Origin of the sequence: Halomonas sp. SL1 (genome assembly GCF_003030865.2) — a bacterium.
GTDB classification, from domain to species: Bacteria; Pseudomonadota; Gammaproteobacteria; order Pseudomonadales; family Halomonadaceae; genus Halomonas; species Halomonas halophila.
Genome location: NZ_PYUQ02000015.1, coordinates 1 through 48,979, shown reverse-complemented (window position 1 = coordinate 48,979; position 48,979 = coordinate 1). Strand labels below are relative to the sequence as shown.

Here is a 48,979-nt window from a genome sequence, read left to right as displayed (position 1 = left end):
AGTCTCGTGGGCTCGGAGATGTGTATAAGAGACAGGTCCTGACGGGGGCAGGCTCACAGCACCAGGCTGACGATCAGCGCCGCCCCACCCACCAGCAGGGCGGTGACCACGGCCAGGATGACCAGCCGATCCAGCCAGCGATCGAGGAGCGTCCAGTCGAGGCGGTGTGAGCGGCGATGCGGAGTGGCCCCGCGTCGTCGCGACGGGGAGCCCGGGGACCTGGGCGACATGAGCAAGCTTCCTTGTGCATCCTGTCTCCTGAGCTTAAGGGGGGCGCCGTAACGAAGCCAGCGGGCGCGTCCATTCGACCACGGCCATTGAGTCGCGCCGCGGTCGTCCCCATATAACATTGAGCAAGCTAATGACTGGAGCCCTCATGCCCCGCCTCAACGAGATTCCGCTCTCGGTGCTCGACCTCGCCCCGATCCGCCAGGGCGGTAGCGCCGCCGAGACCTTCGACGACAGCGTGGCCCTGGCCCGGCTGGCCGAGCGCCGCGGCTTCGAGCGCTTCTGGCTGGCCGAGCACCACAGCATCGACGGCATCGCCAGCGCCGCCACCTCGGTGCTGATCGGCCACGTCGCCGGCCAGACCTCGCGCATCCGCGTCGGCAGCGGCGGCATCATGCTGCCCAACCACCCACCGCTGGTGATCGCCGAGCAGTTCGGCACCCTGGAAACGCTCTATCCCGGGCGCATCGACCTGGGCCTGGGCCGCGCCCCGGGCGCCGACGCCGCGACCATGGCCGCCCTGCGCCGCGACGCCTTCGCCGGCGTCGACGACTTCCCCCAGCGCCTCGAGGAACTCAAGGGCTATCTCGACGACGAGCGCCCCGGCCAACGGGTACGCGCGGTGCCCGGCCAGGGCACCCGGGTGCCGCTGTGGCTGCTGGGCTCCAGCGACTACAGCGCACGGCTGGCCAGCCGCGAGGGCCTGCCCTTCGCCTTCGCCGCCCAGTTCGCCCCGGCCCGCCTGCACGAGGCGCTCAGGGTCTATCGCGACAACTTCCAGCCCTCGGCGCTGCTCGATGCGCCCTACGCCATGGTCGGCCTGCCGGTGATCGCCGCCGACAGCGACCTGCAGGCCGAGTACCTGGCCAGCACCGCGCGTCAGAAGTTCCTCGGCCTGGTGCGCGGCCAGCGCATCCTGGCCCAGCCGCCGACGGAGCACCTGGACTGGTCGCCGCTGGAGCAGTCCCAGGTCGAGCAGTTCCTGGGCGCGGCGGTGATCGGCGGCCCGGACACCGTGCGCGAGGGCCTCGAGGCCTTCCTCGAGGCCACCGGCGCCGACGAGCTGATGCTGCACACCGACGTCTACAGCCTCGAGGATCGGCTTCGCAGCTACGAGATCGTCGCCGACCTGTGGCAGGCCGATACCTGAGGCGCCCCGACTGCAACGATTCTCCACTCGCGATGTCGATGGTGCGACGATGTCGAGATCGTGGGCCTCGATGGTGGCGACCGCGAGCTCGAACTCACACTCGATCACGACCTCAAGGTCACGGGAGCGGAAGATGACGGATAGACGCCAAGGGCAAGACCACAACGCCGCCTGGATGGCGGCCCGGCAGTGGCGGGAACGGGCGCGCCAGGCACGCCCGACCGGGGCCATGAGCGGCCCCCGGCTGGTGCTCACCTGGCTGCTGTTCGGCGCCATGATGATCGTCGGCACCCTGCTCGGCCTGGTGTTCCTGCTGGTCGGCTGGCTGATGCTGCCGTTCCTGCGCCACCGCATGAAGAAGCGCATGGAGCAGATACGCGCCGAACAGGCCGAGGACGTCGGCGGCGGCGCCCATCGCGAGGCCCCGTCACGGGAGCGCGAGGCGCGCCAGGGCCGCAGCGTCCGGCATGACACCCTGGAAGGCGATTACGTGGTCAAGGACGACGAGCGCTAGGGCTCCGGCGACGATTCAGCAACGCCTTGGGTGTCTAGCCGCGACGGCGCGCGTCGCCGATCTCCTCACCATCCCGGCGAGCCAGCTCGCCGCGCAGCGCGCCCACCTCCTCGCGCAGGGCGCGCACCTCGCCGTGCAGATCACGGATCAGGTCGCGATTGGCTCGGTGCAGGCGTGACTGCTCGCTCTCCTGGTCATCGACGAACAGCGAGCCGACGTAAGCCGCGAAACTGCCGAACAGCCCCACGCCGGCGACCATCAGCGCCACCGCCACCATCCGCCCCAGGGTGGTGACCGGGAAGAAGTCCCCGTAGCCCACCGTGGTCACGGTCACGAAGGCCCACCACAGCGCCTCCTCGGCGGTGTCGATGGTACTTTCGGGATTGGGCCCCTCGACCAGCAGGATGGTCACCGAGCCGAAAGCCACCAGCAGCAGGGTCGCGGTGGCAGCCGAGACGAAGATGCCCTCGGCACGATTGCGGAACAGCAGCCGCCAGATCATGTGCAACGACTTGATCGCCCGCAGCAGACGGATCACCTGCACCACCCGCACCAGACGGCCGGCGAACAGCAGCCCGGCCGGAATGCTCGCCACCAGATCGATCCAGCCCCAGCGCATGAAGCGCCACTTGTCCGTCGCGGCCCGGAAGCGCACGCAGAAGTCGGCGAAGAAGAACAGACAGGCCACCAGGTCGAGATAGTGCAGCAGCCGCGAGACCTCGGGCCGCAGGTCGAAGAGCACGTCCACGGCCAGGGCGCCGAGCACGTAGAAGGACAGGATCAGGATCAGCAGCTGAAAGGGCGTAAGACGATCGTTCATGGCGGGTCGGTCAGCGTCCGTGGCACGAGCCTTCGCACCTTACGCCCCCGACGCCCGCTTGTCGCCCCGCACGCCCGCTCCCTCGCCCCACAGGCCGATCAGCGTCTACCCGCTGCTCGGCCGGCGCTTCGGCCTCGACGACATCGCCGCCGCCACCCTGATGGTCAGCACCCTGACCTCCTTCGTGACCATCAGTCTGATGCTGTGGCTGATCCGCCACGTGGCTTTCCTCGGCACGAGCTGAGCCCTCGCCGACGCTCGGTCAGACGGCCCCCATCACCGCATCCAGGGCGGCATGATAGCCCTGACTGCCGAGGCCGGCGATCACGCCGTCGGCACGCAGCGAGACGTAGGAGTGGTGGCGGAAACTTTCCCGCTTGTGCACGTTCGAGAGGTGCACCTCGATCACTCGCCCCTCGAAGGCGTTGAGGGCATCGAGGATGGCCACCGAGGTGTGAGTATAAGCGGCGGGATTGATGATGATCGCCGCGGTGCCGTCGAGCCGTGCGGCATGGATGGCATCGATCAGTTCGCCCTCGTGATTGCTCTGCCGGGAGGCGATCTCCCAGCCCTCGCCCTCGGCCCGGCGGCGCAGGGCATCGTCGATGTCGGCGAGGGTCTCGCGACCGTAGATCTCGGGCTGACGGGTGCCCAGCAGGTTGAGGTTGGGGCCGTGCAGGACCAGAACCTTGTGCATCGTGATGGCTTCCTTGTGGTCACGTTCTTGAACATTGAATGGCGGAGAACCGCGATGTCAGGCCGCCGGCTCGAGCAGCCGCCGCCAGACCGCGATGACCGCCTGGCGATGCGCGGCGAAGTCGGCGTTGTCGCCGCGGGCGGGATCGCCGGTCAGCGCCGCGCGGTGGGCCGCGGTGCGGCAGGCCAGATAGGCCTCGCGCAGGCGTTCGCCGTCCTCGGCGGGCAGCCGCTCGCACTGCTCCAGGGTCTCGAGGATGCGCATGTTGTCGCTCCACTCGAGCAGTGCCGGGCTGTCGTGGGCCATCGCCAGCACCGCGTACTGGCACAGGAACTCGATGTCGACCATGCCGCCGGGGTCCTGCTTGAGGTCGAAGTCGTCGCCCTCGCCCTGGCTCGCCAGGTGCTTGCGCATCTTGTGGCGCATCGCCACCACCTCCTCGCGCAGCGCCTCGACGTCGCGCTCGCGGCCGAGGATCTCGCCGCGCACGGCATCGAAGCCCTCGGCCAGGGTGTCGTGGCCGGCCACCACCCGGGCGCGCACCAGCGCCTGATGCTCCCAGGTCCAGGCCTCGCGGCGCTGGTAGTCGGCGAAGGCGTCGAGGCTCGACACCAGCAGCCCGGCATTGCCCGAGGGCCGCAGGCGCATGTCCACCTCGTAGAGACTGCCGGCGGGGGTCACCGCGGTGAGCAGGTGGATGACGCGCTGGCCGAGGCGGGTGAAGAACACCGCATTGTCGATCGGCCGGTCGCCGTCGGTGCTGCCACGGGTGGCGCCATCATGGAGGAACACCAGGTCCAGGTCGGAGCCGTAGCCGAGCTCGATGCCGCCGAGCTTGCCGTAGCCGATGATCAGGAATTCCGGGGCCTGACCACAGCGCTCGCCGTCGCGGCGCAGCGGGAAGCCGTGCTTGCGGGTCAGGTGCTTCCAGGCCATGCCCAGCACGGTTTCCAGCACCACCTCGGCGATGTAGGTGAGGTAGTCGCTGACCTTCATCAGGTGGCGGGTGCCGGCGATATCGGAGGCCGCCACGTGCAGCACCTGGGCGTGCTTGAACACGCGCAGCGCCTCGAGCTCGGCCTCTTCGTCGCCCTCGGGAATCCGCCCCAGGGCCTGGCGCAACTCGTCGGCCAGCCGCGCCTTGTCGGCGGGCGTGTAGAGGGTGTCCGGGGTCAGTAGCTCGTCGAGCAGGATCGGATAGCGAGCCAGCTGCTCGGCGATCCAGGGGCTGGCGCTGCACAGGTGCATCAGATGCTCCAGCGCCTCGGGATTCTCGCGCAGCAGCGCCAGATAGGCGGTGCGTCGCAGCACCGCCTCGACCAGCGGCAGCACCCGCTCCAGGGCCACGTCCGGCGCCTCGCTGTCCGCGGCGGCGTCGAGCAGCAGCGGCATCAGCGCCTCCAGGCGCTCGTAGCCGATGCGCTGCATGGCCTGCACCTGGCGCGAATCGCGCAGCGCGCGCAGCCGCCGCCAAGCGGCGGCCGGATCATGGAAACCCGCCTCCCGGAAACGCGCCTCGGCCTCCTCCTCGGCCGGCTCGCCGCGCCACAGCGCCCGCCATTCCTCGCGCTCGCGGCCGCCCGCCGGGGCGGGGGCATCCTCATCGGCGTCCTCGGGATCGGCGATCACCGCGTCGAAGTGGCGGCGGACCCGATCGCGCACCTCGTCGAGCCGCGCCATCAGCGCCGGCCAGTCCTTCGTGTCCAGCGCCAGGGCCACCCGCTCACGGGCGACCTCCTCGGCCGGCAGGGTCTGGGTCTGGCGATCCTCCAGCGCCTGGATGGCGTGCTCGAGGTCGCGCAGGAAAACGTAGTCGGGGATCAGCTCGTCGACCACCGCGGCGGGCAGCAGGCCCAGGTCCGGCAGGCGCGACAGCGCCGTCTTCAGCGAGGTGACCTGCAGCTCGGTGTCGCGCCCGCCGCGGATCAGCTGGAAGGCCTGGACCACGAACTCCACCTCGCGGATGCCGCCGGGGCCGAGCTTGATGTTGTCCTGCATGCCGCGACGGCGCACCTCGCGGTTGATCATCGCCTTGAGCTCGCGCAGCGACTCGATGGCGCCGAAGTCCAGGTAGCGGCGATAGACGAAGGGTCGGATGCTCGCCAGCAGCTCGGCACCGGCCTCGAGATCGCCGGCCACCGGGCGCGCCTTGAGCATGGCGTAGCGCTCCCACTCGCGGCCCTGGTCCTGGTAGTAGCTGGCCAGCGAGGCGAAGTTGCCGACCAGCGGACCGCCGTCGCCCAGGGGACGCAGGCGCATGTCGACGCGGAAGGCGAAGCCGTCGGCGGTCACCGCGTCCAGCGCGCCGATCAGCTTCTGGCCGATCTTGGTGAAGTATTCCTGGTGCTCGAGCGCCTTGCGCCCGCCCACCGTCTCGCCCTTCTCGGGGAAGGCGAAGATCAGGTCGATGTCGGAGGAGAGGTTGAGCTCGCCGGCGCCGAGCTTGCCCATGCCGAGCACCACCAGGCGCTGCTCGCCGCCGTCGGCGCGCGGCCCGGGGCGCCCCCAGCGCGCCTCGAAGTGGCGCTCGAGCCAGGCCAGCGCCTGCTCCAGGCAGGTCTCGGCGAGCCGGGTGACGGCGGCCGCGGTGGCCCACATGTCGATGCCCGGCGGACGGGTCAGGTCGCGCCACACGATGCCCAGCATGCGCGCCTGGCGGAAGCGGCGCACCGCGGCGTGCATGGCCGCCTCGTCCTCGGCGGCCTCCAGGCGCTCGGCCAGGGTCTCGCTCAGGGTGTCGGCGTCCGGCGCGGCGTCCAGCTCGCCCAGGGCATCGAGCTGCGGCAGCCAGTCGGGGTGGCGAATCAGCGTCTCGGCGACGAACTCCGACACCGCCAGCACCCGCGCCAGCTGCGCGCGGCGATGCGGTGCCAGCGCCGCCCAGCTCTCGCCGGGGCCTTCCTGCTGGCGCATGTCGGCCAGGTTGTCGGCCTGCTCGAGGGCCGTGGCCAGGCGTTCCCGGGCGTGTTGCAGCGGGGCCGCCAGCGGCTCGGGAATGGCGTCCAGCGGCAGGAAGTCGTCGGGCAGGGCCATGGGCGTCTCGCATCCGGTTGATCGATGCCCTCAGCATACCCAAGCCGGGGCGCCGCGCACTAGCCGGCGGCCGCCCGCCTCAGCCCAGGAACCGGTCCCAGGCGATCAGCCCCCAGGTCAGACCGACGGTCAGCAGCGCCATCATTACCGCCGCCGAGCCAATGTCCTTGGCGCGGCCGGAGAGCTTGTGGCGCTCCGGGCCGATGCGATCGACCACGTTCTCGATGGCGCTGTTGAGCAGCTCGACGATCAGCACCAGCAGGCAGCTGCCGATCAGCAGGATCCACTCCACCGGCTCGCGGCCCAGCCACACGGCCAGCGGTGCCATCACCAGGCACAGGCCGAGCTCCTGGCGAAAGGCGGCCTCGTGGCGATAGGCCGCCCCGAGGCCCTTGAGGGAGTAGCGAGTGGAGTGCACCAGATGGCGCCAGCCGGTGTATCCGGGTTTCATCGATTTCATCCATCAGCTTCGGCGTGGGAACGCCGATGGTAGCAGAGCCGAATGGGGCAATTATGACGCGCCGGCCAACGTGACTCAGTGCGCCTCGATCATCGCCGAGAGGTCCACCGACAGCCGGTCCAGCACCTGGGACCAGCTCAGGTAGGGCGTCGAGCCGGTGCCGTTGACCAGCACGCTGAACACGCCCCAGCGCCCGGTGCGGGTGCGGAAGTAGCCGGCCGCGGCGCGCACCGACACCGGCTGGTTGAGGGTGCCGGTCTTGAGCATGACGTGGTCCTGGAAAGTCGCCGGGCCGCGGCGAATGAAGCGCATCACGCCGTTGCTCGGCGACTGCAGGGCGGCGACGAAGCTCGGGAACAGCGAGGGCTGACGGAACATGTGCTCGAGCAGCACGTTCACCCCGGCGGCGCTGGTGCGGTTCTCCGGCGTCAGGCCGCTGCCGCTGTCCAGGCGCAGCGGGCCGTGGCCCGCCAGGCCGCCGGCGAAGGCCTCGATGGCATCGCCACCCTGGCTCAGCGACGGGCGCGGCGTCTTGGCCAGATCCAGCGTCAGGGTGTCGGCCATGAAATTGTTGGAATAGTTGAGCGTGCGCAGCAGCAGCTCCTGCAGCGGCTTGCCGTCCACCGCGGCCAGGCGCGAGGCGCTGGCCGGCGGCTCCAGCGTGGTGGTGACGTGCCCGCCGGCCACCGCGATGCCGGCCTGCTCGAGCATTGCCATCAAGGTGCGGCCCGCCTGCTCGGCGGGGTCGGAGCTGGTGCGATAGAGCTCGCGCGGACGAGCATTGGTGGAAATCTGCCCGGACACCCGCATCACGTCACCGTCGCCGTCGGTGACCCGCTCCGCCGCCAGCTGGGTGCCACTGTCGGGCGGCCGGGTCTCGATGCGGTTGTCGATGCGCACCAGATCGGCCTGGCCGTCGCAGGGCGTGACCTGGGCCGGCGCGCCGGCGGTACGCGCCGGCGCCACGGTCACGCACCAGTTGCCGTAGTTGACCGCCGCCGAGGAGAGCAGCGCGCTGTAGGCGTTGTCGACGCGACGCTGGCCGTCGCAGCGATCGGTGGTCAGGCAGGCCACCGGGCCGAAGCGCCACTGGCTGACCACCAGCCGGCCAGCGACCTCGCGCACCCCAGCCTGATGCAGCCGCTGCACCAGTCGCCACAGGTCCTCGGTGGTCAGTGCCGGATCGCCGCCACCATCGAGGATCAGGTCGCCCTGCAGCACGCCCTCGGCGTCGGGCTCGGCGCTGCCGAGCAGCTGCGTGGTGAAACGATGCTGGGGGCCGAAGCGCTCGAGTGCCGCCGCCGCGGTATAGATCTTGGACACCGAGGCCGGCGACAGCTGGCGCTCCGGCGAGAGGCTGCCCAGGGTCTCGCCCGGCTCGCCGTTGCCCAGCAGGCGCGCCTCGGCACCGATCAGGAAGCCGTCATCGGCCAGTTCCTCGAGGTGGGAGAACCCGTGCCCCAGGGCGGTCAGGGGCAGCAGCGACAGCAGGCAGAGCGAGAGACAGCGAGACAGCATGGGCATCATCCGTGAGGTCGAAGGGCACAGGAGAAAGCGCGGCAGAGCCGCAGTCTACCCGTGCCCCAGGCGCGATTCGACCGTGCGCCACCTCAGTGGGCAGACACCCGGGAAAAGGCCTGGATGACCACCACCCCGCCGATGATCATGGCAAGGCCCAGCGCCGCCGGCGCATCCAGGCGCTCGCCGTAGACCAGGACGCCGATCAGGGTCACCAGCACGATGCCGAGCCCGGCCCAGAAGGCATAGGCGATGCCCACCGGCAGGGTGCGCAGCGCCAGCGTCAGCAGGTAGAAGGCCAGCACGTAACCGACCACCACGGTCACGCTCGGCCACAGCCGGGTGAACTCCTGGGAGGCTTTCAGCGAGCTGGTCGCCACCACCTCGGCGACGATCGCCAGTGCCAGGTACAGATAGGCCATCAGGCACCTCCCCGCGCCAGCCGACGGCGCATCACGAGATCGAACAGCGTATTGAAGACCATGGCATAGGCCAGGAAGAACAGCATGAAGCCGAGGTCCAGCCAGAAGGCCTCCACGAGGCCGATGCCCATCCACCAGGCGACCGCCGGCAGGGTCATCACCAGCAGACCGAGCTCGAAACCGAAGGACTGGGCGAAGCGCTGTCTCAGGCTGCGGCGACGAGTCGGCACCAGCGCATCGAAGACGCGATTCCAGACCAGGTTCCAGAGCATGGCGGCGGTGGCCAGCCCTGCGGCCAGCACGCCGATCTCGCCCATGTCATGGCCGGTCAGCCAGCTGGCCAGTGGCGTCACCATCAACAGGCCGCCGGCCTCGAACAGCGTGGTATGCGTCAGACGTTCCTTCCAGGAGCGCATCGTCACCTCCCAAGATATCGTCACGAGACCATCTGGCCTCGACCTGACGGACTATTCTCGCCACCATGGCGATGGATACGAGTTAGATTCCATCTACAAATCCGATAGGTCACCCATGCGCTGGACCCTCAATCAGCTGGAAGTGCTCATCGCCTGCGCCGAGTGCGGCTCCTTCTCCGCCGCGGCCCGGCACCTGGGCCGCGCCCAGTCGGCGGTGAGCACCGCCGTCGCTCACCTGGAGGCCGACCTGGCCTGCACGCTCTTCGACCGCGACGGCCGCCTGCCGCGCCTGACCGAGGCCGGCGAGGCCCTGCTCCACGAGGCCCGCGCGGTGCTGCGCCAGTGCCAGCGGCTGGACTCCCGCGCCAGGGCCATCGCCGAGGGCGAGGAGGCCCGGCTGGTGCTGGCCATCGACGAGGCGCTGGTCGAGATGCCGCCGGTGGACGAGACCCTCGAGGCCCTGGCCCACCACTATCCCGCCCTGCAGCTGACCCTGCTCTACGGCGCCCAGGGCGACATCGCCGGCTGGGTCGAGGATCGCACCGCCGATCTGGGCATCCTGCTCGGCCGGCTCGGCCGCGGCCCGCTGCTCGAGGGCATGCCGATCGCCCATCTGCGCCAGTCGCTGGTGGTCGGCCGCGACCACCCGTTGGCCGATCAGGGGCCGCCTTCCCTCAGTGATCTGGCCCATCACCGCCAGCTGCTGATCGCCTCGCGTTCGGGGGACGACGCCGAAACGCCGCTCAGCGCCCAGTTCTGGCGCCTCAACAGCTTCTACTCGATGGGTGAGCTGGCCGCCCGCGGGCTGGGTTGGGCGCTACTGCCCCAGCACATCGCCCAGTACCCGCCGTTTCGCGAGCACCTGGTGGCGCTGTCGGACGACACCCTGGGCCCCCTGCCGGTCATCGAGGTGGAGACGCTGTCGCGACGCGACGCGGCCCAGGGACCGATCGCCCGCTGGCTGCGCCAGACGCTGGGCGAGCGCTTCCGCGATCGCCGCCACCGCTAGGGAAACACTAATTTATTGCTGCGCTCGATATCTTGGCTGCCGGCGGTACTCGTGCGCGAGCCCGGTCAATATCCTCATTGACTGGCGTGTAAACTCCGGTATTTCCGTTCCGGCAGCAGCCAACCTATCTTCGCTCGCGACATAAATCAGCGCTTCCTCACACGCCCCTTTCAATGCACACCTCAGCAGACGGGGAAAAGCCCCGGGCGATGCGGCAGCTCGGCGACCATCCTCCACAGCGGCTGGCCGCTGAGGTGGTACTTGCGCTCGAAGTGGGTCAGGAAATCCCCCGCCGGATCGTGGGCTTCCACCGGCGCGGCGACGCCGGTCGCCTGCTCGACCGCCAGCGAGAACTCCTCGACGTAGAGCCGCCAGTTGGAACGCAGCTCCAGCCGCCCGCCCAGCGCCAGGATGGCGGGGAACACCGGATGCCCCTGCCAGCGCATCTTGAGGTGCGTCGACTTGGGGTAGGGGTTCGGGTACAGCAGGTAGTGGCGTACCGGGCGCCAGCCGGCGGCCAGCGCCAGCCGCCAGAAGTCCACCAGGTCGGCACGCACCAGCAGGGCATTGTCGGGCGGCGCGCCGTGCTCCCGGGACAGCCGGTCGGCGCTGCGGTCCACGCCGATCACCACGCAGTCGGGATGGGCCTCGGCCAGCCGCCGCGTCGACAGCCCCACGCCACAGCAGGCGTCGAGGATCAGCGGCGCCTCGCCGTACGACGCCCGCCACGCCTCAGCCGCGGCGAAGGCCTCGCGGGTATGATCGGCCAGCGGCTTGCGCAGCGGATGGGTCAGGGCCCGTTCGACCCGGCGTGCCAGATCGTGATGGGGGCCGGGCTGGTTGGACGTGATGATGCGGGAACGCTCGGACATGGCGGTGATCGGTCGGGGGCTTGGGAAGGCATGCATTCTACCAGCCATGGGCCGGCCCGAGGGCCTCTCGCCTGCCCGGCCGGCCGGGTTGTGGAAAACCCCTCCATGCCCCGCATGACGGCGCACCGGGCCGGGTGCTATGATCCTTGGCCAAAAGGACAATAGCAGCCCATATATCAACCGCACTACGAGGAACCCGGCTTGTCACATTTACCGGTGATCGTGGGCATGGGTGGCGTGAATCCCGCCGGCCGAGCCTCGGGACATCAGGCGTTTCGCCGCACCGTGCTCGACGCCTTGCCCGACGACGTCCAAGCCCAGACCCTGCTCGGCCTGGCGGCCATGATGCGCCTGGCCAGCGCCCAGGCCGACGATGCCTGGCACGACGCCGACGGCAACCCCCTCGACGCCGCGGCCATCGTCGAGCAGACCCGCCAGCGCGTGCTCGACCATACCCTGATCCGTCGCAACGAAGACCCCCGTTTCAACGCCGAGGGCCTGCCCGCCAACCGTCGCGCCAGCCTCGATCTCGAGGCGCCGATGACCTTCCGGGTACGCCGTCGTCAGCTGCCGGACAGCCTGCCGCCCACCTGGCAGGTCCGCGAGATCGACCGCAAGCATCTGGAAGTGACGGTGCCGGCCGGCGAGATGGACGTCATGCTGCCCGAGACTCGCCCGGCCCAGGTGCGCGCCGCCGGCCAGCTGCCCTCCGGCTTCGAGCCCGGTCAGCTGTACCGCAGCGTGCACCACCCGCGCGGCCTGTCCATGGCGATCTTCGCCGCCAGCGACTGCCTGGGCGACAGCGGCCTGGCCTGGGAAGACCTGCATGACCGACTCGACCCCGACCAGGTCGCCGTCTACGCCGGCAACTCCATCGGCCAGCTCGACGACGACGGCTGGGGCGGGCTGCTCAAGAGCTTCGCCACCGGCAAGCGCGCCACCTCCAAGCAGATGCCGCTGGGCTACGGCCAGATGCCGGCCGACTTCCTCAACGCCTATGTGCTCGGCAGCGTCGGCAGCACCGGCGCGGCACTCGGCGCCTGCGCCAGCTTCCTCTACAACCTGCGCCTGGGCGTCGACGACATCCGCGCCGGCCGCCGCCGGGTGGTGATGGTCGGCACCGCCGACGCGCCGATCACCCCCGAGATCATCGAGGGCTTCCGCACCATGGGCGCCCTGGCCGACGACGAGAGTCTCAAGGCGCTGGACGCCCTGGAGCTGCTCACCGATCTGGACTACCAGCGCGCCTGCCGGCCCTTCGCCCGCAACTGCGGCTTCACCATGGGCGAATCCAGCCAGTTCGTGATGCTGATGGACGACGCCCTGGCGCTGGAGGTCGGCGCCGAGGTGCTGGGCAGCGTGCCGGACGTGTTCGTCAACGCCGACGGCTGGAAGCGCTCGATCTCGGCGCCCGGCATCGGCAACTACATCACCCTCGGCAAGGCCGCCTCGCTGGTGCGCGAGATGCTCGGCGAGACCGCCCTGCGCGAACGCACCTTCCTGCACGCCCACGGCACCAGCACGCCGAAGAACCGCGAGACCGAGTCCCACGTCTTCGACATGGTCGCCCAGGCCCACGGCATCGAGGACTGGCCGGTGGTGGCGGTCAAGGCCTTCGTCGGCCATTCCCAGGGCAGCGCCGCCGGCGACCAGCTGGCCAGCGCCCTGGGCAGCTTCGCCCACGACCTGCTGCCGGGCATCCCGACCCTGGATGACAGCCAGCCCGAAGACCTGCACGCCGAACGCCTGCGACTGTTCCGCGAGCCGCTGCGCTTCGCCGCCGACGCCGCCTTCGTCAACGCCAAGGGCTTCGGCGGCAACAACGCCACCGGCGTGGTGCTGTCGCCGGCCGTCACCGAGCGGCTGATGACTGCCCGCCACGGCGACGCCGCGATGGACGAATGGCGCAGCCGCCGCGAGGCCACCCGCCAGGCCGCCGCCGCCTATCATCGCGAGGCCGACCGCGGCCGCTTCCAGCCCCGCTATCGCTTCGGCGAGGGCGTGCTGGAGGGCCCCGAGCTCGAGGTCGGCGCGGACAGCATCCGCATCCCGGGCTACGCCAAGCCGGTCTCGCTGGCCGTGGACAATCCCTTCGGACGCCTCGACGACGGAGAAGCGTGATGAACGTCGCCGTCTACCCCGGCACCTTCGACCCCATTACCAACGGTCACTTCGACCTGATCGAGCGCGCCTCGCGGCTGTTCGACAAGGTGGTGGTGGCCATCGCCACCAGCCCCGGCAAGGGGCCGACGCTGGACCTCGATACCCGGACCGCCCTGGCGCGCCGGGTGGTCGAGGGCCTCGACAACGTCGAGGTGACGGGTTTCTCGGGGCTGATGACCGAATTCATGAAGCAGCAGCAGGCCCGGGTGCTGCTGCGCGGGCTGCGCGCGGTCTCGGACTTCGAGTACGAGCTGCAGCTGGCCAACATGAACCGCGCCCAGATGCCCGAGCTCGAGACGGTGTTCCTGACACCGGAGGTGGAGAACTCCTACATCTCCTCGAGCCTGGTGCGCGAGATCGCCCGGCTCGGCGGCGACGTCTCGAAGCACGTGCACCCCGAGGTCGCCGAAACGCTGAAGCGGCATTACAATACCTGACCATGGCACTCGGGCATGATGCCCGAGCCCGCCGGCCGCGATTTTCGTGAGGTACTCCATGGCCCTGATGATCACCGACGAGTGCATCAACTGCGACGTCTGCGAACCCGAATGCCCCAACGGCGCCATCTCGCCGGGGGAAGAGATCTACGTCATCGATCCCGGTCTGTGCACCGAGTGCGTCGGCCACTATGACGAGCCCCAGTGCCAGCAGGTCTGCCCGGTGGACTGCATCCCGCTCGACCCCGAGCGCAAGGAGAGCCAGGAGCAGCTGATGGCGAAGTACGAGCGCATCACCGCCGCCTGACCGTCTCGCCACCACAGACGCCGCGACGACAGACACCACGACGTCCCGCCTTGCGCGGGGCGTCGTGTTTGCAGGTCGCGTTTACATCTCGTCGGCGCGACGACTCACCTCACAGCCCAGACAGCGCCGGAACGTCGCCTCGGCGGGCGTCTTGATCAGCGTCTCCGCGGCCTCCTCGACGTTACCGCCCAGGGCGCTGAACGGCAGCGAGACCAGAAACACCGCCGTGCCACCCACCGTGGCCGCGGCCAGCAGCGGCCGGGCGAACAGGGCATCCACCGCCATGCCGCCGCCGCTGGGACGCGCTTCATCGTCCGTGGCCAGCGCCGACGGTGCGCTCATCAGCAGCGCCAGTAGCAACGCCAGCCCCAGGCTCCCACCGTTCACTCGTGTCATGGTTCGTCCCTCCTGCGATGGTGACATTCGGGGACGCCTCCCCGGCTTTCTCTCCAGCGTAGACGGACTGGCGACGCCGGGCCGCTTGCACTGCCCGATGCCAGCGGCCATGCTCCCCGCCTCCAGCCACCGACCGGAGCCACCGTGACCGCGACCGCCTCGACCGCCCGTTCCTCACAGCGCATCTGGGCTCTGGCCTGGCCGATCATCCTCTCCAACATCACCGTGCCGCTGCTCGGCCTGGTCGATACCGCCGTGGTCGGCCATCTGCCGGACTCCCGCTACCTGGCCGCGGTGACGCTCGGCGCCACCCTGTTCGGCTTCCTCTACTGGGGCTTCGGCTTCCTGCGCATGGGCACCACCGGGCTGACGTCTCAGGCGGCGGGCCGGGAGGACGACGAATCGGTGAAGACCCTGCTGGGCCAGTCGCTGCTGCTGGCGGCGACGATCGGCGTCGTGCTGATCCTGGCCGGCGACCCCCTGATCGCGCTCGGCCTCCGGCTGCTCGACGGCAGCCCCGAGGCCACCCGGCTGGCCGCGGAATACGCCGGCATCCGGCTGCTTTCGGCGCCGGCGGTGCTGGCCAACTACGCCATCCTCGGCTGGTTCCTCGGCCAGCAGAACTCACGGGTGACCCTGGCGCTGCTGGTGCTGACCAACGGCGTCAACATCGTCCTGGACCTGGTGTTCGTGGTCGGCCTGGGCATGACCAGCGACGGCGTGGCCTGGGCCACGGTGATCGCCGACTACACGGCGCTGGCCTTCGGCCTGTGGCGGGTGTGGCACCAGCTGGCGGGCCTCGGCGGACGCTTTCGCCGCGCGCGGCTGCTGCGGCTCTCGGCCTACCGTGAGCTGTTCGCGGTCAACGCCCAGCTGTTCGTGCGCACCCTGGGGCTGCTGTTTGCCATGGCCTTCTTCACCTCCCGCGGCGCCGCCCAGGGCGACACCGTGCTGGCGGCCAACGCCGTGCTGCTGCAGTTCATCATGCTGACCTCCTACGGCCTGGACGGCTTCGCCCACGCCGCCGAGGCGCTGACCGGCCGAGCAGTGGGCCGCGGTCGCTGGGAGGAGTTCGCCGCCTCGGTGCGCGCCGCGGCGCGTTTCTCGCTGCTCACCGCCGGCCTCGCTTCCCTGGCCTTCGCCATCGGCGGCCCCTGGCTGATCGCCCTGCTCACCGGGCTGCCGGAAGTGCGCGACACCGCCGGCGAGTACCTGCCGTGGATGGTCGCCATGCCGCTGATCGCGGTGTGGAGCTACCTGCTCGACGGCGTCTTCATCGGCACCACGTCCACGCGCGAGATGCGCAACAGCATCTTCATCGCCCTGGCGGTCTATCTGCCCGCCTGGTGGCTGAGTCGCGGCCTCGGCAACCACGGGCTATGGCTGGCCTTCACCCTGTTCACCGCGGTGCGCTCGGGGGTGCTGATCGCCTATTACCTTCACTACCGCCGCACGCGCTGGTCAGGCACCGACGTTTAAACCGCGTCGGGCGGAAAAACTTAGACATTCGTCGGCTTTGACTACATTTTACCTTTACGTTGGCGTCAATTGACCCGAGGCTTGCTCTCCCAGCCGCTCCGGCGGCTCTTCACCAGCGAAAAGGGATGTCTCCATGCTGAAGGTAATCTCGCGTCCGGCCGTGAAGCTGGTCGAACGCTACCTGCCCGACCCTTATATCTTCGTGCTGCTGCTGACCGTGATCGCCGCGGCGGCGGCCATCGCCGTGGAACGCCAGACGCCGCTGGCGGTGCTGCGCTTCTGGGGCGACGGCTTCTGGAACCTGCTGACCTTCTCGATGCAGATGCTGCTGGTGCTGGTCACCGGCTACATGCTGGCCAGCTCGCCGCCCGTGAAACGCCTGCTGCGGCGCCTCGCCGGCCTGGCCAACAACGCCGGCGCGGCGATCGTACTGGTCACCCTGGTGTCGCTGGCGGCGAGCTGGATCAACTGGGGCTTCGGCCTGGTGGTCGGCGCGCTGTTCGCCAAGGAGCTCGCCAAGCAGATCCGCGTCGACTACCGGCTGCTGGTGGCCAGCGCCTACTCGGGCTTCATCGTCTGGCACGGCGGCCTGGCCGGCTCGGTGCCGCTGACCATCGCCACCGAGGGCCACTTCAGCGTCGAGCAGATCGGCGTGATCGGTACCTCCGAAACCATCTTCTCGCTGTTCAACCTGGCCATCGTGGTGGCGCTGTTCGTCGCCGTACCGCTGTTCAACCGCCTGATGCTGCCCGACGAGAAGGACAGCGTGTTCATCGACCCGAGCCTGCTCGAGGACGACGAGGAGCGGCGCGTGCGCATCACCCGCCCGGCGGAACGCCTCGAGAACAGCATGACCCTGGCCTGGCTGGTCGGCATCCCCGGGCTCCTGTTCCTGGTCGACCACTTCGTGCTGCAGGGCGGCGGGCTCAACCTCAACGTGGTCAACTTCCTGTTCCTGTTCCTGGCCATCGTGCTGCACCGCACCCCGCGCAGCCTGCTCGAGAGCCTGCAGGAGGCGATCAAGGGTGGCGCCGGCATCGTCATCCAGTTCCCCTTCTACGCCGGCATCATGGCGATCATGGTGCAGTCGGGGCTGGCCGAGACGCTGTCCCAGGCGCTGGTCTCGCTGGCCACCGAGACCACATTGCCGTTCTGGACCTTCATCAGCGCCGGCATCGTCAACATCTTCGTGCCCTCCGGCGGCGGCCAGTGGGCCGTGCAGGCGCCGGTGATGCTGCCGGCCGCCGAGGCGCTGGGCGTCGACGTGCCGCGGGTCGCCATGGCCGTGGCCTGGGGCGACGCCTGGACCAACCTGCTGCAGCCGTTCTGGGCCCTGCCGGTGCTCGGCATCGCCGGCCTCAAGGCCAAGGACATCATGGGCTTCTGCCTGGTCCAGCTGCTGCTGACCGGCATTATCATCGCCCTGGGACTGACCTTCCTCTAAAAAACCCTGATTTACTGCTTCGCTCGATATCCTGGCCGCCGGCGGTGCCGGTGCGCCGGCCCGGTCGCTCTCCTCATGTAGCGGGCTACACTCCGGGAGCTGTGCTCCGGCGGCGGCCAGCCTCTCTTCGCTCGCGACGCAAATCAGCGCTTTTTTAAACAATGGTCTCCAGGAACGCCTTGTCCCCATTGCGGGGGCAAGGCGTTATGCTGTGGGGAAAATAGACCCAAGGATCCCCTCTCGATGGACGAACACGCCCTTTCCGGCCAGCACGAACTGACCATGACCGTGCTGATGACCCCCGACATGGCCAACTTCAGCGGCAAGGTGCACGGCGGCGCCATCCTCAAGAAGCTCGACGAGGTGGCCTACGCCTGCGCCAGCCGCTTCTCCGGGCACTACGTGGTGACCCTGTCGGTGGACCAGGTGCTGTTCAAGCAGCCGATCCACGTCGGCGAGCTAGTGACCTTCCTCGCCAGCGTCAATCACGTGGGCCGCTCCTCCATGGAGATCGGCATCAAGGTGGTCGCCGAGGACATCCAGAACAAGCTGATCCGCCACACCAACAGCTGTTACCTGACCATGGTGGCGGTGGACGAGCACGGCAAGCCGGCCCGGGTACCGGAGCTGGCCCTCGAGACCGATACCCAGCGGCTGCGTTTCGAGAAGGCCGAGATGCGCAAGCAACGGCGCAAGCAGGCCGAGGAAGAGGAGCGCCGTGCCCAGGTCGAACACGGCGCCGGATGAAGCATCAGTAGGAGGTTTCCTGGATCGCCTCGCCACCCTGCTCGATGTCCTGGCCCACGCCGCGCACGGTGTTGCAGCCGGCGAGCAGGGACAGGGTGAAGAGCGCGGCGATCGACAGCAGAAGAGTCCGTTTCATATGAGCTCCTGAGTATGGGTTCATGAGAACTGCCTGTGCCGATTCAATCTAGCAAACCCGGCGCGTTGAGCCAGCCCCATCAGGTCAACAGCAGCCGCAGCATGATCGCCACGATCACCGCCACGGTCAGCCACTTCACCCACAGCGCCCCCCTGGGGCTCATGTTGACCTTCACCGCCAGCCAGGCGCCGGTCATGCTGCCGGCGGCCAGCGCCAGGCCGTAGCCCCAGCGCACCTGGCCCTCGAACACGAACACGGCCAGTGCCGGCAGGGTGTAGACCAGCACGATCAGCACCTTGAAGACGTTCACCTGGGCCAGGTCGATCTTCAGCAAGCGGTAGAGCACCACGATGAACAGGATACCCACCCCGACCTGGATGAAGCCGCCGTAGAGACCGATGGCGAACATCGCCAGATAGATCGCCGGCGTGAGCCGCTCCGGCGTCAGCGGCCGGGTCTCGAGCTTCGGCTGCGGCAGCAGCATCAGCAGCGCCGACAGCGCCATGACCACCACCAGTACGGTCTCGAACAGGGCGTCGCTCACGTCCAGCGCCAGGCGAGCCCCGAGCAGGGCGCCGAGCATCGCCGGCACCGCCAGGCGCAGGCTCAGGCCCAGGTGATGGGCGCCGGCGCGGAAGAAGTTGGCCACCGCCGACACGCTCTGCAGGGCGACCGACACCCGGTTGGTGCCGTTGGCGGCCTGGGGCGGCAACCCCAGGAAGATCAGCAGCGGCAGGGTCAGCATCGAGCCCCCCGCCGACAGCACGTTGATGAAGCCGGCCAGCCCGCCAATGGCGAACAGGGCCAGGAGCTCGAGTGGCGTCATGATGGCATCCTTTCCGGTCGGTGACGCGCCCGGGGCATCGCCGGGCGCCGCGCTGTGCCATCATAGCGCCATCACGCCCCCAGGATGCCACCAGGAGCCCCCATGACGGACGTCACGCTGGATCCCCGCCTGATCGAGGACAGCCACCCGCTCACCGAGCTGCCGCTGTGCCAGCTGCGGCTGATGGACGACACCCGCTACCCCTGGCTGGTGCTGATTCCGCGCCGGACCGGCGTGGTCGAGGTATTCGACATGAGCGAGGACGATCAGCAGCAGCTGTGGCGCGAGGCCGGCCTGCTCGGTCGCGCCATCAAGGAGACCCTCGGCGGCGACAAGCTCAACATCGCCACCCTCGGCAACCTGGTGCCGCAGCTGCATCTGCACGTGGTGCTGCGCCGGGAAGGCGACGACGCCTGGCCGGGGCCGGTCTGGGGCCAGGGCCAGGCCGAACCCTACGATCTGGACGGCCTGGCGGCGATGCGCGACCGGCTGCTGGCGATCGTCGACGGCATCGACACCCTGCGCGGGTCGTAAGTCAGAGAGGCTAGCGGTCGAGGCGAACGCTCAGCTCGGTCAGCAGCGGCTCGACCAGCGACGGCGGCAGCGGCCGGCCGCCGCGCCAGGCGGTCATCGCCAGCCGGCTCCGGCCAACGTTCGCCTCGCCGTTCACGCCGTCGGCCGCCTCGATATCGAGCTGCACGCGATAGCCGGGCCAGCGGGCGATCACCGCCTCCAGGCGCCCCAGTTCGGCGTCGGCGTGGCGAATCACATAACCGCGCTCCATCAGCATCGACAGCGAGGCCTCCAGCACCGAGGCCGGCGCCACCGCGAGCGTGCGGGTGGCGGGCACGGCCGGCGACGGCGGCGTCGCGCATCCTCCCAGCCCCAGCCCTGGTCCCAGTATCAGCCCAAGCGCCAGCAGCGCCGCCCGTGTCACGCCCGAACGTCTCATGAGGCCTCCTCCGACCGACGGCGCATCGCCTCGCGCAGCTCGCGGCAGAAGCCGTCGTCGCTGGCGGTGCGCGAGCGGCGCAGCTCGCCCCGCCAGTCGAACAGGCGGATATCCCGGCTCACCCGCACCGTCCGCTCGCCGATCGCCACCGAGACCCGCTCGATCTCGGTGGCCTCGTCGTCGAGCAGGCCGAAGCCCACGCCGCCGCCGATCAGCACCCCGTGGCCGACGGCGCCGCGGGACGCGCCCAGCAGGAAGATGTCCGGCTCGGGGGCGCCGTGGAAGAAGGTACGCCGGGAGCGCTCGGCGCTGACCAGCCCCAGCGTCGTCTCGGTGTGGCGGATCAGGAAGTCGTCGTCCTCCAGCGCCGCCACCGCGCCGGCCAGGGTGATCGGCGGCACGTCGTCGCCGCGCGGCCAGTGGCACGCCTCGGCGGGCGGCGGCTCGGCCACCGGCAGCTGTGATGGCAGCGCCTGACAGCCGGCCAGCCCCGCGAGCAGGATGATTCCCAATGGACGCCACATGCGCGATTTCTCCTAGATCTGCCTGGAGTCTAGCAGCGCGCCCCCTTGAAAGACGGCGACGACGCCTCGATGTCATGGAACAGGGCTATGATGGCGATGCAGTCAATTAGCTTATCCCCCATGCTCTGCTCGCATACACTGCTCGCCTACATCGGCAGTACAGAGATCAAGGAGGCATCTACATGAGCGACACCAACAGCATCGGCCTGCACGAAGGCAGCGCCAGCCAGCTCGCCGAGCGACTCAACGTCCTGCTGGCCAACTATCAGATCTTCTACATGAACGTGCGCGGCTACCACTGGAACGTGAAGGGCCAGCAGTTCTTCCAGCTGCACGAGAAGTTCGAGGAGCTCTACACCGACCTGCTGACCAAGGTCGACGAAGTCGCCGAGCGCATCCTGACCCTGGGCCATACCCCGGTGCACGCCTACAGCGACTACTTCAAGATCGCCAGCATCGAGGAAGACAAGAACGTTCACGACGGCCAGGCCTGCGTGCGCGGCGTGGTTCAGGGCTACCAGCAGATGCTCGAGCTGCAGCGCGAGATCCTCTCGCTGGCCTCCGATGCCGACGACGAGGGCACCGCGGCCCAGGTCGGCGACTACATCCGCGAGCAGGAGAAAACCGTCTGGATGCTCAACGCCTATCTCGGTTGAGCCTGAAAACGCACCAGCACCAGATGACGCCGCCCCTCGGGGCGGCGTCTTGCGTTGGTCGGGAAAGAGTCAGGACGGTTCGTCGCCCGACGCGGCGGCGCCCGACGCTTCGCCCTCGGCGGCACGCACCAGCTCGTCGGGCAGCGGCTTCTTCATGCGCACGCCCAGCCGCTCCAGCTCGCGGGCCTGGGCCACCAGGCTGCCCTGGCCCTCGGAGAGCCGGTTGACCGCGCGGCGATGGCTGTCACCGGCGCGCTCAAGATGGCGCCCCACCTCCTGCAGGCTCTCCACCAGGCCGGAGAACTTGGTCAGCAGCCGCTCGGCGCGCTCGCCGATCAGCCGCGCGTTCTCGTTCTGGCGCTCCAGGCTCCACAGCCCGGCCACGGTGCGCAGGCTGGCCAGCAGCGTGGTCGGCGTGACCATCACCACCTGGCGGTCGAAGGCCTCCTGGAACAGCGTCGGGTCGCGCTCGAAGGCCGCCGCGAAGGCCGGTTCCACCGCCACGAACAGGAACACGAAGTCCGGCGAGTGCAGCCCCGGCAGGGCGGGATAGTCCTTGGCGGCGAGCCCGCGCACGTGGGCGCGCAGCGAGCGCAGGTGATCGCCCATGGCCGCCTCGCGCTCGGCCTCGCCCTCGGCGTTGACCACCCGGTTCCAGGCCACCAGCGAGACCTTGGCGTCGACGATCAGATGGCGCGACTCGGGCAGGTAGATGACGGCATCGGGACGCTGCCGGCCGGCCTCGCCGTCGATCGACACCTCGCGACGGTATTCGACGTCGCGGCGCAGGCCGCTGCGCTCCAGCACCGTCTCGAGGATCAGCTCGCCCCAGTTGCCCTGGGCCTTCTGATCGCCCTTGAGCGCCCGGGCAAGCGTGGCCGCCTCGTCACCGAGTCGGGCGTTGAGCCCGGCCAGCTGGTCGAGCTGGGCCTTGAGCGAGCCGCGCTCGCGCTGCTCCTGGCCGTGCAGCGTCTCGACCCGCTGGCGGAACTGCTCGACCTGCTCGCGGAACGGCTGGAGCAAGGCCTCCAGGCTCTCGCGACTCTGGGCGCTGTAGGCCTGCTGACGCTCCTCGAAGACCTTGCCGGCGAGCTGGTGGAACTCGTCCTTGAGCCGCTCCCGGGCCTCCTCCAGCAGCGCCAGCTGCTCGCGATGGCGGAGCGCCGTCTGTTCGCGCTCCGCCTCCAGCCGAGCCGAGCGCTCGCGCTGTTCGGCCAGCCGGTCGCGGGCCTCGCCGAGTTCTGCCTCGAGGCTCTCCAGCCGCTCGCGGCAGCCGTCGAGCTGGGCGTCGCTCTGGGTCAGCTCCTGCTCCAGCCGGGCGGCGGCGTTCCGGCGCTCGGCCAGTTCGTCGCGCGTCTCGGACAGCTCGCGGCGCGCCTCATCCCGCTCGCGGCACGTTTCGGCCAGCCGGCGCCGCTGGGCAATGCCCCAGCCCACGGCCAGCAGCGCCAGCGCGCCGAGGGCGATCATCACGCCACCGCCGGTTCCCGTCATCTCATCGAGCATGCTGCCCTCCCTGATCACGCCCGTCGCGAACGCCGCACGCTCCCGCGCGGCGATATCGCCGTCACTATACTGGGAACACCGCTCACCCGCCGAGGAGGCTTCGATGCGCCGCCCGACGACCGCCCTGCTCGCCTCGCTCCTGCTGCCGCTCGCGCTGCCATCGCCGGCCATGGCGGACGACATCCGCCACGGGCCCGTGGTCTACGGCACCGGCGAGACGCATCAGCACGGGCCCGCCTACTACGGCAACGGCCCGGACGATCGGGAGACGCCGGGCCGCTATCGCACCCATCCGCGAGAGACCGAGCCCCGGCGACACGATAGCGCGACGCCGCTGATCATCGTCGAGCCGCGGATCGAGCTCGACGACCGCTGGCGCCCGCACGATCCCCGGCCACGACACCCCCACGGCCCCCGACGCATCGATCGCGACCGGGTCGGCAAATCGCACTGGTTCCTTGAGCACGACAGGGCCCGTGGCCGGCACTGAGCCGGCTCAGCTCGCCGGCGTGGCCAGGTCCTCGATCAGCGCTCGCAGCAAACCCCAGAACTCCTCCACCGAGGCCAGCTCGACCCGCTCGTCCGGCGAGTGGGCGCCGCGGATCAGCGGGCCGAAGGAGATCATCGACATGTCCGGGTACTTGGCGCCGAGGATGCCGCACTCCAGACCGGCGTGGATCACCTTGACCTGGGGGGCGACGTCCAGCCGCGCGGCATGCAGCGCGCGGAAGCGGGCCAGCAGCGGGCTATCGGGGTCCGGCGTCCAGCCCGGATAGGCGTTCTCGACCCGGGTGCGGGCGCCGATCAGGTCGAACAGCGCGCGGAAGCGGTCGGCCAGATCCTCGACCGCGCTGTCACGCAGCGAACGCACCAGGGCGCAGAGATGGAAGCGACCCGCCTCCAGCGACACCACGCCCAGGTTGTTGGAGGTCTCCACCACCCCGGGCACGGTCACGCTCATGCGCTCGACGCCGCAGGGCGCGGCGTGCAGCGCGGCCACCAGCAGCCGGCTGGCATCACGGGTGAGCGCCTCGCCCTCGGGGGCCGACACGCGCTCGAGCGCCAGCGCCAGGCCGTCGTCGGCGCCGGCCAGCTCGTCGCGCAGCCGGGCCTCCAGGGTCGGCAGCCGCTCGCGGGCGGCCTCGACGGCGTCGACGGGCAGCGCCAGGGTGGCGAAGGCCTCCCTCGGCAGGGCGTTGCGCAGGGTACCGCCGCGATAGTCGACCAGCCGCGCGTCGAGCGACTCCAGGTCGCGCAGCACCCGCATCAGCAGGCGGTTGGCGTTGCCGCGGCCCTTGTCGATGTCGATGCCGGAGTGGCCGCCGCGCAGACCGGTGAGGGACAACCGCACCGCGACTTCCTCGTCGCGCAGCGCCGAGGTCGGCAGCTGGGCGTCGACCATCACGTCGGCCCCGCCGGCGCAGCCGATGTAGATCTGACCGCGATCCTCGGAGTCCAGGTTGAGCAGCAGCCGGCCGTCCAGCCAGTCCTCGGCCAGGTTCAGCGCGCCGCCCATGGAGGACTCCTCCTCGAGGGTGAACAGCGCCTCCAGCGGGCCGTGGGTCAGGGTGTCATCCTCGAGGACCGCCAGCGCCGCCGCCACGCCGAGGCCGTTGTCGGCGCCCAGGGTGGTGTGGCGGGCGTGCAGCCAGCCATCCTCCACAAAGGTATCGATGGGGTCGCGGGTGAAGTCGTGGGGATGATCGGCGTTGGCCTGGGCGACCATGTCCAGATGGCCCTGCAGCACGATGCCCGGCGCGCCTTCATGACCAGGGCTGGCCGGCTTGCGCAGGCGCAGGTTGCCGTAGGCGTCGCGGTCGTGGGCCAGGCCGCGCTGGTCGGCCCAGGCCTCGAGGAGGGCCACCAGCGCGGCCTCGTGGCCGGAGGGGCGCGGCGTGTTGCACAGGGTGCGGAAGTGGCGCCACAGGGGCTGCGGCGAGAGCTGCTCGAGATGTGCGTTCATGGTGCTTCTGTATCGACGTTGACCCGGGCACTCTACCCCTCGCCCCGGCCCGAGGAAAGCGTCGGCCCGGCCAGCCGGCGCGCCACCTGCTGGCGGCGCCAGGCGTCCACCGCCTTGCCGCCGGCGAGCCCCAGCCGTGCGGCCAGCCAGGCCGTGTCGCGGCCCTGGAAGGCCCAGGCGGCGAGCGCCGTGAGGTCGGCGTCCGCCTCGACGGTGCCTTCGCGGGCGGCGACAAGGCGGATCAGCGCCTGAATCGCGGGCCGCACCAGCGCCGGGTCGCGGTGGCCGTGGGCCACGTCCTCGAGGTCGCGGCGCGCGGCGTCATCGAGTGGCCGGGGCTCGCCCTCGGCCAGCAGCGCCAGCGCCACCGCCGGGTCGAGCGCCTTCAGCTCGAAGGCCAGCAGCGACGGCAGCAGGGCCTGGAAATGGCTCGCCAGCCGCTCGGCCAGGGCCTCGCCGCCCTCGCCCGCCGGCGCGACCACCATCACCGCGTGCTCGCCGGTGGCCGCCTCGCGGGTCAGGCCGAGGCGCACCGTGCGAAAGCCCTGGGCGCGCCAGAAGGCGAGCAGCCCCGGCTCGGCGCCGAAGCTCGCCCCCAGCAGGGCGACGCCCGCTTCACCGGCCGCCTCTCGCTCCCGCGTCAGCAGTTCGCGTCCCAGGCCCCGGCGACGCGCGGCCGGATGCACGGCGATGCGCTGCACCCGTCGCAGGCGACCGGTCAGCGCCTCCCGCGAGCCGGCGTGGGCGGCCAGCGACTGGGCCATCAGGTGCCCGCGCGGGCGGCGCTCGCCCCGCGCCACCCGCTCGGCCAGGGCAGCGTCGAAGCCGCCCTCGTCGGCCACCACCGCCACGGCCGCGGGGCCGGCGGCATCGCCCAGGGTGACGACCCGGGTGTCCGGACCGTCCAGCAGGTGGCGCAGATCGCTCGGCGTGGTGCGGTAGTGGGCCTGCACCAGCAACCCGAACAGCGTCCGCAGGCGCGGCTCGTCATGGGCCAGCGCCTCCGGCGACTCGACCCGCCAGGCGGCCGTGGCCTTCGATCCGATGTCATCGGGCGCGACCGGCTCGGCGTCGAGCATCAGCAGCCTCGAGGTCAACGCCTCCAGCGGGTCGTCCTCGGCCCAGCGGATCGGCGCGGACAGGTGATACTCCCGCCACTCCGGCGTCAGGCGCTCCAGCCGCGCGCGGAAGCGCAGCGCGAAGCCGCGCCCGGCGCCTTCGTAGCCGTGCACAGTGGTGGCGAAGGCGATGCGCGGGAAGGCCGACAGCCACTGCCCGAGCAGCCCTGCCGGCATCGCCGCGGCCTCGTCGACCAGCAGCCAGGTGCCGGCGCCGCCGGCCTCGCCGCGCGCGACGCGGGCGCTGAGCTCGTCCGGCGCGAGGAAGGTCACGCGGCCGCCGGCATCCTCGAAGCGGTTCCCCTGGCGCCGGCCCTCGGGGCACAGCGCGGCGAGACGCTCGAACAGCCCGGCCACCGCCGCGGGGCGCGGCGCGGTGACGAGGATCTCGATCTCGGCGCCGTCTTGCTGCGCCTTCGCCAGCAGCCGGGCGCAGGCGATGCCGAGCGCCGCCGTCTTGCCGCGACCACGGTCGGCGGTGAGCACCAGCGGCCGGCGCCGGCGTAGCCGGACCAGCCGCGCCACCGCCTCGGCCTGATCGGCGGTCAGGCAGTCGCCATCGTCGGGCGCCGGCTCGGCTGCCGGTCCGGACGGCGACGCCTCGGGCCAGTCGGGCAGCATCGGCACGCCCTGGGCGGGCCAGCGGATCGTCCGCGGCGACGCCTCCAGCAGGCGGGCGAGACGCGCCAGATAGTGCGCCGAGAGCGCCTCGGCCGCATGCGGGTGGGCGGCGAGCCGGGCGTAGTCGGCGTCGGGGCGCGCGCCCCAGTCGTCGGGGGTCAGCAGCACCAGCAGCCCACCGGCGCGCAGGGTGCCCGAGAGCGCGCCGAAGGCGTCGGGGTCGAAGCCGGCCCCGGGCGACAACGCGTCGAAGACGATCAGGTCGTGCTCGCCGCCGAGCCGGTTCCGCGCCTTGGCGGCGGGCAGCCAGGCCGCGGCTTCGAGCCCGGCAGGCGGCTCGGGGCCGACCCACAGTGGCGCTTTGACGCCGAGGGCATGCCAGAGCGCCAGTCCCCGGGCACGCACATCCTCGACCTCGCCGGACAGCCACACCAGGCCCCGCCAGCGGCGTTCGCCCAGGCAGTGCTGACAGGCCAGCAGCTCGGCGGGCACGGAAGCTTCCATCAGTAGTCTCTTCAATCGCTGAACTTTGGTCTAAGCGGGTGACGCCCTTTCAACGCCCGGCGCCCCTTCGGCGATGCAGCATACCGGCCATACCCTTGTTTTATACACCTGAAAATCAAGGATTTTTCCTGACCAGAAGGACAACACTGCCGACCCGCGCGGCCGCCACTTCGACGTTTGGAGGCCTTCTCGCGCTCCCTGCGCCCCATGCTAGCTTGTTTCCAGGGTCGCCACGCCGAGCCCCTCACCGGCGGGCGACCGTGTTTTTTGCACCGCATCATCCCCACAACCAGAACAAGCTTTCGGGAGAGTATCGCCATGAAGCCGACGCGTTTCGCCCTGACCGGCCTGGCTGCCGGCATCGCCCTGGCCGGCCTGACCAGCACCGCCCAGGCCCAGGAATCCTGGACCATGACCACCACCTGGCCGGACAACCTCGATCTGATCCAGATCGACCGCCACTGGGCAGAGCTGGTCAACCACCTGGCCGGCGACGAGCTGAAGATCGAGTTCTACGCCGGCGGCACCCTGATGCCCGGCACCGAGGTGTTCGATGCCACCGAGACCGGCAGCATCCAGGCCGCCGGCGACTGGCCGGGCTACTGGGCGGGTCGCAGCCCGGCCTTCTCGCCCCTGGCCACCACCACCAGCCTGTTCAACGGCGTGGACTACCTGAACTGGATCAACCAGTGGGGCGGCTTCGATCTCTATCAGGAGGTCTACGGCCAGTACAACATGGTCTATCTGCCCTACGGCATCACCAACAACGAGTCCGGCTTCCGCGGCGGCACGCCGATCGAGAGCCTCGCCGACCTGGAAGGCAAGCGCCTGCGCCTCTCGGGCCGCGACCAGGGCCGGGTGCTGGAGCAGCTCGGCGGCTCCCAGGTCACCCTGGCCGGCGGCGAGATCTACCAGGCCATCGAGCGCGGCGTGGTCGACGGCGCCGAGTTCTCGACCCCGGGCGTGGACTACAAGGCCGGTTTCTCCGAGGTCGCCGACTACTGGATGACCCCGGGCTGGCACCAGTCGGCCAGCGTGTTCGGCGTGATGATCAACCAGGACGCCTGGGACGCGCTCTCCGAGGAGACCCAGGAGACCCTGAAGATCGCCGCCGAGGCGACCATGGCCTGGTCGCTGGCCTGGTCCGAGAAGCAGTCCACCGAGGGCACCGCCCAGTTCCTCGAGGACGGCACCACCATCAACCAGCTCTCCGAGGAAGACCTGGCGACGATCCAGGACATCACCAACGAGGTGATCGTGCAGGGCGCCTGCGAGGACCCGATGCACGCCAAGGTCTACCACTCGATGATCAGCTACATGCAGGACTACGCCCAGTGGCGGGACGTCTCGGTGCCCTTCAACATGAGCCGGGTCACCGACAACCTGCCCTCCCTCGAGGACATCGAGGCCTGCATGAACCCGTAAGCGGTTCACGGCCCGATTCCCCTGTCCGGCCGGCGGCACTCTCGAGGCCGCCGGCTTTATACGTTATTCGAGGAGGCTCTCCGGATGCATGCCATCGCCCGGGCCATCGACGCCCTCAACGAGGGCTTCGGTCGCCTGATCGCCCCGCTGATCGCGATCATTACCATCGTGGTGGTCTACGACATCGCCATGCGCTTCTTCTTCGGCCGGCCCAGCGACTGGGCCTTCGATGTCACCACCATGCTGTTCGGCAGCCACTTCATGCTGATGGCCGCCTACGGTCTCAAGCATCACGCCCACGTCGAGGTGGACGTGCTCAAGCGACTGCTCTCGCGGCGCGGCCGGGCACTGATCGAGCTGCTCGGCTACCTGCTGTTCTTCACCCCCTTCATCCTGATGCTCATCACCTACAGCTGGCGCTTCTTCGAGCGCTCCTGGAGCCGCGGTGAATCCACCTACGGCATCGTCTCGATCCCGGTCTACCCGGTGAAGGCGGTGCTGGTCATCGCCGGCGTGCTGGTGCTGCTGCAGGCCATCGCCATCGTGATCCGTGCCGTCGGCGAGCTGACCGCCGGCCCGTCGTCATCGGAGGACGCCTCATGAGCCCGGAAATGCTCACCCTGTTCATGTTCGGCGGCCTGCTGGTGGGGCTGTTCATGGGTCATCCGCTGGCCTTCGTGCTGGGCGGCACCGCGGTGCTCGGCGCCTGGTTCGGCCCCGGCCCCCAGGTGCTCGGCATCATCATCAACAACATCTACGGCCGGGCCATGGACAATTACGTGCTGGTGGCCATCCCGCTGTTCATCCTCATGGCGCGCTTCCTCAACGACTCCGGCGTCACCGAGCGGATGTTCGAGAGCATGCGCCTGCTGCTCGGCCGGGTGCGCGGCGGGCTGGCGCTGACCGTGGTCATCGTCTCGGTGCTGCTGGCCGCCACCACCGGCATCGTCGGCGCCTCGATCGCGGTGATGGGGCTGATCGCCCTGGCGCCGATGCTCAAGTACGGCTATCACAAGGGCCTGTCGGCCGGCGTGATCATGGCCAGCGGCTGCCTGGGCATTCTGATTCCGCCGAGCATCATGCTGATCCTGATGGCCAGCTACTCGCCGGTCTCGGTGGGTGCGCTGTTCGCCGGCGCCCTGGTGCCGGGCCTGCTGCTGGGCACCCTGTACGCCGGCTACGTGCTGCTGGTGTGCTTCATCAAGCCAAGCTATGGCCCGCCGGTGGCCGCCGAGGAGCGTGCCGATCTCTCCACCGGCGAGCTGGTGGTGCGCCTCGGCAAGTACGTGCTGCCGCCGATGAGCCTGATCCTCGGCGTGCTGGGCGCGCTGTTCACCGGCATCGCCACCGCCACCGAGGCCTCGGCGATCGGCGTGACCCTGGCCTTCGTGCTGTTCCTGGTCTTCGGCGACCGCAAGGTCTCGACCTGCTATCGCACCTTCATCGAGGCCGGCAAGACCACCACCATGGTGATGTTCGTGCTGGTCGGCGCCACCGCCTTCACCGGGGTGTTCTCGATCGGCGGCGGCATGGACGTGATCAGCGAGCTGGTGCTGGCGATGCCCGGCGGCACCACCGGCGCGCTGATCCTGATGTTCCTGCTGGTGTTCGTGCTGGGCATGTTCCTCGACTGGACCGGCATCGTGCTGCTGAGCTTCCCGATCATGCTGCCGATCATCGAGGCCATGGGCGTCGACACCCTGTGGTTCGTGGTGATGGTGGCGGTGGTGCTGCAGACCTCCTTCCTCACCCCGCCGTTCGGCTATGCGCTGTTCTACCTCAAGGGCGTGGCGCCGCCGGAGATCCAGACCCTGGACCTGTACAAGGCGGTGATTCCGTTCTGCGCGCTGATCCTGCTGGCCTGCGTGCTGATGGCGGTCTTCCCGGCCCTGGTGACCGGGCTGCCCTCGCTGTGGCTGGGCTACTAGCCCGGCAGCCGACGCCCCCTCCTCGCCCGACCCACCCGCGACGCCCGGCCCTCCGGGGGCGTCGCGGGACCGTCCGTCTGGCTGCGACCCCGCCGAGCAGCTGATACTATCTTTCACCCGCCAGCCACTCGCATCTGGCCGGTGACGGCCCACCGGAAGGAGATCCTGCGTTGTCCAGCCCCCTCAGCCATCGACCCGCCTCGGCTGCCCCGCGGTCCAGATGGCGCCTCGATGCATGGAGCGTTCTGACCCTGCTCATCGCCGCCGTGGTGGCACTGCCGGTGCTCACCGTGCTGGCGCATATCGTGATGCCCGCCGGTGACGTGTGGCAGCACCTGGCCAGCACCGTGCTCGGCCGCTACCTGGCCAACACGCTCTTCCTGGTCATCACGGTGGGGCTCGGCACCTTCGTGATCGGCACCGGTACCGCCTGGCTGGTGGTGATGTGCCGCTTCCCCGGGCGCAAGCTGTTCGAGTGGGCCCTGCTGCTGCCGCTGGCGGTGCCGACCTACGTGATCGCCTACGCCTACACCGACTTCCTGCAGTACGCCGGGCCGCTGCAGAGCGCCCTGCGCGAGACCTTCGGCTGGGAGCGCGGCGACTACTGGTTCCCCGACATCCGCTCGCTGGGCGGCGCGGCGACCCTGATCACCCTGGTGCTCTACCCCTACGTCTACATGCTGGCCCGGGCCAGCTTCCTCGAGCAGTCGGTGTGCGTGCTCGACGTCGGCCGCACCCTGGGCCGCGGCCCCTGGCGGCTGTTCACCAGCATCGCCATCCCGCTGGCGCGCCCGGCCATCGTCGGCGGCGTGTCACTGGCGCTGATGGAGACCCTCAACGAGTTCGGCGCGGTACAGTACTTCGGCGTCGATACCTTCACCACCGGCATCTACCGCACCTGGTTCGGCATGGGCGAGCAGGTCGCCGCCGCCCAGCTGGCGGCCTGCCTGCTGGCCTTCGTGATCTGCTTCGTGCTGCTCGAGCGCGCCTCGCGGGGCAAGCGCCGCTACTTCCACACCACCGGCCGCTACCAACAGCTGCCGGAGTTCCGGCTCGGCGGCCTGCGCGCCGCCGCCGCCACCCTGGCCTGCCTGGCGCCGGTGCTGGTCGGCTTCCTGATTCCCAGCGGCCTGCTGGGCTACCTGTCGATCAAGGGCGGGGACTCGCTGTTCGGCGCCCGGTTCCTGGAATTCGCCGGCAACAGCCTGCTGCTGGCGGCCGTGGCGGCGCTGGTCGCGGTGGGGCTGGCGCTGGTGCTGAGCTACGGCGCGCGGCTGAATCCGGGGCCGCTGACGCGCACCGCCACCCGGGTGGCGGCGATGGGCTATGCGGTGCCCGGCTCGGTGGTGGCGGTGGGCATCCTGATCCCCTTCGCCTGGCTGGACGACACCCTGAACGGCTTCCTGCGCGAGCACTACGGGGTGATGGCCGGGCTGATCTTCAGCGGTTCGGCCTTCATCCTGATCTACGCCTACGTGGTGCGCTTCCTGGCGGTGTCGTTCAACGCCCTGGAGGCGAGCCTCGGCAAGGTCACGCCGAGCATGGACGCGGCCGCCCGCACCCTGGGACAGACCGCCGGCGGCACCCTGCGACGCGTGCACACGCCGATCATGCGCGGCAGCCTGCTGGCCGCCGGCATCCTGGTGTTCGTCGACGTGATGAAGGAGCTGCCGGCGACCATCATCCTGCGCCCCTTCGACTTCGACACCCTGGCGGTACGGGCCCACAACCTGGCCGCCGACGAGCGCCTGGCCGAGGCCTCCACTGCCTCGCTGACCATCGTCGCGGTGGGCATCATTCCGGTGATCCTGCTCAGCCTGGCGATGCGCGGCTCACGCCCCGGCAGCGGCGGGGGCAGTGGCGGGAAAGACGAACACCTGTGACGGATCCAGCCGGATCGTGACCGGCTGGCCCTCCTCGGGCAGGAACACGCCGGGAACCCGGGCGTGCAGATGCGACTCGCTGCCGCCGCCGTGGGCGCAGATGTGCAGCAGGCTGGTGCGGCCCAACAGCTTGGCCATGATCACGTGGCTGTGGTGATCCGCCGGCGGCTCTTCCAGGGCTACCACGCGCAGCGCCTCGGGGCGGATCATCACCCGCGCCCGGGCGCCCTCCTCCAGGCCATGGGCCATCACCTCACCCACCGGGGTGTCGACGCGACCGTCGCGCACCATGCCCTCGAGCTCATTGACCTCGCCGAAGAAGGTCACCACGAAGGGATCGACCGGGGCGCAGTAGAGCTCCCGGGGGGCGCCCATCTGGACGATGTGGCCGTCGCGCATCAGCGCGATGCGATCGGCCATGAACATCGCCTCCTCCGGGTCATGGGTGACCAGCAGGGCGCCGGCACCGACCTTCTTGAGCACGTGCAGGGTGTCGTCGCGGATGCGGTCGCGCAGCCGGGCGTCCAGGCTCGAGAACGGCTCGTCGAGCAGCATCAGCTGCGGCGCCGGGGCCAGCGCCCGGGCCAGGGCCACGCGCTGCTGCTGGCCGCCGGACAACATGTGCGGATAGCTCTCGGCGTAGCGCCCCATGCCCAGCTGGTCGAGCAGCTCCATGGCGCGCCGGCGACGCTCCTTGGCGGGCAGCGCCTCGAGGCCGAAGCCGACGTTCTGCAACACCGAGAGATGCGGGAACAGCGCCGAATCCTGGAACGCCAGGCCGACGTTGCGCTTCTCCGGCGGCAGGTGGGCCTGGCCGGGGCGCCCGATCGGCCGGCCGTCGAGGTCGACCCGCCCCTGCTGGAGCACCTCGAGCCCGGCGACGATGCGCAGCAGCGTGGTCTTGCCGCAGCCGGAGGGCCCCAGAAGACAGACCACCTCGCCGGGACGCACCTCCAGGCCTACGTCCTCCACCGCCAGGTGGTGGCCGTAGGCGTGGCGAATGTTGTGCATGGCGAGCACCGGGGCCGGGGCCTGTTCCGGCGCGGCGGCGGGGGAAAGCTGAGCGTGGCTGGTCATGGGCAAGCACCGGGCGCTGACGTGACAGGGCCTTCATGGTAACGCGAAACCTTCGTCTTTTCGTCGCCATTTATCGGCGCCGCGATGCCGGTTGACGCCACGGCGACCAGGCGCTTCAATGGCAAGACTAATACAACCTATTATCATTCGAAGTCGATACCGACTTCCCCGACCATGAGGTCTCCGATGTCACAGTCCCGTCGTCTCGTCATGCCCCTCGCCGCTCTGATGGCCGGTGCGGCCTTCGCCGCCCCCGCCGTCGCCGACGAGGTGAACGTCTACTCGGCCCGCCACTACGATTCCGACCAGGACCTCTACGACGCCTTCACCGAGGCGACCGGCATCGAGGTCAACGTGCTCGAGGGCGGCTCCGACCAGCTGATCCAGCGCATCAAGCGCGAGGGCCAAGCCAGCCCCGCCGACGTGATGATGACCGTGGACGCCGGCCGCCTGTGGCGCGCCGAGCAGGAAGACATCTTCGCCAGCGTCGACTCCGAACTGCTCGACGAGCGCCTGCCCGCCAACATGCACCACCCCGAGGGCAAGTGGTTCGGCTTCAGCCAGCGCGTGCGCGCGATCTTCTACAACCCGGAGGCCGTCGGCGCCGACGAGCTCTCGAGCTACGAGGACCTGGCCGATTCGCGCTTCGAGGGCGAGATCTGCATCCGCTCCTCGAACAACATCTACAACCAGTCGCTGCTGGCTTCGATGATCGCCCACCACGGCGAGGAAGGCGCCGAGCAGTGGGCCCAGGGCGTGGTCGACAACATGGCCCGCGACCCCGAGGGCGGCGACACCGACCAGCTGCTGGGCGTGGCCAGCGGCGAGTGCGACGTGGCGGTGGCCAACCACTACTACTACGTGCGCATGCTGACCTCCGACGACGACGCCACCCGCGAGGCCGCCGAGAAGCTCCAGATCCTGTTCCCCAACCAGGACGACCGTGGCGCTCACATCAACGTCGGCGGCGCCGGCATGGTCAAGGATGCCCCGCACCCGGAAAACGCCGTGCGCTTCCTGGAGTTCCTGGCCTCCGACACCGCCCAGGCGATCTTCTCCACCGGCAACCACGAGTTCCCGGCGGTCGAAGGCGAGCCGGTCGACGAGGTGCTGGCCTCCTGGGGCGACGTCAAGACCGACGACCTGAACGTCAGCGTGCTGGGCGAGAACAATCCGCAGGCGGTGCGTATCTTCGATCGCGTCGGCTGGCGGTAGTCAATGTCTGAAAAGTGCCTGCGCTCGGCTATACGGCGTTAAAAATCAGCTCGAAATGCTCATTTACCCCTTTGTAAACTGCGCATCCTTGCCGATTTTTGCCTTGTCTAGCCTTCGCTCGCCGACTTTTCAGACACCGCCTCGCTCAGCCAGGCAACAACGGTTTATCGCTGCACTGTCGCCCCCCATCGGCGCGTTCTGACCGGGACCATCGGCCATCACGAAAAAGGCCCGCGGCATTGCCGCGGGCCTTTTCATTGGCAGACGCGCTCAGGCGCCGGTCAGGCTCACTCCTCGCCCGGCCGGGGCGCGGCGTCCGCGGCGTTCTGGTACACCCCCAGGGTGCCCATGCGGCGTCCGCGGTCGTTGAGGAAGCTCTCGAGCACCACCACGGGCTCGCGGCCCTGGCGGGTGAACGCGAGTCGGTCCGGCGCGGTGCGCTCGGACTGCCAGCTTTCCCCCAGGCACCGGCCGAGGGCCTCGCCGCCGGCCACCAGCGCGCCGCGCGGGTCGTCGGTCGCCAGCGGGCCGAAGCACAGGTAGTGGTCGGGCCGGCGGGCCGAGGTGATCACGCAGGCGTCATGAAACGCCTGGGTGTCGGTCTGCCAGGTGCGGGTCAGATCGGTGGTCTCCAGGCGCCCCTTGATGTCCTCGAAGCCCGTCTCCGCACTCGTGATCGCCTGGTTCAGGGCGGTGCAGTCGAAGCGCTCCGCCGCCGTCTGCTCGGTGGCCTGGCTCGCGCAACCGGACAGCAGGGCCACGCCCGCGCCCAGCAACCATGGCATCATGATCCTTCGCATCACTCTCCTCCTTGTTCGATCGGGCCCTCGTGACCCACCGGTGTTCTCACAGCCATTCACACAGCATGGCACGATGAACGTGTCAGTGCGCCTCGTCCCAGTTAACGCCGCTCTCGGCCTCGACGATCAGCGCCACATCGAGCTCGGCGGCAGCCTGCATGCGCCGCTTCACCTCGGGAATGAAGGTGTCGACGGCGTCTTCGGCGACCTCGAACACCAGTTCGTCGTGGACCTGCATGACCATCATGGCGTCGACCTCGCCCTCGGCCAGCCAGGCGTCGACGTCGATCATGGCGCGCTTGATGATGTCCGCCGCGGTGCCCTGCATGGGCGCGTTGATGGCGGTGCGCTCGGCGCCCTGGCGACGGGCACGGTTCTGGGAGTGGATCTCCGGCAGGTAGAGGCGCCGGCCGAGCACCGTCTCGACGAAACCGTCCTCGGCCGCCTGGGCGCGGATGCGCTCCATGTAGCGGGCCACGCCGGGATAGCGGTCGAAGTAGCGGTCGATGTAGGTCTTGGCCTGCTTCTGCTCGATGTGCAGCTGGCGGCCCAAGCCCCAGGCGCTCATGCCGTAGATCAGCCCGAAGTTGATCGCCTTGGCGCTGCGGCGCTGGTCCGGGGAGACCTTATCGAGCCCCACGCCGAACACCTCGGCGGCGGTGGCGGCGTGGATGTCGCGGTCGGCGGCGAAGGCCTCGAGCAGCCCCTTGTCGCCGGACAGGTGCGCCATGATGCGCAGCTCGATCTGCGAGTAGTCGGCGGCGACGATGCGATAGCCGGGCCGCGCGACGAAGGCCTGGCGGATCTTGCGCCCCTGCTCGGTGCGGATCGGGATGTTCTGCAGGTTGGGATCGGAGGACGACAGCCGCCCGGTGGCGGTGACCGCCTGGTGGTAGCTGGTGTGCAGCCGGCCGGTGGCCTTGTTGACCAGCTTCGGCAGCTTGTCGGTGTAGGTGGAGCGCAGCTTGGAGAGGCCGCGGTGTTCCATGATCACCTTGGGCAGCGGGTAGTCCAGCGCCAGCTCCTCGAGCACGGCCTCGGCGGTGGACGGCGCGCCCTTGGGCGTCTTCTTGATCACCGGGATCTTCTGTTCCTCGAACAGGATCTGGCCGAGCTGCTTGGGCGAGCCCAGGTTGAACTCGCGCCCGGCGAGCTCGAAGGCCTGCTGCTCGAGCTCGCCGATGCGCTGGCCGAGCTCCTGGCTCTGGGCGTGCAGGCGCTCGGCGTCCAGCGCCACGCCGCCGCGCTCCATGCGCGACAGCACCCGGATCAGCGGGCGCTCCAGGCTGTCGAGCACCTCGGCCAGGCGACCCTCGGCCTCGACCCGCGGGCGCAGCTCGCGGTGCAGTCGCAGGGTGATGTCGACGTCCTCGCAGGCGTAGGGCGCGGCCTGCTCCAGGGCGATCTGGTTGAAGGTCAGCTGCTTGACGCCCTTGCCGGCGATGTCCTCGAAGCTGACCGTCTTCTCGCCCAGGTACTTGAGCGCCAGCGAGTCCATGTCGTGGCGGGTGGCGGTGGAATCCAGCACGTAGGACTCGAGCATGGTGTCCTCGAGGGCTCCCGCCACCTCGATGCCGTGACGCGCCAGCACCGAGATGTCGTACTTGAGGTTCTGGCCGATCTTGGCCTTGCCGGCGTCCGCCCACAGCGGCGTCAGCGCCTCGAGCACGGCCTTGCGATCGAGCTGGGCCGGCGCATCCAGGTAGTCGTGGGCCAGCGGGATGTAGGCGGCCTCGCCGGGCTCGAGGGACAGCCCGACGCCGACGATCTCGGCCTCCATGTAGTCGAGGCTGGTGGTCTCGAGATCGAAGCAGAAGGCCTCGGCCTCCTTCAAACGCGCAAGCCAGGCGTCGAGGTCGGCCTGCTCGAGGATCACCACATCCTCGCGCTCGGCGCCGCCGCTCTCGCCCTCGCGTTCTCCACCGCTCTCGCCGCCTTCGGCGCCCTCGCCCGACGAGGCGTCATCGACCCCCTTGTCCTTGCCTTCCAGAAGCTCGGACAGCCAGGCCTTGAACTCCAGGCGGCGATAGAGCTCGGCCAGCGACTCGCGGTCAGGGTGGGCGATGTCCAGGTCGTCGAGGCCCACCGGCAGCTCGCAGTCGGTCTTGATGGTCGCCAGCTCGTAGGACAGGAAGGCCTGGTCGCGGTGCTCCTCGAGCTTCTTGGGCAGCGTCTTGGCGCCGCGAAAGCCCAGCGTCTTGACCTTTTCCAGGTCGGCGTAGACGGTCTCGAGGCCGCCCTCCATGCCCTGCAGCAGCCCCAGGGCGGTCTTCTCGCCGACCCCCGGCACGCCGGGAATGTTGTCGACCTTGTCGCCCATCAGCGCCAGGAAGTCGATGATCCGCTCCGGCGGTAACCCGAACTTCTCCTTCACCCCGGCCACGTCGAGGGTCTCGTCCTTCATGGTGTTGACCAGGGTGATGTGGGCATTGACCAGCTGGGCCATGTCCTTGTCGCCGGTGGAGATCACGGCGTCGCGTCCGGCCTCGGTGGCGTGGCGCGCCAGGGTGCCGATGACGTCGTCGGCCTCCACGCCCTGGATGCACAGCAGCGGCAGGCCGAGGGCGCGCACGCAGTCGTGCAGCGGCTGGACCTGGTCACGCAGGTCGTCCGGCATCGGCGGGCGCTGGGCCTTGTATTCGGCGTAGAGCTCGTCGCGGAAGGTCTTGCCCGGGGCATCGAACACCACCGCCATGGGGCTGTCGGGGTAGTCCTTGATCAGCCGCTTGAGCATGTTGAGCACGCCCTTGACGGCGCCGGTGGGCAGACCCTCGGAGGTGGTCAGCGGCGGCAGGGCGTGAAAGGCGCGGTAGAGATAGGAGGAACCGTCGACGAGGACGATGGGGGTGTCGGCCATGAATCGGCATCCCTTGCAGGCTGGGCAGATGATCGCGTGTCGAGGGGCCGGCGGTCATCGCGAGCGCCGCCCCTGATCCTGGTCAGTCATGATACGCATTGCCGAGCCGATTTGCCGGGCAAAGCATGCGTTGTCGACCGCCAAGGGCATACACTGGGGGCAACCCCATGGTCAGGAGAACACCATGAACCTCATGCACTCCGCGCTGCTCGCGCCGCTGGCCGGCCTGGCCCTCGTCACCGCCGCCCTGCCGGCCCTGGCCCAGTCCAGCACCGACGTCGAGCCGGACGTCACCATCCGCCAGGAAGAAGACCGCACCATCCGCGAGTACCGAGTCAACGGCGAGCTCTACGCCATCGAGATCAAGCCCGCCACCGGGCCCTCCTACTACCTCGTCGACCGCGACGGCGACGGCGACTTCGAACGCCAGAACGGCCAGCGCATCGCCGTGCCCGAGTGGGTCATCAAGCGTTTCTGAGGCCGGGACAACCAGGCGGCGCCGGGGACAGGTCGTAGAGGGGGTTTTTGGCCAGGGATGGCCAAAGTAGCGCCCACGGATGGGTTCATAGCGCCCCTCGCAGACCTGTCGCCGGATCAGCCATGCTCCGTGACGTTGCCGCCCTTCCTACCCGGTTCGTGCATCACGCCGCCAAGCCGCTACAATAGGCGGCTTCGCATACCCGGGCGAGACATCCATGGCCGTATTCACACCGCTGACCGACTCCCAGGTCGAGACGTTCCTGAGCCAGTTCGATGCCGGCTCGCTCATCGCCTGCAAGGGCGTGCCCGCCGGCACCGAGAACAGCACCTTCTTCGTCACCACCGACCGTCGCGAGCTGGTGCTCACGTTGTTCGAGCAGGGCGAGCACGAAGAGCTGCCGTTCTTCGTCGAGCTGCTCGACTACCTGGACGAGCATCGCCTGCCCGTGCCCGGGCCGCTCCACGACCGTGACGGCATCGCCCTGCACAGCCTGGCCGGCAAGCCGGCGCTGCTGTTCCCGCGCCTGCCCGGCAAGCATCCCGAGGCGCCCAACCTCGCCCAATGCCGGGCGCTGGGCGACGCCCTGGGCCGCATGCACCGGGTCTCGCAGCGCTTCCCGGGGCACCGGCCCAACCCGCGCGACCTGCACTGGCTGCTGCCGATGCACCACAAGGTGCTGGCCTACCTCTCTCCTGAGGACCAGGCGCTGATGAAGGACGAGGTGGAGATCTACCAGGGCTTCTTCGGCGATGCGCCGACGCTGCCCCAGGGCGCGATCCACGGCGACCTGTTCCGCGACAACACCCTGTTCGACGGCGACGAGCTGGGCGGGCTGATCGACTTCTACAACGGCTGCACCGGCGACCTGCTGTTCGACCTGGCCATCGTGATCAACGACTGGGCCACCGAGGCCGACGGCCGGCTCGACCCGGCGCGCTACGAGGCGCTGCTCGGCGCCTATCAGGCGCGGCGTCCGCTGGAGGAGAGCGAACGCGAGGCCTGGCCGATGATGCTGCGCATGACCGCGCTGCGCTACTGGCTGTCGCGGCTGCTGGTGGTCTATGTCGACCCGCCCGCCCATGACCTCACGCCTCATGACCCGGAGGTGTTCCGCGGCGTGCTCAAGCGGCGTATCGCCGAAGGCGCCCTGCCGCTGCCCGAGGCCGCTCGATGAGCCTGACCATGGGCAGCATGGCCGGACCCGCGCAGCGCGCCCGGCACACCTGGAACATCGACCAGTGGGGCAGCGGCTACTTCGACGTGGCCGACGACGGCCGGGCCCTGGTGCGCCCGCACGGCGAGGACGAGGGCCCCGCCCTGCCGCTCGCGCCGCTGATCGCGCAGCTGCGCGAGGCCGGCCTGCGGCTGCCGGTGCTGGTCCGCTTCACCGACATCCTCCATGACCGCGTCGAGCAGCTGTGTGCCGCCTTCGACGGGGTCATGGCAGAGGAAGGCTTCGGCGGCGGCTATACCGCGGTCTACCCGATCAAGGTCAACCAGCAGCGCCGGGTGGTCGAGGAGATCCTCGCCACCCGCGAACGCGGCCACGACCGGGTCGGCCTGGAGGCCGGCAGCAAGCCTGAGCTGCTGGCGGTGCTGGCGCTGTCCGGCGACGGCCCCTCGCTGATCGTCTGCAACGGCTACAAGGACCGCGAGTACATCCGCCTGGCGCTGATGGGCGAGAAGCTCGGCCATCGCGTCTATCTGGTGGTGGAGAAGCTCTCGGAGCTGCCGCTGATCCTCGAGGAAGCCGACCGCCTCGGCGTGCGGCCGCGCATCGGCCTGCGCGCCCGGCTGGCCTCGGTGGGCAAGGGCAAGTGGCAGAATACCGGCGGCGAGAAGTCCAAGTTCGGCCTCACCGCCGGGCAGATCCAGGCCGTGGTCGAGCGGCTGCGCGAGGCCGACGCCCTGGCCAGCCTGCAGCTGGTGCACTTCCACCTGGGCTCGCAGATCGCCAACATCCGCGACATCCAGCGCGGCCTGCGCGAGTGCGCCCGCTTCTACCAGAGCCTGATCGCGCTGGGCGCGCCGGTGGATACCGTGGACGTGGGCGGCGGGCTCGGCATCGACTACGAGGGCACCCGCTCGCGCAGCTTCTGCTCGATCAACTACTCGATGCGCGAGTACGCCCGCAACGTGGTCGCGGCCTTCGCCCAGGTATGCGACGCCGAGGGGCTGCCTCATCCGCACCTGATCAGCGAGTCGGGCCGCGCCCTGACCGCCCATCATGCGGTGCTGATCACCAACGTGATCGGCGAGGAGCGCGCCGAGACCCGGGCACCAGCCGCCCGGGTCGAGGGCGACCCGCAGGTCGCCGAGCTGTGGCGGGTCCACGACGCCCTGGCCGAGTCCCCCGCGCCACGCGGGCTGGTCGAGGCCTGGCACGACCTGGGCCAGGCCATCGGCGAGCTGCAGGAGCGCTTCGTGATGGGGCTGGCCGGGCTCGAGGCCCGCGCCGAGGGCGAAGGCGTCTACACCGCTGCCTGCGCCCGCCTGCGCGAGCGCCTCGACCCGCGCAACCGCGCCCATCGCGAGATCCACGACGAACTGGCCGAGAAGCTGGCCGACAAGCTGTTCGTCAACTTCTCGCTGTTCCAGTCGGTGCCCGATGTCTGGGGGATCGATCAGATCTTCCCGGTGCTGCCGCTTTCCGGCCTGGACCGTCCGCCCGCCCGGCGCGCGGTCGTGCAGGACATCACCTGCGACAGCGACGGCCGCATCGACGGCTACGTGGACGGCGAAGGCGTCGAGGCCACCCTGCCGCTGCCCGAGTGGGGCGACGACGAGGAACGCCTGCTGGGCTTCTTCCTGGTCGGCGCCTACCAGGAGATCCTCGGCGACCTGCACAACCTGTTCGGCGACACCGACTCGGTGGATGCGTCGCTGGACGCGACCGGCGCCTGGCGCCTCGACCATCGGCGCCGCGGCGACCGGGTGGCCGATGTGCTCGGCTACGTGGACTTCGACGCCGAGGTGCTGCGCCAGCGCCTCGCCGACCAGCTCGCCGCCAGCGGCCTTACGGCCGATGAGCAGGCGCGCTTCCTCGACGACCTCTCGGAGGGGCTCGAGGGCTATACCTACCTCGAATGACTCGCCATTGACCGACCGCGCCTGACGCCTCTCCTTCATTAGACCATAGTGAAGGGGTGGCATCGTGATGGCGGGGGCGACAGCTGGCGACGAACTGTCGATGTCATTTTGATTTGCACCCTAATGATTTACCATAGGGTGCATCGCATTGTTATTCGCAAGGAGCATGGGATCATGATCATACTTTCCCTCATTTTCTGGCTGGCGGGGCTGGCCCTGCTCGGGGGCGGCCTGTGGCTGGTCACCCTCGACGGCAGCTGGTACTACGCCCTGTCCGGCATCGTGCTGATCGCCGTCGGCGCCATGACGCGCTCGCGCCGTCCCAAGGCCCAACTGCTGTACGCGCTGTTCCTGGTGGCGACCGCCGCCTGGTCGCTGTGGGAATCGGGCTATGACTGGTGGGCGCTGGCGCCGCGCCTGGGCATCTTCCTGCTGCTCGCCATCCCGCTGCTGTGGCCGGCCAAGGGCGGCTCGCGCTTCGGCACCGCCGTGCTGCTACCGGTCTGGGCGATCGCCGGCGTGGGGCTGCTGGGCAGCATGGCCGTGGACCCGCACCGCATCGACGGCGAGCTGAACCGAGAGGTCGTCAACGAGACCCCCGACCTCGGCGACAGCCCCGAGGAAAGCTGGCACGACTACGGGCGCAGCAACATGGGCCAGCGCTTCTCGCCGCTGGACCAGATCACGCCCGAGAACGTGGCCGACCTGGAGCTGGCCTGGCAGTACCAGACCGGCGACGTGAAGCGCCCGGAGGACGTCACCGAGACCACCTACGAGGTCACTCCGCTCAAGATCGACAACTCGCTGTTCCTGTGCACTCCGCACAACTGGCTGATCGCGCTGGACGCCGACACCGGCGAGGAACAGTGGGTGTATGACGCCAAGGTGCCGGACGAAAGCTCGCGCCAGCACCAGACCTGCCGCGGCGTGTCCTACCTGCCGCCGGCCGAGGGCGACGCCGACAGCCTCGACGTGCAGATTGCCAGCGCCCCGGCCGAGGATCGCGCTCCGATCCAGTGCGACGCCCAGCTGTTCATGCCGACCTCAGACGCCCGCCTGCTGGCGGTGGATCCGAACACTGGTGCCCGCTGCGCCAACTTCGCCGACAACGGCGAGCTGGACCTGATGCACAACATGCCGTACAAGCAGGCCGGCTTCTACTACTCCACCTCCCCCCCCGTGGTGGCCGATGGCAAGGTCGTGGTCGCCGGTGCGGTCAACGACAACTACGCCGTCAACTCGCCGTCCGGCGTGATCCGTGCCTACGACGCCAAGACCGGTGAGCTGGTGTGGAACTGGGATCCGGCCCATCCGGATGACACCGCCCCGATCGCCGAGGACGAGACCTACAGCACCAGCTCGCCGAACAGCTGGTCGATCGCCAGCGCCGACGAGGAGCTGGGCATGGTCTACTTCCCGATGGGCAACCGCACCCCGGACCAGCTGGGCATGTACCGCAGCGAAGCCGAGGAGACCTATGCCAGCTCGGTGGTGGCGCTGAGCCTCGAGACCGGCCAGGTCGAGTGGGTCCAGCAGTTCGTGCACCACGACCTGTGGGACATGGACACCCCGGCCCAGCCGAGCCTGCTGGACCTCGACACCGACGAGGGCCGCCAACCGGCACTGGTGATTCCCACCAAGCAGGGCGACGTCTATGTTCTGAACCGCGAGACCGGCGAGCCGATCTTCCCGATCTCCGAGCGGCCGGCGCCCCAGGGCACTATCGAGGGCGACCACGCCGCCGAGACCCAACCGATCTCCGACCTGACATTCCGTCCGCCGACCCTGCGCGAAGCGGACATGTGGGGCGCCACGCCCTTCGACCAGCTGATGTGCCGCATCCAGTTCAAGTCGCTGCGCTACGAAGGCCAGTACACGCCGCCCTCCGAGCAGGGCACCATCGTGTTCCCGGGCAACTTCGGCGTCTTCAACTGGGGCAGCCTGGCAGTGGATCCGAAGCGTCAGGTGATGTTCGGCATGCCGCTCTACCTAGCCTTCACCTCCACCCTGGTGCCGAAGGACGGCGCCGACCTGGGCGAGACCAACCAGGGCGAGCAGGGCCTCAACGAGAACGCCGGCGCCGACTACGCCGTCGAGATGAAGCCCTTCCTGTCGCCGTTCGGCGTGCCCTGCCAGCAGCCCCCGTGGGGCTACGTGGCCGGCACCGACCTGCGTACCGGTGAGGTCGCCTGGCAGCACAAGAACGGCACCGTCGAGGACATGACCGCGCTGCCGCTGAAGATCCGCCTGGGCGTGCCCGGTATCGGCGGTCCGGTGATCACCGACAGCGGCGTGGTGTTCCTGGCCGCCAGCGTGGACGACTACCTGCGCGGCTACGACCTCGAGACCGGCGAGCAGCTGTGGGAAACCCGCCTGCCGGCCGGCGGCCAGGCCACGCCCATGACCTACCTCAACAGCCAGGGCGAGCAGATGGTCGTCCAGGTCGCGGGGGGGCATGGCTCCATCGGCACCACCATCGGTGACTACGTGATGGCCTACAAGCTGCCCCAGCAGTAACGGCCAGGGGCACCTCGCCCGAGGCGCCCTCTCACGACGAGGCCCCCGCCGGCAATGCCGGCGGGGGCCTTCGCGTTTCCGAGCCCTCGCGTCGCGTCAATCGACCACGCGGGTCACGACCTCCAGCCCGCCGGTCAGCGACAGGCGCAGCTCGGCGCCGCGGGGAAGCTCGCCGACGCCGGCGGGCGTGCCGGTGAGTACCACGTCGCCCGGTTCCAGGGTGAAATGGCGACTCATCTCGGCGACCAGATCGGGCACCGGAAACAGCATGTCCGCGCCGTGGCCGTGCTGGCGCTCCTCGCCGTCCACCGCCAGGGTGAAGGCCAGGGCGCTCCAGTTCGGCACCTCGCCGAGCGGCAGGAAGGCGGACATCGGACAGGCACCATCGAAGCCCTTGGCCACCTCCCAGGGATGGCCCTTCTCCTTGAGCTTGCCCTGGACGTCGCGCAGGGTCAGGTCCAGCGCCAGGCCGATACCGACGATGGCCCGCTCCGCCTCGGCGGCGCCGACGTCCTTCAGCGTCTCGCCCACCAGCAGCGCCAGCTCGGTCTCGAAGTGCACCTCGCCACGGGCGAAGGGCGCATCGATCGCCTCCTCGAGGCTCACCGCGCTGGTGGCCGGCTTGATGAACAGCAGCGGCTCGCTGGGCACCGGATTGTCGAGCTCCCGGGCATGCTCGGCGTAGTTGCGACCGACGCAGACGATCTTGCCCAGCGGCTGGGGACAGGCCCGGCCATCGGTGAAACGGGGAATGAAACGCATGACGATGCGACTCCTGGCTGACGAATGGAACGACACTGCCGTTCAGTCTACGCTCAGGGGTGGCGCGGCGTCAGTCCTCCGGCGTCCAGGCCTCGTCGGGCGCATGCGCCAGGAAACGCGGCCGGCGCTTGCCGGCGGCGAAGGGCTCGACACAGCGGTTGTCGCGGCGGTTGTAGACGAAGAAGGCATTGCTGCGCGGATCCGGGGACATGTTGGCGTTGGAGCCGTGCAAGGTGTTGCAGTCGAACAGCAGCAGCCCGCCGGCGGCGCCGGTGGGCGCCTCGATGCCGTGCCGATCGATCAGTCGGCGCAGCGCCTCGCGGCTCGGCACCCCGACCTCCTGGGTCTTGAGCGACTGCTTGTGATGGTCCTCCGGCGTCTCGCCCAGGCAGGGCACGAACACCCGGTGGGAGCCCGGCACCAGCATCAGCGGGCCGTTGAAGGCGTGATTGTCGGTCAGCACGATGGAGGCGCTCACCGCGTTCATGGCCGGCATGCCGTCCTCCGCGTGCCAGGTCTCGAAGTCGGAGTGCCAGTTGAAGCCCTGCCCCTCGAAGCCCGGCTTGTAGTTGATGCGCGACTGATGCACGTAGGGCTCGCCGCCGAGGATCTGCCGGGCGCGACCGGTCAGGCGCGGATCATGGGCCAGGCGGCCGAAGACCTTCGACAGGAAGTGCACGGCGAACAGCGAGCGGATCTCATTGCCCCGGGGCTCGGTGATGCTGAAATCGCGGCCGCGATAGGCGTCGTTCTCGAGCAGCACCTTGAGCTCCCGACGCAGCTCGTCGAGCTCGTCGCCCGTGAGGAAATCGGGCTCGAACAGGAAGCCCTGGCGCTCGAACGCGTCGAGCTGCGCCGCGGAGAGCGGGCCCTCGCCGTCATGACCCTTCACCACCGGCTCGTGGCGACTCAGCCACGGCAGGTCGAGGGGCTCGGACAGCCGGGTGGGATACGGGTCCTCGCCGGGGCGTGGGGCGCTGCGCACCCGGCTCTGGGGATCCGGGGAATCGACGATATCGAACGGAGTCGCCTGATGATGCGGTCGGTCGGACGATGTCTGCACTGACATCCACTACCTCCTTTGCAGTCGGAATGGGGTTCAGATTCGATCTCGCTACCGACGGCGGTCAGCCGCACGGCCGGGGCCATGGCGGCCCCAGGGCCGTACACTGGCGACGCCCTGGCGGCATTTCAAGGGCTCGTTGCCGAGGCCGAATCAAACCGATCCGCTCTGCCGGCGGCATCGTTGAACGCTTGAGCAATAAAAAGCGGGCAAGAATGTTGGCATTTTTAAACATTAGTCATATAAGCAACATGGGATGATGGCCTGGCTTACTCGAGTTCCCCGCTTGGTAAGCCTTACATGACCCGCCCAGTCCCGGCGGGTCTTTTTTTGTGCGCGATATCATCGGGGCCCGCCCAGCCCTGTCATCTCATTGCAAGACAACGGTGCCAGGATGGAACCATCACGAGGCGTGCTCGTGATCAGGCAGAGCGAGCATCACACCAGATGCGAGGTTGGCCCGCCCCTCCGGGGCGGGCTTTTTTTCGTCTCGGGATAGGGGCATCGAGCAACGAGTCGCACCACCACAGACTCGATGACGGCCCACGATCAATATTCGCAAAATCACTCATAGACCCGCGCGTGCGACAGAGGCAGAGTAAGAACATCGTCGACAAAAGCTCCACAAGGGTGATCCAGCGTGGCCAACCAACCTGCCTGGTGGGAGGAGGTGCTCAGCCTCTCGCAATCTGCCTACCTGCATGTCTCGCGCGACCAGCGCATCATCGACGCCCTGGGCGATACCCGGATGCTGCTGGACCGGGAACCGGCGGCGCTTATCGGCATGGCCCTGCCCGAGCTCAAGGACATACGCGCCCGGCTCGGTGGCGCCGTGGCCGAAAGCCTGGCGCGCCAGGAGATTCGCCCCGGCGAGACCTGGGGGTTCGAGGACGGCGCCGGCAGCTACTATGGCCTCGCCGATGGCAGCTTCGTCATCAAGCTCACCACGGCCATGAAAGTCGACCAGGGCATCATCGGACGGCTCGCCGATCAGCTGCCCATCATGGTGGCCTACGTCGATCGTGAGTTCTGCTTCCGCTTCAACAACCAGGCCTATGTGGACTTCATCGGCATCGATCGCGAGTCGCTGTACGGCAGGCCGGTCGCCACGGTGATGACGCCCGCCTCCTTCGAGCGCATCCAGCCGCGCCTGCAGCGAGCGCTGGCGGGCGAGGAGATCACCTATGAGGATCGCCTGACCCTCGCGGATGGCCGCACCTGCTACTTCAAGGTGCACTACACGCCCGATTTCCTGGAGGGCGAGGTGGTCGGCCTGTACGCGATCATCCAGGACATCTCCGAGTACCGCGCCATGATCCAGCTGCTGCGCGACGTGCACAGCAGCACGAACCGCACCGACATCGGCCCCGACAAGATCGTCGATCAACTGCTGCGCGACGCGCTCGCCTATCTGTCTCTGGATATCGGCCTGGTCAGCCGCATCATCGACGAGCAGTACATCCTCAAGTGGGCCGCCTCCGACGTGGCGGACCTCTCGCCGGGCGACACCTTTGCCCTGGGCGATACTTACTGCCGCGTGATGCTCGATACCGAGGACGTCTTCCACACCAATGCGGCCGGCCAGGACACGCGCATCAGTGGCCATCCCTGCTACCAGACCTTCGGGCTGGAGACCTACATCGGTACGCCGCTGCGCCTCAACGGCGAGGTCTGGGGCACGCTCAACTTCTCCAGCGCCCAGCCGCGCCAGGAACCCTTCGACCAGATGGAGATCGAGCTGGTGCGGCTGATCGCCGACGCGGTGGAGCGCGTGATCACCGACGAGGCGGAGATCGAGCAGGTCCGCCAGGAGCTCGACCGCATGGCCAACAAGGCACTGCGCGACTACCTGACCGGCCTGCCCAACCGCGCCTATCTGGACCAGCACGTCGAAGCGTTGATCGATGCCCACGAGGCCCGTGACGAGCCTTTCTCCCTCGCCGTGATCGACATCGACCACTTCAAGCGGATCAACGACTTGCATGGCCACGACGCCGGCGACACCGTGCTCCAGTGGCTGAGCGGACGGGTCGCCGAGAGCCTGCGCGAGGACGACCTGGTGGCACGCACCGGCGGCGAGGAATTCGTGGTGGTACTGCGTGGTACCCGCACCCCGGGGGCCGTCGCCGTCCTGGAGCGGGTGCGCGAACATGTGGACGCCGGCCGCCTCACCCTGGAGGACGGTCAGTCACTCCAGGTCACCGTCAGCGGCGGCGTCAGCGAGCATCACAGGGGGGAAACCCATGCGCAGCTGTTCAAGCGTGCCGACACCGCCCTGTACACCGCCAAGCGCAATGGCCGCGACCGGATCAGCTGCCTCTAGACGCGCCCCTGTCCTCGCGGGATGAAGACACGCGCCTGCCTCGAGAGGCTCATCACGGGAATCGTGTCTAGGCGCCGGGACTCCCCCGGCACGTTGGCTCGCCATCCAACGAGTCACTGCTTGCCAGAGCGGTGGTGCGGCGATAGACCCACGCTAACGGAGCCATGCAGATTCTTGGATGGTCGCCGCGGAGTCGGAGCGGTACAGTTAGCACACTTACCGAGTTCCCTGTCCTGTAAGTCCCTTTGCCCGCCAGCCCCGGCGGGCTTTTTTTGTCCGAAGCCGGACACCCCAGGTCCGACGTCATCCAAGTGCAAGAATCCGAAGTTAGGATGGCTCTATCACGAGGTGACACGTGATATGGATCTGGCTTTGGGAAATTCCGAGATTCCGGCTCGCCGTTTGGCGGGCTTTTTTTGCTTCGGCAGGCGTATCAACAACTTGAGTGCAAACACCCCCTGAATGAGGGCGCATACTCCAGCATGGAGAATGCCTCCGTTGGGTATGATGAGCAGGCTTAACGAATGTCCCTGCTCGCAAGCCGTCTGACCCGCCCTCTCCGGCGGGTCTTTTTTTTGCCGGAAGGAGAGCGCCGGCCCCCTCGATATCCATGCCCCCCCCCTGCGCTACGGCCACTTCG

45 protein-coding genes are annotated in these 48,979 nt (G+C 69.2%); 23 read left to right on the top strand and 22 right to left on the bottom strand.

Translation table 11 applies throughout. The annotated features are described in order from the left end of the window. Positions 1-53: 53 nt before the first annotated feature. Positions 54-230 carry a hypothetical protein gene (locus C9J49_RS17180; RefSeq protein ID WP_173834936.1) on the bottom strand — a complete coding sequence of 59 codons (177 nt, stop codon included), beginning with the start codon at positions 228-230 and terminating at the stop codon, positions 54-56. A gap of 146 nt (positions 231-376) precedes the next feature. On the opposite strand from C9J49_RS17180, the gene C9J49_RS10180 reads away from it, so the two are divergent. Further along, the gene (locus C9J49_RS10180) at positions 377-1,378 is read left to right on the top strand and encodes an LLM class flavin-dependent oxidoreductase (protein WP_107181454.1); all 1,002 of its coding nucleotides are present in this window, start codon (positions 377-379) and stop codon (positions 1,376-1,378) included. A 133-nt stretch (positions 1,379-1,511) separates the two neighbouring features. After that, a complete protein-coding gene (locus C9J49_RS10175; RefSeq protein WP_107181453.1) occupies positions 1,512-1,892 on the top strand; it encodes a hypothetical protein in 381 nt (126 codons plus the stop codon). Between the two features lie 34 nt (positions 1,893-1,926). On the opposite strand, the gene C9J49_RS10170 is transcribed toward C9J49_RS10175, so the two are convergent. Next, complete coding sequence (locus tag C9J49_RS10170; RefSeq protein WP_107181452.1) at positions 1,927-2,712, bottom strand: ion transporter; 786 nt, start codon at positions 2,710-2,712, stop codon at positions 1,927-1,929. Positions 2,713-2,731: 19 nt separating this feature from the next. Between C9J49_RS10170 and C9J49_RS10165 the strand changes: the two genes are divergently transcribed. Further along, positions 2,732-2,956: a hypothetical protein gene (locus tag C9J49_RS10165; RefSeq protein ID WP_152662827.1), complete on the top strand. Its 225-nt coding sequence runs from the start codon at positions 2,732-2,734 to the stop codon at positions 2,954-2,956. A gap of 18 nt (positions 2,957-2,974) precedes the next feature. Here C9J49_RS10165 and aroQ read toward each other — a convergent pair whose 3' ends face one another. The 6 genes from aroQ to C9J49_RS10135 form a co-directional block, all read right to left on the bottom strand. Beyond that, a complete protein-coding gene (gene aroQ / locus C9J49_RS10160; RefSeq protein ID WP_181454279.1) occupies positions 2,975-3,409 on the bottom strand; it encodes a type II 3-dehydroquinate dehydratase in 435 nt (144 codons plus the stop codon). A gap of 57 nt (positions 3,410-3,466) precedes the next feature. Beyond that, positions 3,467-6,442, bottom strand: coding sequence for a bifunctional [glutamate--ammonia ligase]-adenylyl-L-tyrosine phosphorylase/[glutamate--ammonia-ligase] adenylyltransferase (glnE, locus tag C9J49_RS10155; protein ID WP_107181450.1), 2,976 nt, complete (start codon positions 6,440-6,442; stop codon positions 3,467-3,469). 79 nt (positions 6,443-6,521) lie between these two features. Continuing rightward, positions 6,522-6,893, bottom strand: coding sequence for a diacylglycerol kinase (locus C9J49_RS10150; RefSeq protein WP_035599364.1), 372 nt, complete (start codon positions 6,891-6,893; stop codon positions 6,522-6,524). Between the two features lie 84 nt (positions 6,894-6,977). Beyond that, a complete protein-coding gene (gene dacB, locus C9J49_RS10145; RefSeq protein ID WP_107181449.1) occupies positions 6,978-8,420 on the bottom strand; it encodes a D-alanyl-D-alanine carboxypeptidase/D-alanyl-D-alanine-endopeptidase in 1,443 nt (480 codons plus the stop codon). A gap of 92 nt (positions 8,421-8,512) precedes the next feature. Further along, entirely contained in the window at positions 8,513-8,845 is a 333-nt protein-coding gene (locus C9J49_RS10140) for a multidrug efflux SMR transporter (RefSeq protein ID WP_173835036.1), read from the bottom strand. Further along, entirely contained in the window at positions 8,842-9,258 is a 417-nt protein-coding gene (locus C9J49_RS10135; protein WP_052719266.1) for a PACE efflux transporter, read from the bottom strand. The genes C9J49_RS10140 and C9J49_RS10135 overlap by 4 nt, the downstream gene beginning before the upstream one ends. A 115-nt stretch (positions 9,259-9,373) precedes the next feature. Between C9J49_RS10135 and C9J49_RS10130 the strand changes: the two genes are divergently transcribed. After that, positions 9,374-10,267: a LysR family transcriptional regulator gene (locus tag C9J49_RS10130; protein WP_107181448.1), complete on the top strand. Its 894-nt coding sequence runs from the start codon at positions 9,374-9,376 to the stop codon at positions 10,265-10,267. Positions 10,268-10,449: 182 nt separating this feature from the next. Here the strand turns inward: C9J49_RS10130 and C9J49_RS10125 are convergent, their stop codons facing one another. After that, positions 10,450-11,139, bottom strand: a complete 690-nt coding sequence (locus C9J49_RS10125) for a tRNA (guanosine(46)-N(7))-methyltransferase TrmB (protein ID WP_107181447.1) — start codon at positions 11,137-11,139, stop codon at positions 10,450-10,452. Positions 11,140-11,367: 228 nt separating this feature from the next. Here C9J49_RS10125 and C9J49_RS10120 point away from each other — a divergent pair, with 228 nt between their 5' ends. From C9J49_RS10120 to C9J49_RS10110, 3 genes are read left to right on the top strand one after another with little or no spacing between them, the layout of a single operon-like run. Then, positions 11,368-13,260: a beta-ketoacyl synthase gene (locus C9J49_RS10120; RefSeq protein WP_046078100.1), complete on the top strand. Its 1,893-nt coding sequence runs from the start codon at positions 11,368-11,370 to the stop codon at positions 13,258-13,260. Continuing rightward, on the top strand, positions 13,260-13,739 hold the full coding sequence (gene coaD / locus C9J49_RS10115; RefSeq protein ID WP_035599346.1) for a pantetheine-phosphate adenylyltransferase: 480 nt from the start codon (positions 13,260-13,262) through the stop codon (positions 13,737-13,739). Before C9J49_RS10120 ends, coaD begins: the two co-directional genes overlap by 1 nt. A gap of 58 nt (positions 13,740-13,797) precedes the next feature. Next, positions 13,798-14,046 carry a YfhL family 4Fe-4S dicluster ferredoxin gene (locus C9J49_RS10110; RefSeq protein ID WP_046078101.1) on the top strand — a complete coding sequence of 83 codons (249 nt, stop codon included), beginning with the start codon at positions 13,798-13,800 and terminating at the stop codon, positions 14,044-14,046. A gap of 81 nt (positions 14,047-14,127) precedes the next feature. Here C9J49_RS10110 and C9J49_RS10105 read toward each other — a convergent pair whose 3' ends face one another. Further along, on the bottom strand, positions 14,128-14,442 hold the full coding sequence (locus C9J49_RS10105; RefSeq protein ID WP_107181446.1) for a hypothetical protein: 315 nt from the start codon (positions 14,440-14,442) through the stop codon (positions 14,128-14,130). Positions 14,443-14,586: 144 nt separating this feature from the next. On the opposite strand from C9J49_RS10105, the gene C9J49_RS10100 reads away from it, so the two are divergent. From C9J49_RS10100 to C9J49_RS10090, 3 genes are all read left to right on the top strand, one after another. After that, the gene (locus tag C9J49_RS10100) at positions 14,587-15,921 is read left to right on the top strand and encodes an MATE family efflux transporter (protein WP_107181445.1); all 1,335 of its coding nucleotides are present in this window, start codon (positions 14,587-14,589) and stop codon (positions 15,919-15,921) included. A 133-nt stretch (positions 15,922-16,054) separates the two neighbouring features. Further along, the gene (locus tag C9J49_RS10095; protein ID WP_107181444.1) at positions 16,055-17,365 is read left to right on the top strand and encodes a short-chain fatty acid transporter; all 1,311 of its coding nucleotides are present in this window, start codon (positions 16,055-16,057) and stop codon (positions 17,363-17,365) included. Between the two features lie 243 nt (positions 17,366-17,608). Beyond that, the gene (locus C9J49_RS10090) at positions 17,609-18,112 is read left to right on the top strand and encodes an acyl-CoA thioesterase (RefSeq protein WP_046078104.1); all 504 of its coding nucleotides are present in this window, start codon (positions 17,609-17,611) and stop codon (positions 18,110-18,112) included. A 4-nt stretch (positions 18,113-18,116) separates the two neighbouring features. On the opposite strand, the gene C9J49_RS10085 is transcribed toward C9J49_RS10090, so the two are convergent. Together C9J49_RS10085 and C9J49_RS10080 are read right to left on the bottom strand one after the other, a co-directional pair. Then, complete coding sequence (locus C9J49_RS10085; protein ID WP_035599326.1) at positions 18,117-18,248, bottom strand: entericidin A/B family lipoprotein; 132 nt, start codon at positions 18,246-18,248, stop codon at positions 18,117-18,119. 79 nt (positions 18,249-18,327) lie between these two features. Then, complete coding sequence (locus C9J49_RS10080) at positions 18,328-19,074, bottom strand: sulfite exporter TauE/SafE family protein (protein WP_107181443.1); 747 nt, start codon at positions 19,072-19,074, stop codon at positions 18,328-18,330. Between the two features lie 102 nt (positions 19,075-19,176). Here C9J49_RS10080 and C9J49_RS10075 point away from each other — a divergent pair, with 102 nt between their 5' ends. Beyond that, entirely contained in the window at positions 19,177-19,608 is a 432-nt protein-coding gene (locus tag C9J49_RS10075; protein WP_046078106.1) for an HIT domain-containing protein, read from the top strand. A 10-nt stretch (positions 19,609-19,618) separates the two neighbouring features. Here C9J49_RS10075 and C9J49_RS10070 read toward each other — a convergent pair whose 3' ends face one another. Both C9J49_RS10070 and C9J49_RS10065 read right to left on the bottom strand, forming a co-directional pair. Continuing rightward, on the bottom strand, positions 19,619-20,026 hold the full coding sequence (locus C9J49_RS10070) for a hypothetical protein (RefSeq protein WP_052719270.1): 408 nt from the start codon (positions 20,024-20,026) through the stop codon (positions 19,619-19,621). Beyond that, on the bottom strand, positions 20,023-20,550 hold the full coding sequence (locus C9J49_RS10065) for a hypothetical protein (RefSeq protein ID WP_046078107.1): 528 nt from the start codon (positions 20,548-20,550) through the stop codon (positions 20,023-20,025). The genes C9J49_RS10070 and C9J49_RS10065 overlap by 4 nt, the downstream gene beginning before the upstream one ends. Positions 20,551-20,732: 182 nt before the next feature. Here C9J49_RS10065 and C9J49_RS10060 point away from each other — a divergent pair, with 182 nt between their 5' ends. After that, entirely contained in the window at positions 20,733-21,206 is a 474-nt protein-coding gene (locus C9J49_RS10060) for a Dps family protein (protein ID WP_035599316.1), read from the top strand. A gap of 69 nt (positions 21,207-21,275) precedes the next feature. On the opposite strand, the gene rmuC is transcribed toward C9J49_RS10060, so the two are convergent. Continuing rightward, complete coding sequence (gene rmuC, locus C9J49_RS10055; RefSeq protein WP_107181442.1) at positions 21,276-22,712, bottom strand: DNA recombination protein RmuC; 1,437 nt, start codon at positions 22,710-22,712, stop codon at positions 21,276-21,278. A 103-nt stretch (positions 22,713-22,815) separates the two neighbouring features. On the opposite strand from rmuC, the gene C9J49_RS10050 reads away from it, so the two are divergent. Next, a complete protein-coding gene (locus C9J49_RS10050) occupies positions 22,816-23,202 on the top strand; it encodes a hypothetical protein (protein WP_107181441.1) in 387 nt (128 codons plus the stop codon). 6 nt (positions 23,203-23,208) lie between these two features. Here the strand turns inward: C9J49_RS10050 and C9J49_RS10045 are convergent, their stop codons facing one another. Continuing rightward, on the bottom strand, positions 23,209-24,675 hold the full coding sequence (locus C9J49_RS10045; RefSeq protein ID WP_107181440.1) for an aminoacyl-histidine dipeptidase: 1,467 nt from the start codon (positions 24,673-24,675) through the stop codon (positions 23,209-23,211). 32 nt (positions 24,676-24,707) lie between these two features. After that, positions 24,708-26,918 carry a tRNA(Met) cytidine acetyltransferase TmcA gene (locus C9J49_RS10040; RefSeq protein WP_107181439.1) on the bottom strand — a complete coding sequence of 737 codons (2,211 nt, stop codon included), beginning with the start codon at positions 26,916-26,918 and terminating at the stop codon, positions 24,708-24,710. 318 nt (positions 26,919-27,236) lie between these two features. On the opposite strand from C9J49_RS10040, the gene dctP reads away from it, so the two are divergent. The 4 genes from dctP (at position 27,237) to C9J49_RS10020 (ending at position 32,154) form a co-directional block, all read left to right on the top strand. Next, positions 27,237-28,343, top strand: coding sequence for a TRAP transporter substrate-binding protein DctP (gene dctP / locus C9J49_RS10035; RefSeq protein WP_046078112.1), 1,107 nt, complete (start codon positions 27,237-27,239; stop codon positions 28,341-28,343). 84 nt (positions 28,344-28,427) lie between these two features. Next, positions 28,428-28,946: a TRAP transporter small permease subunit gene (locus tag C9J49_RS10030; protein ID WP_035594771.1), complete on the top strand. Its 519-nt coding sequence runs from the start codon at positions 28,428-28,430 to the stop codon at positions 28,944-28,946. Next, positions 28,943-30,271 (top strand): TRAP transporter large permease subunit, encoded by a 1,329-nt coding sequence (locus C9J49_RS10025; RefSeq protein ID WP_107181438.1) that lies wholly within the window; start codon positions 28,943-28,945, stop codon positions 30,269-30,271. The genes C9J49_RS10030 and C9J49_RS10025 overlap by 4 nt, the downstream gene beginning before the upstream one ends. A 170-nt stretch (positions 30,272-30,441) precedes the next feature. After that, a complete protein-coding gene (locus C9J49_RS10020) occupies positions 30,442-32,154 on the top strand; it encodes an iron ABC transporter permease (RefSeq protein WP_107181437.1) in 1,713 nt (570 codons plus the stop codon). Here C9J49_RS10020 and C9J49_RS10015 read toward each other — a convergent pair. After that, positions 32,104-33,231, bottom strand: a complete 1,128-nt coding sequence (locus C9J49_RS10015; RefSeq protein ID WP_107181436.1) for an ABC transporter ATP-binding protein — start codon at positions 33,229-33,231, stop codon at positions 32,104-32,106. The two genes, C9J49_RS10020 and C9J49_RS10015, sit on opposite strands and share 51 nt — an antisense overlap. Positions 33,232-33,417: 186 nt before the next feature. Here C9J49_RS10015 and C9J49_RS10010 point away from each other — a divergent pair, with 186 nt between their 5' ends. After that, positions 33,418-34,446 (top strand): Fe(3+) ABC transporter substrate-binding protein, encoded by a 1,029-nt coding sequence (locus C9J49_RS10010; protein WP_046078115.1) that lies wholly within the window; start codon positions 33,418-33,420, stop codon positions 34,444-34,446. A gap of 287 nt (positions 34,447-34,733) precedes the next feature. Here C9J49_RS10010 and C9J49_RS10005 read toward each other — a convergent pair whose 3' ends face one another. Beyond that, positions 34,734-35,246 (bottom strand): hypothetical protein, encoded by a 513-nt coding sequence (locus tag C9J49_RS10005; protein WP_046078116.1) that lies wholly within the window; start codon positions 35,244-35,246, stop codon positions 34,734-34,736. 82 nt (positions 35,247-35,328) lie between these two features. Continuing rightward, positions 35,329-38,103, bottom strand: a complete 2,775-nt coding sequence (gene polA / locus C9J49_RS10000; RefSeq protein ID WP_107181435.1) for a DNA polymerase I — start codon at positions 38,101-38,103, stop codon at positions 35,329-35,331. Positions 38,104-38,287: 184 nt separating this feature from the next. On the opposite strand from polA, the gene C9J49_RS09995 reads away from it, so the two are divergent. From C9J49_RS09995 to C9J49_RS09980, 4 genes are all read left to right on the top strand, one after another. Continuing rightward, positions 38,288-38,581 carry a DUF2782 domain-containing protein gene (locus C9J49_RS09995; RefSeq protein WP_220084864.1) on the top strand — a complete coding sequence of 98 codons (294 nt, stop codon included), beginning with the start codon at positions 38,288-38,290 and terminating at the stop codon, positions 38,579-38,581. Between the two features lie 217 nt (positions 38,582-38,798). Then, positions 38,799-39,758: a homoserine kinase gene (locus tag C9J49_RS09990; RefSeq protein WP_046078119.1), complete on the top strand. Its 960-nt coding sequence runs from the start codon at positions 38,799-38,801 to the stop codon at positions 39,756-39,758. Further along, positions 39,755-41,674: a biosynthetic arginine decarboxylase gene (gene speA, locus C9J49_RS09985; protein WP_046078120.1), complete on the top strand. Its 1,920-nt coding sequence runs from the start codon at positions 39,755-39,757 to the stop codon at positions 41,672-41,674. The genes C9J49_RS09990 and speA overlap by 4 nt, the downstream gene beginning before the upstream one ends. A 174-nt stretch (positions 41,675-41,848) precedes the next feature. Continuing rightward, positions 41,849-44,191, top strand: coding sequence for a glucose/quinate/shikimate family membrane-bound PQQ-dependent dehydrogenase (locus C9J49_RS09980; protein ID WP_107181434.1), 2,343 nt, complete (start codon positions 41,849-41,851; stop codon positions 44,189-44,191). Positions 44,192-44,287: 96 nt separating this feature from the next. Here C9J49_RS09980 and C9J49_RS09975 read toward each other — a convergent pair whose 3' ends face one another. Further along, positions 44,288-44,953: a fumarylacetoacetate hydrolase family protein gene (locus tag C9J49_RS09975; protein WP_035594743.1), complete on the bottom strand. Its 666-nt coding sequence runs from the start codon at positions 44,951-44,953 to the stop codon at positions 44,288-44,290. 70 nt (positions 44,954-45,023) lie between these two features. After that, entirely contained in the window at positions 45,024-46,022 is a 999-nt protein-coding gene (gene thpD / locus C9J49_RS09970; RefSeq protein WP_107181433.1) for an ectoine hydroxylase, read from the bottom strand. Between the two features lie 634 nt (positions 46,023-46,656). Here thpD and C9J49_RS09965 point away from each other — a divergent pair. Beyond that, entirely contained in the window at positions 46,657-48,339 is a 1,683-nt protein-coding gene (locus C9J49_RS09965) for a diguanylate cyclase (RefSeq protein ID WP_111382306.1), read from the top strand. The last annotated feature ends 640 nt before the right edge of the window (positions 48,340-48,979 follow it).

Excerpts from the sequence above, each read along its gene's own strand:
- C9J49_RS10095 (WP_107181444.1), top strand. The coding sequence starts at position 16,055 with ATGCTGAAGGTAATCTCGCGTCCGGCCGTGAAGCTGGTCGAACGCTAC.
- C9J49_RS10180 (WP_107181454.1), top strand. The coding sequence starts at position 377 with ATGCCCCGCCTCAACGAGATTCCGCTCTCGGTGCTCGACCTCGCCCCG.
- C9J49_RS10060 (WP_035599316.1), top strand. The coding sequence starts at position 20,733 with ATGAGCGACACCAACAGCATCGGCCTGCACGAAGGCAGCGCCAGCCAG.
- C9J49_RS10050 (WP_107181441.1), top strand. The coding sequence starts at position 22,816 with ATGCGCCGCCCGACGACCGCCCTGCTCGCCTCGCTCCTGCTGCCGCTC.
- C9J49_RS10015 (WP_107181436.1), bottom strand. The coding sequence starts at position 33,231 with ATGACCAGCCACGCTCAGCTTTCCCCCGCCGCCGCGCCGGAACAGGCC.
- C9J49_RS09990 (WP_046078119.1), top strand. The coding sequence starts at position 38,799 with ATGGCCGTATTCACACCGCTGACCGACTCCCAGGTCGAGACGTTCCTG.
- C9J49_RS10065 (WP_046078107.1), bottom strand. The coding sequence starts at position 20,550 with ATGTGGCGTCCATTGGGAATCATCCTGCTCGCGGGGCTGGCCGGCTGT.
- C9J49_RS10090 (WP_046078104.1), top strand. The coding sequence starts at position 17,609 with ATGGACGAACACGCCCTTTCCGGCCAGCACGAACTGACCATGACCGTG.
- dctP (WP_046078112.1), top strand. The coding sequence starts at position 27,237 with ATGAAGCCGACGCGTTTCGCCCTGACCGGCCTGGCTGCCGGCATCGCC.
- C9J49_RS10125 (WP_107181447.1), bottom strand. The coding sequence starts at position 11,139 with ATGTCCGAGCGTTCCCGCATCATCACGTCCAACCAGCCCGGCCCCCAT.
- C9J49_RS10105 (WP_107181446.1), bottom strand. The coding sequence starts at position 14,442 with ATGACACGAGTGAACGGTGGGAGCCTGGGGCTGGCGTTGCTACTGGCG.
- glnE (WP_107181450.1), bottom strand. The coding sequence starts at position 6,442 with ATGGCCCTGCCCGACGACTTCCTGCCGCTGGACGCCATTCCCGAGCCG.
- C9J49_RS10005 (WP_046078116.1), bottom strand. The coding sequence starts at position 35,246 with ATGCGAAGGATCATGATGCCATGGTTGCTGGGCGCGGGCGTGGCCCTG.
- dacB (WP_107181449.1), bottom strand. The coding sequence starts at position 8,420 with ATGCTGTCTCGCTGTCTCTCGCTCTGCCTGCTGTCGCTGCTGCCCCTG.
- speA (WP_046078120.1), top strand. The coding sequence starts at position 39,755 with ATGAGCCTGACCATGGGCAGCATGGCCGGACCCGCGCAGCGCGCCCGG.
- C9J49_RS10120 (WP_046078100.1), top strand. The coding sequence starts at position 11,368 with ATGGGTGGCGTGAATCCCGCCGGCCGAGCCTCGGGACATCAGGCGTTT.
- C9J49_RS10150 (WP_035599364.1), bottom strand. The coding sequence starts at position 6,893 with ATGAAACCCGGATACACCGGCTGGCGCCATCTGGTGCACTCCACTCGC.
- C9J49_RS10135 (WP_052719266.1), bottom strand. The coding sequence starts at position 9,258 with ATGCGCTCCTGGAAGGAACGTCTGACGCATACCACGCTGTTCGAGGCC.
- polA (WP_107181435.1), bottom strand. The coding sequence starts at position 38,103 with ATGGCCGACACCCCCATCGTCCTCGTCGACGGTTCCTCCTATCTCTAC.
- C9J49_RS09975 (WP_035594743.1), bottom strand. The coding sequence starts at position 44,953 with ATGCGTTTCATTCCCCGTTTCACCGATGGCCGGGCCTGTCCCCAGCCG.
- C9J49_RS10085 (WP_035599326.1), bottom strand. The coding sequence starts at position 18,248 with ATGAAACGGACTCTTCTGCTGTCGATCGCCGCGCTCTTCACCCTGTCC.
- rmuC (WP_107181442.1), bottom strand. The coding sequence starts at position 22,712 with ATGCTCGATGAGATGACGGGAACCGGCGGTGGCGTGATGATCGCCCTC.
- C9J49_RS10070 (WP_052719270.1), bottom strand. The coding sequence starts at position 20,026 with ATGAGACGTTCGGGCGTGACACGGGCGGCGCTGCTGGCGCTTGGGCTG.
- thpD (WP_107181433.1), bottom strand. The coding sequence starts at position 46,022 with ATGTCAGTGCAGACATCGTCCGACCGACCGCATCATCAGGCGACTCCG.
- C9J49_RS10040 (WP_107181439.1), bottom strand. The coding sequence starts at position 26,918 with ATGGAAGCTTCCGTGCCCGCCGAGCTGCTGGCCTGTCAGCACTGCCTG.
- C9J49_RS10010 (WP_046078115.1), top strand. The coding sequence starts at position 33,418 with ATGTCACAGTCCCGTCGTCTCGTCATGCCCCTCGCCGCTCTGATGGCC.
- C9J49_RS10075 (WP_046078106.1), top strand. The coding sequence starts at position 19,177 with ATGACGGACGTCACGCTGGATCCCCGCCTGATCGAGGACAGCCACCCG.
- aroQ (WP_181454279.1), bottom strand. The coding sequence starts at position 3,409 with ATGCACAAGGTTCTGGTCCTGCACGGCCCCAACCTCAACCTGCTGGGC.
- coaD (WP_035599346.1), top strand. The coding sequence starts at position 13,260 with ATGAACGTCGCCGTCTACCCCGGCACCTTCGACCCCATTACCAACGGT.
- C9J49_RS10175 (WP_107181453.1), top strand. The coding sequence starts at position 1,512 with ATGACGGATAGACGCCAAGGGCAAGACCACAACGCCGCCTGGATGGCG.
- C9J49_RS10080 (WP_107181443.1), bottom strand. The coding sequence starts at position 19,074 with ATGACGCCACTCGAGCTCCTGGCCCTGTTCGCCATTGGCGGGCTGGCC.
- C9J49_RS09995 (WP_220084864.1), top strand. The coding sequence starts at position 38,288 with ATGAACCTCATGCACTCCGCGCTGCTCGCGCCGCTGGCCGGCCTGGCC.
- C9J49_RS10170 (WP_107181452.1), bottom strand. The coding sequence starts at position 2,712 with ATGAACGATCGTCTTACGCCCTTTCAGCTGCTGATCCTGATCCTGTCC.
- C9J49_RS17180 (WP_173834936.1), bottom strand. The coding sequence starts at position 230 with ATGTCGCCCAGGTCCCCGGGCTCCCCGTCGCGACGACGCGGGGCCACT.
- C9J49_RS10110 (WP_046078101.1), top strand. The coding sequence starts at position 13,798 with ATGGCCCTGATGATCACCGACGAGTGCATCAACTGCGACGTCTGCGAA.
- C9J49_RS10030 (WP_035594771.1), top strand. The coding sequence starts at position 28,428 with ATGCATGCCATCGCCCGGGCCATCGACGCCCTCAACGAGGGCTTCGGT.
- C9J49_RS10025 (WP_107181438.1), top strand. The coding sequence starts at position 28,943 with ATGAGCCCGGAAATGCTCACCCTGTTCATGTTCGGCGGCCTGCTGGTG.
- C9J49_RS09980 (WP_107181434.1), top strand. The coding sequence starts at position 41,849 with ATGATCATACTTTCCCTCATTTTCTGGCTGGCGGGGCTGGCCCTGCTC.
- C9J49_RS10045 (WP_107181440.1), bottom strand. The coding sequence starts at position 24,675 with ATGAACGCACATCTCGAGCAGCTCTCGCCGCAGCCCCTGTGGCGCCAC.
- C9J49_RS10130 (WP_107181448.1), top strand. The coding sequence starts at position 9,374 with ATGCGCTGGACCCTCAATCAGCTGGAAGTGCTCATCGCCTGCGCCGAG.